The sequence below is a fragment of the Bacillus sp. FSL P2-0099 genome, from assembly GCF_038007445.1.
Lineage (GTDB): Bacteria > Bacillota > Bacilli > Bacillales > Bacillaceae_G > Bacillus_A > Bacillus_A mycoides.
This window is the reverse complement of record NZ_JBBOXE010000001.1, coordinates 4,801,834-4,858,149: the sequence shown is the minus strand read 5'-3', so window position 1 is coordinate 4,858,149 and position 56,316 is coordinate 4,801,834. Positions and strand designations below refer to the sequence as shown.

Genomic DNA, 56,316 nt, shown 5'->3' with positions numbered 1-56,316 from the left:
GTAGCTTTGAATGAGCCGCTTCTGCTTTTAGATGTTATCCAGCTCCAGCGGCTAGAACAGTCGGCCATTTCGCGCCTTCCTGTGAGGCAAAAAGCGCCTCTTCGTCAGGAGCTCCAATGACCTTCTGTTCTGAACGAGCCGCTTCCGCTTTTAGATATTATCTAGCTCCAGCGGCTAAAATGTTCGGTGGCTTCGCTTCTTCCGCCGAGGCAAAAAGCGCCTCTATGTCAGAAGCTCCATCCTCCTCACATTTTGGACGAGCCGCTTCCGCTTTTAATTAAAATACTTGTTCTACTTCAATAACGCCTGGTACTTCTTCAAGTAGTGCGCGTTCGATACCAGCTTTTAGTGTGATTGTAGAACTTGGGCAGCTTCCGCATGCACCCATAAGGCGTAATTTTACGATACCTTCTTCAATGTCTACTAATTCAACGTCTCCGCCATCGCGAAGTAAGAATGGACGTAATTTATCTAATACTTCTAGTACTTGTTCTTCCATATGTGGGTTTTCCATTTTTATCGACTCCTTTCATCAGTTTTATTATAATCAAGATAGAGGGGAAAATCTATTTTTTCTGTTCTTGTTTTAATGTCGAAATTTTTTATCATGTTTACAACGTGTTTTTTCAGTATAGGGGTAGGGAATAAGTTTGTAAAATGATGTGCTTATGTACTAAGACATCTGAATATACTGTTGAAACAAGAAGCGGGGGAGAAGAAATGGTTAATGTGCAAGTGTATGGGACGAAAGTAATTTGTGCGAGCTGCGTTGGAATGCCATCTTCAACAGAAACGTTTGAGTGGTTACAAGCGGCGATTGGTCGTAAATATGAAGGACAAGAAAATAAATTTAAGTTTGAGTATATTGATTTTCAAGAAGAACAAGAAGATGAAGATAAAAAAGCATTCGCAGAGCGAGTAGTGGAGGAAGATCTATTTTATCCAGTCGTTCTTGTAAATGGTGAAATCGTTGGAGAAGGAAATCCTCGTTTGAAGGATGTTTATGAAGAAATCGAGAAATATTTATAAAGCATGAAGCCTTTGCGAATTTGCGAAGGCTTTTTTTATGGAGGGATAGATGTGGAGAATGGAATAAAACATGCTTTACCAGAAGAAGTAAAGCAATTAATGGAGCGGTACACAGTAGAATTAAAAGAAATTTTTTTAGATGAAAAAATAGTCGGGGTATATATTTACGGCTCCATTGCACTCGGTGCATTTCATGCAGAAACGAGCGATGTGGATTTTATTACAGTAATAAGTGATTCTGTGAATGAAGCTGAAAAACAGCAACTTGTAGAACTTCATAAGAAACTTAGTAAGAGTACGTTAGGTAAAAGAATGGACGGTATGTATATTCCGCTTGCTGACTTAGGGAAATACAATCATGAAATAAATGAGTACGTGTATTGTGCAGATGGTAAGGCTGATATTGGTCATTGGGATATTAACGCGGTCACATGGTGGACATTGAAAAATCAAGGTATTACAGTTAGCGGGAAAGAAGTAGAAGACCTTTCCTTTCAAATAAAGTGGGACGATGTAGTAAATACAATGAAATACAACGTAGAACATTACTGGTTTGAAAAAGCGAAGCGTCCTTATTTATTTTTCATAGAAGAATGGGTAGAATCAGCTGTCGTTACGATGGGACGTATTTTATATACGTTAGAACATAAAACAATTGTTTCAAAAGATAGAGGATTACAATACATGTTGGAACTTTACTCTTATAAGTGGGATCCTTTATTAAGGGAAGTAGAGCGAATGCGGCAGAATCCAAAAGAAAAGCGAATAATCTCAAGGTGGAGAAGGGCTGATATGACGAAGCAGTATTTGCTGTATGTAATTGAAGAGTGTAGGGGGAAGTGGTAGGTGAATAGTAAAAGCATCCTTCATATAAAGGATGCTTCTACTATTTTTATATAATGAAAAAGTACATTGCAAGGAATGAGAAGTCGAAAGATAATCTAAAATATGGATAGTTTCATGTGAAACATTATGCAATAGACTGTTCTTTTTGATGTTTATCCCGCATTAACGGGCAGTAAGACTCTCACTTCAAAATTCGGCTGGAGCAAAGAAGTTAGATGGGAGATCAACTGCCCGTAAAAGCCCGATTGGTGCGGGCTGATAATCAGTGGGGATGAACAAAACCCCCACTGATTAAAGTTTCACTTTATAATGAAATCTTGCACCATTGTGTACTCCTTTAGAGATAGGTTTATTCTTCATCATAATCGTAAGTAGTTAAGTTTTGTAAGAAACTTTCAAAGTTAGGTGCTAATTCAATAATTTCCTCAAACTCATTATCGATAAATATAACTGGAGGATTTTCAGCTACGTTTCGATAGTCTAATGCAATCCACGTATGTCCGTCCCCAGATAAAAGCACGATATTCTCAGGCATGTCCCATTCCTGAATTAAATAATGGCTCTCTAAAATACTAGACTCATTTTCATCAAAAGAAATGCCATATAATCCAGAAACATTAACGTGATCGTCTGCCCAAGAATTTGGCTCTGAAGTAGGATGAGCATCTAATCGAAGAGTTCCTCCGTTTTGTTCTTTTAGAAGATTTATGTACGATTCTGGGAGCTTTACGTTTAGTGCTTCTTCTGCTTTTTTTATTAGTTCGTCGTTAATAGGTGCTAATTTTAAATAGTCATCTTCTGCCCAAAGTGTAGTCTTCATATTTGGTCACCTCAAATAATAGTTTTATAAACTTTATTTTGTATATTATAGTTAATTAAAAAATTGCACAATAGAGGGGGAAGATATTATGATTAACCACAATAAAATTAAACAACTGTTAGCATATGTAGATCGTGCTGAGGATAATGAAATTGAGTTAGAGTGTGAATTTGAACCTATGACAATCGAATTATTTAATAGTGAAGAAATAGAAGAAGGACAACTTGGTTATAGCTTTGATGATGAAGGTCAAAGTTTAATCGGGAGTGAAGAAGGAGATTGGAAAGAAGGATGGATTGTAATTGGAATAGATTCATATCTTGGGGACCCAATCTTTGTAGATAGTAATGATGAGAATTGTCCAGTTTATACGGCAATGCACGGTGAGGGAGATTGGGAGCCAGAATGTATAGCTAAGCGTATAGAAGATGTTATTGAGAAAGTGAAGGGTAATGTGGGATAGTTGTGTAAGTGGAAATATGTTTGAAATAGTAGAGAGCTAATTTGTGAAGTCTCTTAAGTCGAGATTTTAGGCTAGGTCATATTACAATAGTAGTTTAATAGGAGAAGGGTGTGTCAAAATGATTTTGATACATCTTTTTTTGCGAATACACGAAATGTTTAACATAGTGTATTAAATGTCTTATATATGAGTATTCTAATATATTTAATAGTAAAATGGAATATAGAATGGATAATTGTCGGAATGTATTCGATTTTTGTTCATTTTTATGAAATATAACTACTTTTTGTTAGATTCCTTTGTTTTATTTCTTTACAATAAAAATTATATAGAAATAAGAGAAGGATGATGTACGTGAAGGACACTGTTTTACAGGAAGCGATAGCTCCTAAAGAGTTACATAAAGTTGTGAGAAATAATACTGCATATTACGACTTTAAGTGGGGGAAAGCAAATGATCCCGAGAAGGGAAATAGTTGGAACTGGATAGCCTTTTTCTTCCCATTATTGTGGTTAGCTTATCGCAAGATGTATAAATTATTTATTATTATTGCATTAGTAGGAGTTCCTACTTTAATTACCTCTGTTTTTATAGATATCCCGATGTGGATCGATTTTATTGTTTATTTCGGAACTATGCTATTTACTGGATGGCAAGGGAATCGTTTATATTACAAGCATACAGTTCGTGTTTTACATAAGGCAAAAGAGTTATCTGATGCACAACACAATTATTACTTCCAAACAAAGGGTGGCACTCATGTTGGGATTATGCTTGGATTAAATGCGTTATTATTTGTAGTATTTGGTGCAGCTGGTTACGGGTTATCGTATTTACCGACGGAACCGAATATAAAAGATGTAATTCGTTTAAGTGATGAAGGGATTACATTGGAAGTTTTTACTGATGATCCAAAATGGACGTATGTAAAAAAAGAAGGACGTTTTGATATAGTAGAATTTACTGGTTATGATTATGAGGAAAAAAAGGATGTAAAGGTTAAGTTCGCTGTGTATTTAGATAAACAGAGATTTGAATGGAAAGAAATTTATTTAAACGATAAAAAATTAAATGAAGAAGAAGCAGAAGAGTATCAATTTTATATTGAAGAAAATGCCTGGTATTAATATAAATAGATAATGATGTATCGCCAAAAGAAGAGTCTAATGAAGATTCTTCTTTTTATTTATGAGAAAGGATATGTAACACGAAGAGAAAACCATTAGTAAACAAACGCCATACTAATTGAAATTTTGTAAAATACAATAAAAAATGAGAATTTGAGGTAGGCTTGTCAATAACGTGAGACTATGGCAGTATAAAGAAATGCTATACAAATTTTATTTATCGACATGTAAAAATTCGATTTGATTTTTACGTATAAATAATGAACGGAGGAAATGAATTTATGGCTACTTTACCAAATTGTCCAAAATGTAATTCAGAATATACGTATGAGGATGGCGCTCTTTTCGTATGTCCAGAATGTGCCCATGAGTGGGGGCAAGAAGCGGAAGCTGAAAGTAATGATGGTGCAAAAGTTGTAAAAGATGCGAACGGAAACGTTCTTCAAGATGGCGATGCTGTTACTGTCATTAAAGATTTAAAAGTAAAAGGAACTTCTTCAGTTGTAAAGATTGGTACGAAAGTAAAGAGTATCCGTCTAGTTGAGGGAGATCACGATATTGATTGTAAAATCGATGGTTTCGGAGCTATGAAGTTAAAATCACAGTTCGTTAAGAAAGCGTAAGATTAGCAAAGAAAAAAGACGCTCTGTAAGTAACTTGCAGAGCGTCTTTTTTATGATTGTACTTCAACTTCTTTCAACTGGCACCGCTTATTAAAGAACGTTTTATACCCAAGCTGTAAGAAGATAATAACAGAGAAAGCTGTACTTCCAGAAATGCCAAGTATAATCGCAATTTGATATTGGATAGCTGTAAATGGTGATACACCGGATAAAATTTGTCCTGTCATCATGCCGGGAAGACTTATAATCCCCATTCCGACCATAGAATTAATTGTTGGTAAAATAGCAGAATCGAAAGCGTCCCGTATGAGCGGAGCAGCTGCTTGTTTTGGAGTTGCGCCAAGCATAAGTGCCCCTTCAATATGGTCTCTTTGTGATTTCATACTGTTTAAAAAGGTGTTTGCCCCGAGGCAAATACCTGTCATAGCATTACCGATTAGCATACCGGCAATAGGAACGATATACTGCGGAGCATACCAAGGATCGTGTCCGATAATGACAAAGATAAATAGTAGAAGAGGGCCAATTGATCCAGCAATCATGGAGAGGGCGGCTACTCGTTTTAATTCTTTTGACATTGGAATATTAACTCGTTTATAAATATTGAAAATCGCAAAGGTAGTAATAGAAGTAATGAGAGCTATTGTATAAAACGGATTACTATTTTCAAATATGTATGTAAGAACATATGCGACTAGTACGAGCTGAATTGTCATACGTAATGTAGCAATTGTAATTTGTTTCTCACGCGGTATTCCTTTTAATTTCACAAGCCCGATTAAAATAAGGATGAAAATATATGCAGCTGCAAGTTGCCAAATTTGTAGTTCAATAACGCCCTTCAATTGATAGCACTTCCTTTCTAGTTGCACCGTTTGTTTTACTAATTTCAATAATATCGTCTGCGATTTCTTCTGGAAGTTGTTGCGAGTGCGTGATGAAGATAACTGTTTTTTTCTTTTCTCTTGCTAGCATAGTAAATTGTTTCATAACGCGGCGTTCTGTGTCACCATCTAGTGCCGAAGTTGGTTCATCTAATAAATAGACGGGCGGATCCATTAGTATAATACGAGCGAAAGCAAGTCTTTGTTTTTCGCCACCTGATAAAGAAGAGGCGTTATCTTCTAATTTTTTATCTAGGCTAACAGTCGTTAATGCGCCTTGCAGGGCATCGTCATTTGGAAATGGCTTTTCAGAAAATCGAAGTCCCATTAATAAATTATCTTTAATTGTTCCATCAAAAATAGGCGGAGTTTGTCCGAGCATGACAACTTCACGGCGTAATTGAATGGGAGGATAATCTAAAATAGATTTTCCGTTATATTCAATTGTGCCAGATGTGGGTGATTGTAAATCGTTTAACATGCGAAGTAATGTGCTTTTACCACTACCACTTTCACCGATAATACAAGTTGTTTTTTCTTTTTGAATCTGTAAATAAGGAATGTGTAGAATATCTTTATATGTGATGTCTTTTAATATAAACATAAATTGCTCCTTTCTGATTCTAGTTATATCGTATCAAAAAGAGAGAAAAATAGAAAAATAAAGTCTCTTTAGAAGGAACATCTTTTTTCTTTGTTTTAAAACTTTGCGCGTGGCAGGAAAAGGCACTGACGGATCCTATACATAGCCAGTCCCTCTCGGCCATTTAAAAAAATGCTTTTCTGTCGGTTTTTCATAGAATGACTGAGTAGTTACAAAAAATGAATAGAAAAGGCTGTCTACTATGTAGGCAGCCTTTAAAGTATTAACCGTTATGATATTTGTACATCCAAAGAAGACCGGATTTTAATAATCTCGGTACACGTCCCATTAATGGTTGGTTTGCTAGTAAACCAAATCCGTGTTTTTTGCCGAGAGAACCGAGAACACCTTTTAATTTAATAACAGGCAGTTCATCAGGAAGGGGTTCATTATTCCAACGTTTTAATAATATTTGGACAATTTGTTCTCCTTGACCTTCAGCAAGTTGAGCAGATGGTGCGTGTGGAAGTGCTGCGCAATCTCCTACGACATAAACGTGCTCATTATTTGGAATATTGTGATATTTAGTTAAAACAACCCGTCCGCTACCATCTTGTTCAACTGGGAGGTTTCGAACAACTTCATTTGCTTGAATACCAGCTGTCCAGACGATTGCATCACATTCAAGTGGTTCATCATGGTTGTATACAATGTTTGGTTCCACTTTTGTAATGTCAGAGTTTCGTATAATGGTAACTTTATGTTTTACAAACCATTCTTCTACGTATCTACTTAATTTCTCTGGATATGGGAATAAAATTCTATCTTTTCGATCAAATAAATAGATTTTTAAATCTGAACGGCTTTCGCGAAGTTCACTTGCCACTTCAACGCCGCTTAAACCAGCCCCAACGACAGCTACTGTTGCATTTGGTTCTAAGCTATTTAATTGTTCATATGTCTTACGTGTTTGTTCAATTGATTGTAGGCTATGTGTATATTCCTTTGCCCCAGGAACGTTATGATATTTATCTTCACAGCCAAGACCGATAATTAAATCATCATATTGGATCGCTTCCCCGCCATCGAGATGAACAGCTTTTTCTTCGAGATCAATATTTGTTATTGTGCCGTATTGAATATTGAGGCGTGGGTGCTCGGGAAACGGTATACGAATATGTGTTTCTGAAATAGTACCCGCAACTAATGCATAATATTCAGTTTTGAAGCAATGATATGGTACTTTGTCGATTAATGTCACTTGTACATCATCTGGAAGTTGGTTGCTTGGAAGTAGCCTCTGCAGAATTCTCATTCCACCGTAGCCGCCACCTAGTATTACGAGGTGTTTCATGATGGATTACCCCTTTTCTGTTGAAATATCCCCTAATCATACAATTTTATATTAATAAAATATTTTGACTTTACACAATCAAATTATATCGAATTTGTGAACAAATAACAATGCATGAATGAATACTCTGTTGTACAATAAGAAGAAAAGTAAAGTAAAGTAAGTGGTTTTCATTTTCTAGTTACTATTTCATTATGAGTAGTATGTTATATAAAGAAGACCATCTATTATGAAGTGAAATAGTGAAGTAACTAAATAGTTTAGAATATATAACGAAAACAACAAGAAACAGCTTAGTTTTCTTCTTATAAATAAAGTGGAATGGTAACAAGTAGAGAGGGTTACTTATCCGTTTCGCAAATTAGGTATGCACATACCATATAAAGTAAATGGTAATTTGTTTAGAGATACAGGGGGGAGAGAGTTTTGATTAAACCATTAATCGAATTTTGTGTAGGTAACCTTGCAAGCGGTTCGCAAGCAGCTTTAGAAAAATTAGAAAAAGATCCTAATTTAGACGTAATGGAATATGGTTGTTTAGGATATTGTGGCATCTGTTTTGAAGGTCCATTTGCACTTGTAAATGGTGAAGTTGTACAAGGTGCAACAGTAGAAGAACTTGTAAATAATGTATATGATTATATGGATGAAAATCCAATGTTTTAAAGCGTTGCAAACAGGCAACGTTTTTCTTTTTTCATTTATCCCGCTATTTGCGGGCAGTAAGACTCCCACCTCAAAATTCAGCTGAAGCAAAGAAGTTAGGTTGAAGCCCTGTTGCCCGTCCCACACTGATTAAAGTTTCACTTTATTAGGAGTGTTTATTTCGAAAAAAAAAAGCCCTTTTAGAAGGGCTTTTTTCTTACACGATTTGTGTAAGAACGGCTTATTGCCAAAACACTGTCAAATATGAGAAACGGGGGACATTCATATTGTGTTCTAAAAGCATGCATTTTATACTTGAAATAATAAATTATTTTTGGAGTGAATAAAAATGAGCCAATTTTCTTTTACAAAAATGCATGGTCTTGGAAATAGTTATATATATGTAAATATGTTTGAGGAACAAATTAGAGAAGAAGATTTAGCAATTGTAGCGGAAAAGGTTTCAAATATTAATACTGGTATTGGTGCAGATGGAATGATTTTAATTTGTCCTTCTGACGTGGCACCAGTAAAAATGCGCATGTTTAATAACGATGGCTCAGAAGGAAAGAGCTGTGGAAATGGTTTACGCTGCGTAGCGAAATATGCGTATGAGCATAAACTAGTAGAAGGCAAAGTTTTCACAATTGAAACGTTAGCTGGTATTGTTACGGCAGAAGTAACGGTAGAAGATGACAAAGTTACATTAGCGAAAATCGATATGGGAGCACCTCGTTTAACACGTGAAGAGATACCGATGCTTGGTGAAGGAGAAACACCATTTATTCGTGAAAACTTCTTATACAATAATCACCGTTATGCATTTACAGCTGTTTCAATGGGGAATCCACATGCGGTTATTTTTGTTGATGATGTAGAAAAAGCGCCTCTTACAACGTTAGGACCGGTTCTTGAGACGCATGAAATGTTCCCAGAGCGAGTGAATGTTGAATTCATCGAGATTTTGAATGATGAAGAGATGAATTTCCGCGTTTGGGAACGAGGATCTGGTGTAACACAAGCTTGCGGAACAGGAGCATGCGCAGCTGTCGTTGCGGCAATTTTAAATGGGAAAATGGAACACGGTAAAGAAATTACGGTTCACTTAGCAGGCGGCGACTTAATGATCGCATGGACAGAAGAAGGAAATGTATTAATGAAAGGACCTGCGGAAATAATTTGCCGCGGAGTGTATGAGTACAAGATAGAAGCGTAAAGATGTATAATAGAATGAGAACAGAAAGGATGGTGTATTTCATGATTGAAGTAACAGAACAAGCAGCTTTTCAAATTAAAGATATGTTAAAAGATGCTGAAGATGGAGAGAAGTACGTGCGCCTTGCTGTACATGGCGGCGGATGTAGTGGTCTTTCTTACGGCTTAGGATTTGAAGTAGAACCAAAAGAAGACGACACAGTTCTTGAGTTTTTCGGTGTTGAATTTGTTATCGATAAAGAAAGTGCTCCGATTGTAAAGGGAGTGAAAGTTGACTATAAGCAATCTATGCTTGGCGGCGGATTCACAATCGACAATCCAAACGCGATCGCATCATGTGGATGCGGATCATCTTTCCGTACAGCGTCGAATGCTGGTAAGCCAGAAGATTGCTAAGTTTTTTCATCCCTTTATTCTAAGTGGAAATTGAATGGGTAGGTTGCATATAAAGACCTTCTTAGCGATGAAACCAAATCGTTAGGAAGGTCTTTTCTTTTGCGCTAAAAAGAAAAAGAGCATGACAAAGATAACGAATATATGCAAGAAGAAGGCTAAAGAGGATGCATGAAGGTGCAGGCTATATCGAATTGTATAGAACTGACTCGTTCCATATTAATTAAAATACGCTGATTACTAGAAATTAAAAACTACCGGAGGAATTACAATGAAGTCATTTAAGAAAGTACTGGTATTAGGGATGACGTTGGTTACAGCATCAGTATTTGGAGCTTGTTCTAACGATACAGACGTGTTAACAAAAGCGGGAGCAAAGCAACAAGTGAAATCGGAAGCGGAAGTACTAAAAGAACAGAAGGAAACCCCTATGACTACGAGTGAACGTGACAGCATTAAATATGAGGACGCTACATCGTCACAGAAGCGTTATATTTCTCGTGACGAAGCCGAAAAGATTGAGGAAGGCATGACATATACGGATATCCTTAACAAGATTAACTACGGTGGTGAGAACATAAAACATTATAATAACAAGGAAAAACGCGTGTTTTATACTGAAAAGGATACGGATGGTACATATGAAATTATGGTTGAATTAAATACATATGGTTACGTTGTGAATATTGAACGCACTGCTATAAGGGATGCGGATAAAGAGAGTCCGGTATCTACGAAAAGCAGTGAAGAGCCTGTAAAGGAATATGAAGAAAAAAACGACCGCGTACCGTGGTATAAAGATGTAAATAACGATTCGGCGGAAGTAGACTATAATCACTATTTGAAAATCAAAAAAGGTATGCCTGCGAATCAAGTAAAAGCTGCGATTGGACAGCCACGTATGATTGAGAAATATAAATCGTATTCAGTATACGGCTATACCGGTTATGGCGGCGAAGGAACATTACGTGTAATCTTCGAACCAAATGGAACTGTTACGCAGGTAGTAGAAGATGGATTACAACGATAATAAATTAATTACGGGAACAATTGCAGTAAAGTTGTCGGTGGCTTTATAAAGTCTTGGAGAGAGAACCGTGAGTAATCGGAGAGGACAATGATGAACGAAGATAAGATAACGATAATTATGCTAGCAGTATTAACGATAGCGTTAGTATTTGTTGGGGTTTTGTCCAAATTCAATAGCCTCATTGTGGACGCTATCGCCGTACTATTTTTGTTGATAGCTACTGCAGTAGGCGCAGCGGTTGTAACAGAACGTAGATTGCGCAAAAAGAATGGGAAGTAGCAGTTTTTTGTACGAGCGGGAGGGGACGCAAGATTGACGATGTTTTTGAATTCGTAGGGAGATATGTGATTAAACCTATAACTAAATTTGTAAGTTACATTGTAATAGATATCATAATAGAGTGCGTAATAGAGGGTGTAATAAGCGGTATAAGGAAATTACGTGATAAGATTCGTGACAAGTGGAAAAATTGGCGTGGAAGACGTTATTGGCGTTAATAGATTGTCATGACTAGGCTAGATGAGTGTCAATAACGTTTTCAATGAAAAAACACTGATTAAAGTTTTAATTTACTATCTTACAAAAGTGTAATGTTTATGTCATGTTTTTGAATTTCTTCTTTAAAGCGAAGGCCTTAAGATAACAATATAAGAAAAACATATGAGGTGAAGGAATTGAAAAGATATATTGCACTTTTTAGTATTTTAGTTGTATTTGCAAGTCTATTAGTTGGCTGTGATTTAAACCGTATGGGTAAAGATGAGTACTACGTTCAAATTACTACTGATGGAATCGAAAAGAATGAAAAAGCTGATAGTGGTCAGCCGCACAAATCATTCGAGTATAAGCTACCTGCATTTGATAAGGATGGTAAAGAAAAAGAAATGGAATTTACCGCTGCGAAAAATCTTCGTAAAGAAGCATTTTTGCGTGTATTCCACTCAGATGAAAAAGGTGTAACTGCTTGGGAAGAAGTGAAAAAGGACGAGCTTCCTGCGAAAGTGAAAGAAAAATTAGGTGTGAAATAAGACAGATGGAAAAGGAATTGACGAACAGGGTCAATTCCTTTTTTTACTTTCAAAATCCTCTTCTGAAATGACTTTAAATCCGTGTCTTTTAAATAAAGCAGTTGTCACTCCGTAACCAGTTTGTTTATTGCCGTTAAATTCCCCTGTGTAAATAGTAGAACTACCACAAGATGGACTGCGTTCTTTTAAAATTATATATTCTGGGTTTAAATCTTTTATTTGTTCTAATGCTTTATAAGCACCACGCACGAAAGCTTCCGTGACATCTTGTCCTTCTTTCGTCATTACTTTTGCTTTTCCATCTAAAACATCATCGCCATTACCGCCGATAATTTCAGCAGAAGGGCGTGGTGTTGGTAAACCGCCTAATACTTCGGGACAAACGAGGATGGTGTCTTCCCTTTGTAATAACTCTTCTATTTGTGAAACGAGATTATCGTTACCGTCATAACGACAAGCGATACCACCTAAACAAGCACTAATTACAATCATATTTTCATCTCCAATAAAGTGAAAATTTAATCAGTGGGGGTTTTGTCCATCCCCCACTGATTATTAGTTGAACCAATCGGGCTTTTACGGGCAGTTGATCTCCCACCTAACCTCCTCGCATTCGCCGAATCTGGAGGTGGGAGTCTTACTGCCCGTTAATGCGGGATAAAAAATATTAAATATCACGCCAATTTCTCTTCCTATTTCTTACCTATAAGTGAGGTGATAAAAATGGGAAGCTTATATAATTTAATGAAACCATATAGTCAATTTCGAAGTAAAGAAGAGTTTAATACATATCAAAAACAAGTTTTGAAGTGCTATCGATTTCAATTGAATAAAACGGATTCTATCATTATTCATTTTTTAGGAAAGTATGCAGTGAATGAGAAAAAGAAAACAGTAGGAGTTGCTTGTCCGTTAATGGAGACGATTGCTACAAATGTTGGAAAGAGTATTCGTACGGTACGCCGCTCGATTGCAAAGTTAGAAGAACTAGGGATTATAAAACGTATTGCAACAAAAGAAAGATATAAGCGCGGCGGGTATAGTGCAAACTTATATGTATTTCTTAAATCTGCAATTGACCGCATGGATGACCGTATGAAAATGTCCGCATGTGAAAGTGATGATCGTACAGATGGCTGTAGTGGAAACGAGCAAAAAAATGAGGGGGAAACAATTCTTTCTAAAAACATTCCACAAATAAAAGAGAAAAGAAAAGTAACGTACGAGCTTGATGAAACGTATTGTCGTCACGATATACCGAAGCCTTTTATATACGCACTGGTGCCGATGACGAGTAATCCGAAGAAGATTAATATATTTTGGAGTAAGGTGGAACTTGCTTATAAAAAGAGCGGATTACTAGAGCAAGGTGCTTTATTAGAGGGGATATTAGCTGATGAAGAAGCGTATGGAAATTTAATTTGGCGGGTGAAAAGTGTTGTGAGAGCGTATAAGTACGGAGAAATTCGTAAAGATGTTGGAGCACTATTGTATAGTACGATGCGAGATTTATTTTTAGAAATTGGATTAGAGTGGGGAGCGGCATTAAGGAGAAGTAAGGGAATACCGTTATTCGATCCATTTAAAAAAGAGTCATGCATATAATACATGACTCTAAGAGCTAATCGAACTTTCTTACAACTGGAACACGAATTGCTACAAATAGTACAAAGACGATAACAGCGATTGCACCACTTTTCATAACCGTTACAATTGGAATGCCTATCCCAAGTGCAAGCGATGTAAATGCGTAAGAGAGCGGAATGAATCCCATCGATGAAAGCATGAGTAAGCTCATAACGCGTCCCATCATCTCTTCTTTTACTGTTGATTGAATCATTGCCATAAGTGGAACGATAGCCATCGCAATTGTAATACCGTAAAACATTCCAGCTAATAACGCTTGCCAAAGTACGGTGCTAAAGTTGATGGCTAGGAAGAATACACCAGACAGTAGCATCATGATAATACAAAATAGACCACGTCTGCGGTTAATGTTTTTTAATCCGACAATGACAGCTCCTATCGCCATCCCGCCGCCAACAGACGCTTCTAAGTAACTAAACTGAAGTGAATCACCGTGCAGAACGTTTTTGACGAAGAGCGGGAAGCCTACTTGCATTGGGCCGATTAAAAATAAATTTAAAAAGGCGCTACATATAAGGAAAGTTGAAAGAAATGGTGATTCTTTTACATATGAAATTCCCTCTTTAATAGAAGTAAACATGCCTTTATCTGTTTCATTTTTTTCGGGTACTGTAAATTGTATTTTTTGAACGAGTATCGCTGCGATAATGAGTAGCAGGATTGTAATTGAAAAGATTGTTTCATAGTTCGTAAATTTAATGAGAATACCGCCAAGTACAGGTCCTAAAATGACAGATGCTTGGTTTGTCATTTGAGTAAGTGAATTTGCTTGTGTTAAACGGCTTTTTTCTACAAGTTCAGGCAGAATAGATCCATCTGCTGACCAGAAGAAAGCGTCAGCAAGTCCGAAGAACAAAGCAAACAAAGCAAATGTATATAGTGTTACATCACCGACGATGAACCAGGTGAGAATGGTTGCGACAAGAATAGCGCGAATAATATTAGAGTAAAACATAATATTTTTTTTCGGGAATTTATCAGCTAATGCACCGCCGATAATCATAAAGATGAGTCTTGGAACACTAAGAGCCACGAAAACAATACCGAGTGAAGCCTCAAGGTTTAATGTTTTTGCTATGTACCATGTTTGTGAAAAAGTAAAAAAGGCTAAAGCAAAGCTTGAAAAGAGAGTAGCTGCCCAAAGAAAAAGGAAATTCGTATTTTTTAATAACGGTTTTCCGCTTCCTTCTAAAGCAGATTTATTTTGTTGTAGTTCCTCCATATTGCTTCCTTTCTATGTACCGATTTTAGACTGAAAAACCTATTAACAATCGTTTTATCCCGCGTTAACGGGCAGTAAAACTCCCACCTCAAAATTTGGCTAGAGCAAAGAAGTTAGGCGGGAGTCGGGCTGCCCGTAACCACCCGATTGGTGAAGGCTAATACTCAGTGGGGGATGAACAAAACCCCCACTGAGCATAGTTTCACTTTATACAGTTTCTAATAGTTCTATACTGCACTTTCTCATTGTAGACAATAATAATGAATTTGCACAGTGGCTATTTAACGACAAAAAAGAAGATACCAAAGGGTATCTTCTTTTTTGTCATTCAGGCTAAAGCAATATAAATATCCAATTGTACGTTATTTGGATCAACTGCACTTTCGTCATAAAGCTCAAAGTCTGCTGTAAAAGCACGTGTGTTTTCTTTCGACCATTGCCAAATATATTCCCAAGCTTCACAAACGACTTCAGAAACAGGACCTTTTCTCGTTGTAAATACCGCATACGTAGCAGCAGGTATTGTTAAGGTTGTCATATTTTCAGGAACTTCTTCTAATGAAGAAACAGGCATGCCGATAGTAAATTGATATGTACCAGTTTCATCCGATTCGTAGTTTGAGTAGAAAGCGAATGTTTCTTTTGTTTGTTGATTTGGAATTTGATGCATGATTTTTTCTTGGAAGTAGCGATTCCAAAGCACCGGAATCTTTCCTTCATTTGATGCTTCTTTTTCGTTTGTAGTTGTAATAGAAACACCGATTGCTTGGAAAGCTTCTTTTTTTACGATAATAGGTTCTTTCATTAATAAAACCTCCCTTTATTAAACGAAACGTACGTTCTGTTTTATTGTAACATATTTTGGAAAGAAGTAGTGTTTTTTATCAAATTGCGATGTATTTTAGTTAGGAAAAAGAGAGAGTATGAAAAGAACTCCTTTCATGTAAAAGGAGTTCTTTTCGTTTCTATATTAAAACATACTTGAGCTATGCATTGGTTGAAGTTTTGCGTTTGGATCGAAGTAAGCTTTTGCATTGTTTACTGCTGTCGGTGCTTCACCAAAGCCGCAAGCAATGAGTTTTACTTTTCCTTCATATGTACAAATGTCACCAGCAGCGTAAATGCCAGGAATATTTGTTTCCATTTTTGAGTTCACGAGGATGCTGTTCTTTTGAATATCTAAGCCCCAATTTTTAATTGGACCAAGCGAAGAAACGAAGCCATAGTTTACGATTACGTCATCAACATCGATGATAACTTTTTCTTCTGTTTTTACGTGCTGAAGGACAACTTGTTCAATCGTGTCATCACCGATGAGTTCAACTGGAACGTAAGGTGTGCTTACTTCTGCACGGGAATTCATTAAGCTTTCTACGCTATGTTCATGTGCACGGAATTTATCACGGCGATGAACAATTGTAACTTTGTCCGCGATCGTTTCTAACATCATTGTCCAATCTACTGCTGAGTCACCGCCGCCGAATACAACGACGCGTTTTCCAGCAAATTTATTCATATCATCAACGAAATAATGTAAGTTTTTCTTTTCGTATTTTGCTGTGCCTTCTAATTCTAAGCGGCGTGGTTGGAAAGCACCATTGCCAGCAGTAATGATGACAGATTTAGAGTAGTGAGTTTGTTTATTTGTAACAAGTTTAAATATACCGTCAGCTTGTTTTTCAAGCGTATCAACAGCTTCTTCTAAGCAAATAGTTGGATCGAACTTTTTCATTTGCTCTTTTAAGTTATCAACTAACTCTTGTGCACGCACTTTTGGGAATCCAGCTACATCATAAATATATTTTTCGGGATATAGTGCGGATAATTGCCCTCCAAGTTGAGGTAAGCTTTCAATGATTTTTACACTTGCTTGTCTCATTCCGCCATAAAATGCAGTGAATAGTCCTGTTGGGCCACCACCAATAATCGTTATGTCGTAAACTTTTTGATTTTCTGTCACTTTCATTCCCCCTATAGATGGAATTTTAATATTGATTTCATATATTGTTCATATGTACACGAAAATCCTGCAAATGATGACACTTTCAAATAAATGATAGCATATTTGAGTTAATAATACTTCTGAAAACGACTGAATAATAAGTAAGTTTGCGTATAGATGTTTTAGAATCGTATAAAATACAACGGAAGGAAAATACATGAAAAAAAGGCTAAAAAACCCTTGAAAACGCTATGTTATTTTAAAATATCGATAATTCTCTAGGTGCTTGAATTATGGAATGAAACCGACTAATATAGGGAAGTATTATGTTAAATTTCTATGACAAATTTCGTACGATTTTTTGACTGCGTTTTGTTATGATATAGAATGTGATAAATTCCACATTCTTGACAAATAGAGTTTTTAGTACTTGGTATTATTTTTTATTACTATTATATAAAGAAAAGGGTTGTGATTTAGTGAAGACTCCAAAAATCGTAGTTTTAGGTGCAGGTTATGGCGGGATGATTACGACTGTTCGTCTGCAAAAAACATTATCTGTAAGTGAAGCTGAAATTACGTTAGTAAACAACAACAGCTATCACTACCAAGCAACTTGGTTACATGAGAGTGCAGCTGGTACATTACAAGATGATAAAATCTGTCTAGATATTCAAGACGTTATCGATACAAATAAAGTGAACTTTGTACAAGATACAGTAGTAGAGATTAAAGCTGCTGAAAAACGTATTATCTTAAAAGATGGTGAATTAGAGTATGATTACTTAGTAATCGGTCTTGGTTTCGAATCAGAAACGTTCGGAATTAAAGGATTAAAAGAGCATGCATTCTCAATCACTAACATTAATGCAACTCGTCAAATTCGTGAGCATATGGAAGAAAAATTCGCTCAATATGCGACTGAAAAACGTGATGAGTTAGTAACAATCGTTGTTGGTGGCGCTGGATTTACTGGTATCGAGTACGTAGGTGAGCTTGCAAACCGTATTCCTGAACTTTGCAAAGAGTACGATGTTCCACGTGAAAAAGCACGTATCATCTGTGTAGAAGCTGCTCCAACAGCACTTCCTGGTTTCGATCCAGCATTAGTAGAGTACGCTGTAAAACAACTTGAGAAAAAAGGTGTAGAATTCCGCATCGGTACAGCAATTAAGGAAGCAACTGAAGAAGGTATTATCGTTGCCAACGGTGATGATGCTGAACTTCTTAAATCTGAAACTGTAGTTTGGGCTGCAGGTGTTCGTGGTAATGGTATTGTGGAAGAGTCTGGATTTGAAGCAATGCGCGGACGTATTAAAGTGGATGAGTACATGCACGCTCCAGGTCATGAAGATGTATTCATGGTTGGTGATGCAGCGTTAATCATCAACGAAGAGATTAACCGTCCATACCCACCAACAGCACAGATTGCAATTCAAGAAGGTTATAATATTGCACACAATTTAACTGTGTTAGTTCGCGGCAAAGGTGAAATGAAAAAGTTCGCATTTGATAATAAAGGATCTGTATGTTCATTAGGTCATGACGATGCAATGGGCGTTGTTATGGGTAAAAAGTTAACAGGTTGGAAAGCTTCATTCATGAAGAAAGTAATCGACAACCGTTACTTATTCTTACTAGGCGGACCTTTATTAGTTCTTAAAAAAGGTAAATTGAAGTTCTTTTAATATATAGTAGAAAAAGCAGAAACGGCTATGAGCTGTTTCTGCTTTTTTCGTATTGAAAATATAGTATAATATATAAAAAAGAAAGAATATTCTGTTCGTTTTGATGGAGGAGGTTATATCATGGGGAAGCGAGGGAAAGTGTGGTTAGCTGTCAGTGGCTTAGTAGCTACAGAAGATGGGAGATGGCTATTCGTTAAGAAAAAATACGGTGGATTGAAAGGGCAATGGTCTTTACCTGCTGGTTTTGTTAATGAAGGCGAGACTGTTGATGAAGCTGTGAAACGTGAAATTTTGGAAGAGACAGGCATTGTTGCTCATGTAAAGGGGATTATTGGTATTCGCTCAGGTGTTATTCATAATGAAATTAGTGATAATATGATTATTTTTCTTCTAGAGCCAGAGGGAGAAGACGTTATCGTACAGGAGAAAGAATTGTCGGAAGTAGCTTTTTTACATCCAGAAAATATTGCAGATGATCAAAATACTTCTGTACTCATCAAATATTTATTAGAAGGAAGAGCAGAGTCGCATTTTGAAATGGACAAAACATTAAATCCAGGAGAGCAATTTGGTTATACGGCTTATCATGTGTTTACGGCGTATGCGAAGGAGAGGGAGAAGAAGTGAGTATACCGGTACTACTTATTTCAATGATGTTGTTCTTTATTTTATTTTTTGGAATTGGATTTTTACTCAACATGATTTTGCGAGCTACGTGGGTAATGGTTATTGTATATCCGATTATTTGTATGCTTATTATTAATAAAGCGAGTGTATGGGACTATTTTTCAAAGCCAAAAGAAACATTTTCTTCATTTGGGACAAGTGTATCGCATTTAGGACACGCAGATGTGTTTATTCTATCTACTGGATTAGTAGGTGCTGCTTTAGCAGGAATCATAATTAAAAAACTTCGAAAAAGTGGATATCAAATGTTTTAATCTCCAATCAATTTGGAGATTATTTTTTTGCATATTCCTTCATCGTATAGGGAATGATTAACGATGAAGGAGTGTGGAATATAAAAATGTTAAAACGATATTGTATTCGCATTATGATGACTTGTTTACTTGCATTCGCATTATGCGTAACATGGCAGGCTTTCACAGGAGTTTCTTTATTAGAGATTATAAAATTATATGAAGGAACAAGTGTAAAAGAAGTACATGCAGCAGAAATTGAGAAAAAAGTTGCTCCGAGTAAAGAAGTGATAAATGCTTTAGAGCAGGCAAATGACTGGTCTAAATATCGTGTTATAGAAATGACTGCAACTGGTTATACATCAGGTATAGAGTCGACTGGAAAGAGGCCGGGGCATCCAGAGTATGGCATTACATATTCAGGTGTTAAAGCAAAAAGGGATTTATATTCCACAATCGCTGCCGATTTACGCGTATTCCCGCTTGGGACAATTCTATTCGTGCCAGGTTACGGATATGGTGTTGTAGCTGATAAGGGCGGTGCTATAAAAGGAAATCGTCTCGATTTATATTATGATACGGTGAAAGATGTTTATAGCCAATGGGGTAAGAAAAAAGTAAATGTGTATATAGTGAAAATAGGAAATGGCAAGTTTTCGGAAGAAGAGTTAACGATGTTAAATCAAGACGAAACGATGCAAGTGTTTCGTGGACAATATTTAAAACAAAGATAGTCTAGTGGCAATAACGCTAGACTTTTTTCTTGTCTTATTTCACCATAGAAGATATTGGAGATAGCATCTTTATCCTGCTATTTGCGGCCGGTAAAACCCCCACTGATTAAAGTTTCACTTTATATGAAATAACAGAATTTAGAATTGTCGCATTTTATCGAAAATAAAGTTATAATGGACGTAGAGAAATTTAGGGGGTCTGAACATGTTTCAAGTACAAAAAGAATTAGTAAGTCATGAAGCGGTAATTGTTGCCTTATTTGAAGAAGATAAAAAGAGTAGCTTTGTACAAGAACTGGATAAAGCGTTTGAAGGACAATTACAAGTTTTATTAGAAGAAAAAGAACTTTCAACTAAGAAGAAAGCCATTTCAAAAGTACATAGCTTAGGAAAAACAAATGTTAAACGTTATTATTTTGTTGGTTTAGGTAAGAAAGAGTCATATACAACGGAAACGTTACGTGCTGCTCTTGGTAAGGCGTTTAAAGCGTTACAAGTAGCAAAAGTACAAGATGCAGCAATCTTACTTGATTCTTTCGTAACAGATAAATTAGATGCGATTGATGTAGCTCATATTGCGGCAGAAGTACAAGGTCTTGGTACATATGAATTACAAACGTATAAAGCAGATAAAAAGGATCGTGTAGAATTAGAGAAGTTTACGGCTATTACAGCAGAAGATACACAAGAAATTGAAGCAGCATTAACGGTAGGATACGTACATGGACGTGCAACGAATTCAGCTCGTACGCTTGTAAATATGCCGCCAAACGTATTAACAGCGACAAAGCTTGCTGAGTATGCAGTTGAATTAGCAGAAAAATACGATATGGATTATAAGGTTCTTGAGAAAGAAGAGATGGAAGAGCTTGGTATGGGTGCATTACTTGCAGTAAACCAAGGATCTACTGAACCGCCAAAAATGATCGCTCTTATTTATAAAGGAAAAGAAGAGTGGAAAGATGTAATTGGATTTGTTGGAAAAGGGATTACATATGATACAGGTGGTTATTCTTTAAAACCACGTGAAGGCATGGTTGGTATGAAAGGTGATATGGGCGGAGCTGCAGCTGTTCTTGGTGCGATGGAGATCATCGGTGAACTTCGCCCAGAGCAAAATGTAATTGCTGTTATTCCATCAACTGACAACGTTGTAAGTGGTACAGCATTTAAGCCAGATGATGTTATTACATCTATGAGCGGAAAAACAATTGAAGTATTAAATACAGATGCAGAAGGTCGCCTAGCGTTAGCTGACGGTATTACGTATGCGAAGAAACTTGGCGCAAATTACTTAGTTGATGTTGCAACATTAACAGGCGGTGTAATTGTTGCACTTGGAAATCATACAACAGGCGCGATGACAAATAATGAAGAGTTGTTTGAACAAGTGTTAGAGGCTTCTATGGAAACAGATGAGCCAATTTGGCAATTGCCGATTTTTGAACGTGATAAAGAACGTGTCAAAAACAGTAAATTTGCTGATTTAAATAACTCACCAGGCCGTGAAGGACATGCGGTTATGGCTGGGACATTCCTTGGTGAATTTGCAGAAGAAACACCATGGGTACACTTAGACATCGCTGGAACATCTGAAACATCAGGAGCACATGATTTAGGACCATCTGGAGCAACAGGTGCAATGGTGCGTACACTTGCAACACTTGTTGAGCGTTTCGGAGAAGAATAATTTTTGAAGAAAAGGCTGTCTCAAATTTTTGGGATAGCCTTTTCTTATTGATATGGTATGACTATTGTCAGTTTTTGTCGGTAAGTCGATATATTTGGAGTTACGGTTGATATAATTTTATTTACTATTTTACCGTTTCCAAAAGTGCTACATAGTGAAAGATTCGTCCTATAAAGAAATCGTATATAACGTCCCGCCTAAAGCGAATGAAGTACGCCCTGTTTCCTCAGAGACAACTAATATAAGTGCATCAATTTTCTCGGATAAGCCAATTGCAGCCCTATGACGTGTTCCTAGCTCAGGATTGATTTCCATGCTTTTTGTTAATGGGAGAATATTAGCTGCTGAGACAATATGATTATTTTTAATGAGAACGGCTCCGTCATGAAGAGGGTTCCCTGGATAAAAAATCGATTCAAGTAGTGGCGCGGTTAAGTGTGCGTTTAATGTCGTTCCAGTTTGAATGAAAGAATCAAGAGCGTCACTTCGTTCCACAATAATAAGAGCACCGTGTTTTCGAGCGCTTAAATGTTGGACAGCTGTAGTGATGAAATGTGAACTTTCCGTATAAGGTGATAAATATGCTTGAATATAATATGTAGCTGCTAACGTCTGTACATTTGTTAACATATGATGAATATCTTCCATTTTACATAAAATACATTCATCTTCTTTATCGATTGCATGCTTCATGTTTGATAATTCTTTTTCAGCAATTTCAATCATCTGCTTTGTTTTTATTTTGAGCTCTTCTGACAAGCCCCATTCTTGCATAATCCTCATTCCCTTTGGTGGAGTATTTAACCATAGTGTATACAAATATTTATAGTAAAATCCTGCTAGATTTTAAAAAATATTGAGATTCAGGTTGTTTTTTTCATATAATGAAGGTACGACAGGCGAGAGGAGATGGAAGTATGAATTGGAAACAAGAATTTAGTCGCTGGCTTTCATATGCAGAATTAGACGCAGAATTAAAAGAACAGCTAGAAAACATGAAGCAAGATGAGAAGAAAATCGAGGATAGCTTTTATAAAAATTTAGAGTTCGGCACAGGTGGTATGCGTGGTGAACTTGGTGCTGGTACGAACCGTTTAAATGTATATACAGTTCGTAAAGCAACAAAAGGATTAGCTATGTTTATTGAAAAATTAGGTGAAGAAGCGAAAAAAAGCGGTGTTGTTGTCGCGTATGATTCTCGTCATAAATCACCTGAATTCGCAATGGAAGTAGCTGCTACTCTTGGTGCACACGGTATTACAACATATGTATTTGAAAGCTTACGTCCAACACCAGTGCTTTCTTTCGCAGTTCGTCATTTACATACAGCAAGTGGAATCGTTCTTACGGCAAGCCATAATCCGCCCGAATATAACGGTTATAAAGTATATGGTGAAGATGGTGGCCAGTTGCCTCCAAAGGAAGCTGATGAGTTAATTAGCTACGTAAATGCAGTAGAGAATGAATTAACAGTTGAAGTTGCTGATGTTGAGCAATTAAAAGCTGACGGTTTATTACATATAATTGGACAAGAAGTAGATGATGCTTATGCAGCAGAATTGAACAATGTCATTATTAATAAAGAGATGGTGAAAGAAGTAGGAAAAGATTTAAAAATCGTCTTTACACCATTGCATGGAACATCAAATATTTCGGTACGCCGTGGTTTAGAAGAAGTTGGATTTACAGATGTAACTGTTGTAAAAGAGCAAGAGTTACCAGATCCAAACTTCTCTACAGTAAAATCACCAAACCCAGAAGAGCACGCAGCGTTTGAGTATGCAATTCGCGACGGTGAAAAAGTAGGCGCAGATGTGCTAATCGCAACAGATCCTGATGCAGACCGTCTAGGTATAGCGGTTCGCAATCACGATGGTGAGTTCCAAGTGTTAACTGGTAACCAAACAGGTGCGTTAATGCTTGATTACTTATTATCACAAAAGAAGGAAAACGGAACGCTTCCAGAAAACGGTGTTGTTTTAAAAACAATCGTAACGTCTGAAATTGGCCGTACAATCGCAAAAGCATACGGTTTAGATACAGTTGATACGTTAACTGGATTTAAATTTATCGGTGAAAAAATTAAACAGTATGAAGAAAGCGGACAATATGAATTCCAATTCGGTTATGAGGAAAGCTACGGTTATTTAATCCGTCCATTCTGCCGTGATAAAGATGCGGTTCAATCCGTCCTATTTGCATGTGAAGTAGCTGCATACTACAAATCACAAGGTAAAACGTTATACGATGGTCTGTTAGAAGTATTTAAGAAGTACGGTTTCTTCCGTGAAGACCTTGTATCGTTAACGTTAAAAGGAAAAGATGGTGCCGAACAGATTCAAAAGATGATGGCAACATTCCGCGGGAATCCTCCGAAAGAAGTAGCTGGTTTAACAGTCGCTGCAGTTGAGGATTATAAAGAAAGCATCATTACAACGTTACAAGATGGAAATAAGGAAGAGATTCACTTACCGAAATCAAATGTGTTAAAATATCAATTAGAAGATGGTTCTTGGTTCTGCTTACGTCCATCTGGAACAGAGCCGAAAATTAAATTCTACTTTGGTGTACAAGATGATTCCTTACAAAATAGTGAACAAAAGTTACTTACTATTAAAGAAGATATTATGAATCGTTTATAATAGAATAGAGTGCTACTGATAGGAAAAGAGGAGAACGGAGAACGGCCTCCTCTTTTCTTGTAGTTTTGTTTGATGTAGAGGATTATTACGAGCGAGTGTTAGAAATTAACACTTTACTAAGAGAATTAGAATGAAAAGCGAGGGTATTTGTCATGAAAAAAGTGAGAAAAGCAATTATCCCGGCAGCGGGATTAGGAACACGCTTTTTACCAGCAACGAAAGCAATGCCAAAAGAAATGCTTCCAATTGTAGATAAACCAACAATTCAATACATCGTAGAAGAAGCAGTAAAATCAGGCATCGAAGATATTATTATCGTTACTGGTAAAGGAAAGCGCTCTATCGAAGATCATTTTGATAACGCATTTGAATTAGAGCAAAACTTATTAGAGAAGAAAAAGTATGAGTTACTTGAAAAAGTACAAGCTTCTTCTAAAATGGTAGATATCCATTACATTCGACAAAAAGAACCAAAAGGATTAGGACATGCTGTTTGGTGCGCACGTAAATTCATTGGTGATGAGCCGTTTGCAGTATTATTAGGCGATGATATCGTTCAAGCTGAAAAACCATGTTTACGTCAATTAATGGACGAGTATGACAAAACACTTTCTTCTGTTATTGGTGTACAAACTGTTCCTGAAGCAGAAACACATCGCTACGGAATTATTGATCCGTTAGAGCAAGAGGGACGTCGTTATCAAGTTCGTAAATTCGTTGAAAAACCAGCGCAAGGTACTGCGCCTTCAAACTTAGCGATTATGGGACGTTACATTTTAACTCCTGAAATCTTTATGTTCTTGGAACAGCAACAAGTTGGAGCGGGTGGCGAAATTCAGTTAACTGATGCAATTCAAAGCTTAAATGAAATTCAACGTGTATTTGCATATGATTTTGAAGGAAAGCGTTATGACGTTGGTGAAAAATTAGGATTCGTTCAAACGACAATTGAAATGGCATTGCAGCACCCAGAATTACGTGATGATATGCTAGTAATGATGAAGAAAGTTTTAGACGAGCAAATGAAGCAAGAGTCTTAATATAATAAACAAGGAGCTGTTCCTATAGGAACAGCTCCTTGTTTATTATGAAATTGTCGAATGAGAATGCTGATAAGCGGAACGACGTACAGCATAGTATATGCGAGGTGCGATAATAGCGCCGATAATTGTAAACGCAATATCCTTTACTGCGAACCACATCATAATCATCCAGGCAGCTTTATAACTCATATTACCACCCATGAAAATATTGACTGCCCCGTACATATAAGTAGTACCGATAATATACGTTAAAATGATTCCGACGAAAGAAGCAATTGCAAAGGTGCTGAATGTTGGTCGTTCTTTTTGTTCTACTAGTTTTCCTGATACGTAAGCAACGATAATAAATGCGATAATAAAACCACCAGTAGGATCTAAAAGTGCTCCAAATCCAGCTTTGAAGTTAGCGAAGATTGGCGCGCCTGCTACTCCAACAAGCATGTAAACAGTCATTGATAATGCCCCAAGTCTACTCCCAAGAAGAAGACCTGCTAAAATTGCGAAAAATGGTTGCATAGATAATGGAATGCCCGCTATTTGTAAGAATGGTGCCCACGATACAATATTTGCACCAATAGCCATAAGAGCGACGAACATGGCAGCTAATGCTAAATCTAAAACATGAAGATTCTTCATAATGTTAACCTCCAGTTGTGTTTAGGTTAACATTATCGTAGCGAAAATATTTACTTGTTGTCAATCAAAATATTTTGATAAGAAGGCTTTAAATAGTCTCTAAGCAATGTGTATGGAATACGAAACTGCGGAATTCCGCTTGAATAAGGAGCAATTTCATATAAAGAGAAATAAATTACAAGATTATCCGGTTCTAAAAAGTAGTGAAACTTTTTAGTGCTCGTTACTTTTTCGACTGCATCAGGAAAATAAATGCTTTCATTTTGTTTAATTTGTCTTACAATCTCTGTGCGAATTATTTCTTTATATTTATCCTCTTGTTGAAATAAATCGTCTAAGTGTAATAATTTTTTTTCGTTTAAATCAAATGTATTTGCCTTCCACGTATACAGTCCGTGCGCTCCGCCTGTATATTGATAGTAATTCACATATAGGCTGAGGAAAGGTGGTTTGTTTAAAGCTACTTTATAGTCAACATTTGCAACGTATGGATGAAAAGGTGTGCTAGATCCTTCTGTTTCCTCATAATATTTCTTCGCTTCTTTTTCTAATTTACTTTTAAATTTAGTAGTAGAGTTTTTGTAATAGGAATTCAGCTTATTTTGAAATTTTGAATCAGAAAAGTTGTGAAAGGAAGGCCTATTAATTTGATATTCTATATAAGGTTTCTTACCTTTTTGCGTTACAGTCTTAACATTGATTGTCAGGTTGGATGCTTTGGCTGCTATTGCACAATTTGGTACAATAGTCAGCAAGGAGAACATAAGCAATAGTATACAAAATTTCTGTTTCATTTAGGTGAAACCTCCTTATATAAGTGTTATAGGTAGTTTGAAATTAAACAGGTAAAATTATACATTTGATCTAAAGTGAGAGAGGTTGAAAACGATATGTCAAAAACTTTAATGGATTCGCTTGGAATTGAGTTGTTAGAAATGACAGAGGATAAAGTAGTTGCTACAATGCCTGTTGATGAACGCACGCATCAGCCGTTTGGATTTTTACACGGTGGTGCATCTGTTGCATTAGCAGAAACTGTGGCAAGTGTTGGCTCATACAATTTAATTGATCAAGAAAAATGTATTTGTTTCGGATTAGAAATTAATGCAAATCATATTCGCTCAAAGCAAGATGGAATTGTAACAGCAATTGGAACACCGATACATAGAGGACAATCGACAATGGTTTGGGATATTCGCATCATTGATGAAAATGATGAGTTACTATGTATATCAAGATGTACAGTAGCAATTAAAGAAAAACGTGAAAAATAGAAAAGAGGCAGCTCTGATGAGCAGCCTCTTTTTTTATAATTAGAACTGGATTTTTTTCTCTAAGAAACCTTTTAGTTCGCTAATTGGCATACGAACTTGTTCCATTGTGTCACGGTCACGTACTGTAACAGCTTTGTCTTCAACAGAGTCGAAGTCGTATGTGATACAGAATGGTGTACCGATTTCGTCTTGACGACGGTAACGTTTACCGATAGAACCAGTTTCATCAAAGTCTACCATGAAGTCTTTAGCTAGTTCTGCGAATACTTCAGTAGCACCTTCAGATAGCTTTTTAGATAATGGTAAGATAGCTGCTTTATATGGTGCTAAAGCAGGGTGGAAACGAAGAACTGTACGAGAATCGTTTTCTAATTGCTCTTCTTCATATGCATCACATAAGAATGCTAATGTTACACGGTCTGCACCTAGAGATGGCTCGATGCAGTAAGGCACGTAACGCTCATTCGTTTGTGGATCGATATAGTTAAAGTCTTCGTTAGAGTGTTCCATATGACGTTTTAAATCGAAGTCTGTACGAGATGCAACGCCCCATAGTTCGCCCCAACCGAATGGGAATCTGAATTCAATATCAGTTGTTGCGTTACTGTAATGAGATAATTCGTCTTCACCGTGGTCACGAAGACGCATGCTTTCTTCAGTCATACCAAGTGAAAGTAACCAGTTTTTACAAGTTTCACGCCAGAATGCGAACCACTCTAAATCTTCACCAGGCTTACAGAAGAATTCAAGTTCCATTTGTTCGAATTCACGTGTACGGAATGTGAAGTTACCAGGTGTGATTTCGTTACGGAAACTTTTACCGATTTGGCCGATACCAAATGGAAGTTTCTTACGCATAGAGCGTTGTACGTTTTTAAAGTTTACGAAAATACCTTGTGCTGTTTCAGGACGAAGGAAGATTTCGTTTGTGCTAGACTCTGTAACACCTTGGAATGTTTTGAACATTAAGTTGAACTGACGGATTTCCGTGAATTCTTGGCTACCGCAATCTGGGCATTTTACTTCATGTTCTTTCATTAAGTCAGCCATTTGGTCGAAAGTAAGACCGTCAACGACCATTTCGATACCTTTTGCGTCTAATGCATCTTCAATTAATTTGTCAGCACGGTGACGAGCTTTACATTTTTTACAGTCGATCATTGGATCATTAAAGTTACCAACGTGACCAGAAGCGATCCAAGTTTTTGGGTTCATTAAAATAGCAGCATCTAAACCAACGTTGTGTGGAGATTCTTGAATGAATTTTTTCCACCAAGCTTTTTTGACGTTATTTTTTAATTCGATTCCAAGTGGACCGTAATCCCATGTGTTTGCAAGACCACCGTAAATTTCAGAACCAGGGAAAACGAAACCGCGATGTTTCGCTAAGTTTACAACTTGTTCCATTGAATACATAATAAAATCCTCCTTTTGAAAGTTAACGTATTTGCGATGACGTGATGGGTACTTTGGAAACGAGCAATATATGCTTTAAAAAACATAAAAAAACGCTCATCCCAAGGCTTAATCGCCTAGGGACGAGCGTTTGCCCGCGGTTCCACCCTAGTTGATACACAAAATGTGCATCCACTTTATCACGTATTGCTCGAGACTGCCGTTTCCTCGCAGCTTCAGGCTTTCACTATCCCTGAATCGCTTTTTATGCAAGTACTTATAAGTCCGTCATCGCTACTTATATTAATAATAATGAACATATTTTAACACGTTCTTTTTTAAATCTCAATAGAGGAACGTGCCCATCTAGGATAGAGTTTCGCCTATTTTTTCGTTATTTATTCCGTAATTTTGCTTAATGTGCTTAATTGCTTCGCGTTTACTTAATGGAGCGAGTTCGTTGTTTTGAACGTATTCCCATACTACATCTGGTTTTGTTTTTGCATATTCGCGAAGGACCCAGCCGATTGCTTTTTGAATGAAAAATTCTTTTGAGGAATGTAGTTGTCCGATAATCCAGAAAAGGAGTTCTTCATCCATTTTTTGTTTATATTTTAGCTGGAATAAAATAGCGGCACGTTGTAACCATATGTTTTCTGATGCAATCCATTTTGGAATATATGCAGAAATTAATTCTGGATGTTTTAAAAAGATAGCACCTAAAAATGTAGGGACGATGCTATCAACAGAATCCCACCAAGATTTTGTGACAATAAGTTCTTCTAAAAATGGGATGTGAGTTTCGTTTATGTGTTTTTTATATTTTTGCATGATATCGAGTGCGGCAGCTTGAAATTCACGTTCTGGTAGGTCCCAAAGTTCACGCACGATAATTTGGAAGTCCTTTTTATCTGGGAGAGTATGTATTTGAATTACGTCTTTCAATAACTGTCTTCTCTCAGGAGTTTGAATACCGAGAAACGGGAAGTGATTTTTCATATAACGTGCCATCGGTTCTGCTTTTTCGGGATTTTGATGAGCTGTAAAATGCTCTTGTAATGCCTTTACAAATGGATGCATAGGTATGTGCTCCTCTCTCATTATCTTTCTCTTCTTATTATACAAAGAGTTTGGTTAAATTTTAAAACATAACTTGCACTGTAATGAAATATGTTGAGAAGAGAGAGGAGAGGATAAGATGGAAGATCAAGGCGTACTAGCAGGTTTCTTTGCTCTTAGTTTTGCGTTTATGCTTGTTATAATAATTTGGGCAATTATTTCGTATTTGTTAACGGCTTTTGCACTTTATACGATGGCGAAAAATGATGGTGCAACTGATGGTGTTCTTGCTTTTATTCCGTTTATAAATAGTAAGATATGGGGTGATTTAGCGAAAGATAAATTACCAGATTTCTTGAAAGAAGAAGCAGGGTGGAAAGTATTTGGCATATATGTTGGATGCTTCATCTTTAATTTCGTACCAATTCTATATATATTAGCAACAGCTGTATCACTTGTACTGTCTATTTATCTTATCTATGCTATTTTGGATAGATACGGAACGAATTCCATACTGTTTACGATCATTCATACAATCACGTTTTCGGTTTTCTTGCCGATTCATTTGTTCATTATTCGGAATGAGCCGGTGAGGTATAACGAGTAGGCGTATCAAAGTTGCCCTGCGGTCGATATATTTGGTTCTATAATAATTCGGATATGCTGAAAAAAGAACGAAAGCGCCCTGCTGAGCAGGGCGCTTTTTTCTACTACATAAGATAGCGTAAGTAAATGTAAATGTGAGAAATGATTAATGAAACGATCATAATTGGGAAGCCGACTTTAAGGAATTCCATGTAGCTGAATTTATGTCCTTCACGACTTGCGATTCCGGCTACGATTACGTTAGCAGAAGCCCCGATTAATGTTCCGTTTCCACCTAAGCAAGCACCTAATGCTAATGCCCACCATAGTACGTCGACTTGTGCGTCAGAAGGTGATAAACCTAGCCCAACTGCCATATCGTTAATAAGTGGAATCATTGTTGCAACGAATGGAATGTTATCGATTGTTGCAGAGGCGATACCAGATACCCATAGAATAAGGATAGATGCGTGAGAGATATCTCCGCCTGTTATTCCAATTACTTTTTGAGCTAACATTTTGATAAGCCCGATATCAATAAGTCCTCCAACGAGTACGAATAGTCCCGCGAAGAAGAAGATTGTTACCCACTCTACACTTGCGAATACCTCTTCAATTTCATGCTCTTTCACACCGATTAGCATAAGTACAGTAGCGCCAGTTAAGGCGATGATAGCTGCATCAATATGGAAAATAGAATGAGTCATGAAACCTAAAATAGTAAGGCCAAGTACTGTTAAAGATTTCTTCATTAATACTGGGTCTTTAATGTATTGTTTTTCATCTAAGCTCATTAACTTTTTAATTTGTACAGGATCAGCAATTAATTGCTTACGGTACATGAAGTAAAGCATTGTTGCTGTAACAGCAATAATGATGATCACGATAGGTGCTAAGTTGAATAAGAAAGCATTGAAATCTAAATGCTTATTTGCAGAACCAATCATAATATTTGGCGGATCACCAATTAATGTTGCTGTTCCTCCGATATTTGAAAAAATAATTTCAGAAAGTAAATATGGAACAGGATTTACTTGCAAGATGCGCGTAATAGATAAAGTAACTGGAACAACAAGAAGTACTGTTGTAACGTTATCTAAAAATGCGGAGCCAAGCGCGGTAAGTAAGGAAAGTGAAATTAAAATTTTAATTGGATTTCCTTGTGCTCCTTTTGCGGCTTTAATGGCAACGTATTGGAAGACACCTGACTTACTTGTAATGTTTACGAGTATCATCATACCGATGAGTAATGTAATTGTTCCCCATTCAATATGTTTCGTAAAGGCATTGTGTAAGTCAACGACCCCTGCAATTACCATGAATGCTGCACCAAGAAGTGCGATGACAGCACGGTTAATTTTTTCAGAAATAATAATGGCATATGTAATTAAAAAGACTGCGATAGCGAAATAATACTGCCAGTTTGCGAGTTCTTGCGTTGTTTCGTGCAAAACTCTCATCTCCTTTCATTCACTTTTCTTAGTGTGTCAAAAAATTAACTAGATGAAACACACATAACGTCATTATAAAGTAGAAAAATGGCGGATGTAAATGAAAGGGTTTATTTTGTCATATTTTCTGCATAGGTCATTTTTTCTTATTTTTAAAAATATTTGTGGGCATCTGACATATATATAAGATACATCCAATCTGAATATTTAAAATCGAATCAGCATTCGAGCTTGTTCGTGTAGGAGTGTCAAATAGAAAGGAATGACAAATATGATAAGGAAGGGATCGTATGGATGAACAACGATTTTTGTTTTTAGACTTTGAGTTTACGATGCCCCAGCATAGAAAAAAGCCAAAAGGTTTTTTCCCAGAAATTATTGAGGTCGGACTCGTTTCAGTTGTTGGTTGTAAGGTGGAAGATACGTATTCATCGCATATTAGACCGAAAACATTTCCGTCTTTAACGGATCGATGTAAAAAATTTTTAGGAATTAAACAGGAAGTAGTGGACAAAGGAATTTCTTTTCATGAACTTGTTGAGAAACTTGCAGAATATGAAAAGATTGGTAAACCGACAATTGTAACGTGGGGAAATATGGATATGAAAGTCTTAAAGCATAACTGTGAAATGGCGGGAGTAGAATTTCCATTCTTTGGACAGTGTCGTGATTTATCGCTTGAGTATAAGAAGTTTTTTGGAGAGAGAAATCAAACAGGGCTGTGGAAAGCAATTGAGGCGTATGGAAAAGCAGGAACAGGAAAGCATCATTGTGCGCTTGATGATGCGATGACGACATATAATATTTTTAAGTTAGTAGAAAAAGATAAAGAGTATTTAGTCAAACCAGCACCTCCGACATTAGGGGAACTTGTTGATTTTTCGAAAGTGTTAAAGAAAGTGAGTACACAGTAACGACCAAATTGCAAAATATGTAATTTGGTCGTTTTGTTTTTTAAAGTTTGTAATCTTGCTTCAATTGCTGAAGTGTTTCTAGACTACGCCCCGCAAAAGGTGAATCATCTTCAGAAAATGAATTCATTTGAGTTTCTAATGCTAATTTTAGTGACTCTGTATAATCCGGAATTTCTCCTTCATATTTCTTCACCATTTGCTCTGGAATGTTCGTCTGTTCACGAAAAGCTAAAGCACGTCTTTCATGGAAGAATGGTACGTCAGCTTGTTTTACATTATGTAAATCACCTTGCACTGGATGTTTTAAAACAGCTAGTACTTTTACGACGTAACTGCCAGGACGGCTATTTGTAATTTCGCCGATGTATTTTCCAGTTTTATAAATACCAGTAACGATTTCACCAATTTCAAATGTTTCTCTCATATTTTTCACCTCAAGTTTATAGTAAGGAAAGTGCGCGAAGGAGTCAAAGAAATCATTCGCTTTCGGAACGCCCCCTTGAGAATATGAACTGGTTCAACTATAATTTAAAGGTATATAACAGAAAATTCTGATGTTTTTTGAATCCTATAATAAGGAGTGTTCGTTATGATGCCTTTATATTTCCCTGAAGATAAAACGGAGTATATTATTCCAGGTATTGTTTGCGTTCTATTTATCATCGGTGCGGTTGCTACGTGGCGTATGTTTATTCGTGTATCAAAACGAGAAGCAGAGCGATTACAGAAAGTAGAAGAAAAGCTTTTAGCTGAAAAGAAACGGTAATTCATTTTTGTATGTTTCCCTCTATGCTCGGACAATCTAAGGGCAGAAAGCATTTTGGAGGGAATTGAATGAAAAGATGGCTTTTTTTCAGTTGTTGTTTATTATTTCTAATGGCGGGTTGTGACCAAGGGAAGCCGAAAGAAATTGATGTGAAATTACATAATGCTTCAGGTGATGAAGTTGGGACTGCAAAAGTAGCTCAGCAAACAAGTGGAGTGAAAATTACGATTAAAGCGGAAGGTTTTACACCAGGACCACACGGTATACATGTACACGAAATCGGAGAATGTAAAGCGCCTAGTTTCGAATCATCTGGGAATCATTTTAATCCAGATAATAAAAAACATGGACTCTTGAATCCGAAAGGTGCGGAAAATGGTGATTTACCGAATGTAGTGGCGGATGGTTCTGGAAAGATTAAAGCAGAAATCGATGCTCCGCATATAACGCTTGAAGAAGGAAAAACGACGATTCATAGAAAAGATGGAGCGTCTATTATTATTACAGAAAACGCTGATGATGGTATGACGCAACCAACTGGTAAATCTGGTGGCCGAATTGCTTGCGGTGTTATCGTGAAAAAAGCGTCGGATCTGAAGAAAAAATAGAAGCTACCGTGAATGATAGCTTTTGTTGTAAAACCGCATGATAGTAAGTGGAATTATATCGATTTACCGAAAAAAGGAGGCTATCCCAATATCATTTTGGGATAGCCTCCTTTTTTGTTATGAGAATGTATGGTGTAGTCTGTTTAAAATTTCTTCTAAAACAGATCTAGGACAGCCAATGTTAATTCGGATATGGGCTTCCCCGCCCATTCCGTATTTCTCACCGGGCTCAATGATGATTTTACCTTTCTCTTCAAGCAATGCTGTTCGTTCATCTTGAGAAAGATCCAAGTGGGAACAATCAATCCACAGTAAAAAACTACCTTCTGGTTTAATTACAGAAAGAGCTGGTATGTGATTTTGAATATACTCACAAGCAAATTGAGCGTTATCTTCAACATACAATCGAATTTCATTTAGCCAATCATTACATTCTGTATAGGCACTTTGCATTGCTGTATAAGCAAATGTATTTAATCCGTGGAATCCTTGTCTATATTGGATAGACATAAAGGCATTACGGAGATTTTCATTCGGAATAATAATGATCGATGCTTGTAATCCAGCGATATTAAATGTTTTGCTCGGAGCCATACAAGTAATAGTGCGTGCTGCTAATTCTTCAGATAAAGAAGCAAACGGTGTATGAGTATGGCCTCTATAAATAATATCGGCGTGAATTTCATCCGCGACAACGGTTACATTATATTGCGTACATAACGTACCGAGTTTTGTTAGCTCCTCTTTCGTCCAAACGCGCCCGATAGGATTGTGAGGGCTGCAAAGAAGCATTAGTTTTACACCTTGTTTAAATTGAGTTTCTAGATGCTCGAAGTCTATCTTATATATGCCATTTTGTTTAAATAAGGGACTCTCACATAATTGTCTATTATTTGTTTTGACCATTTCAAAAAATGGTGGATAAATAGGAGGTTGTACTAGTACGGCTTCTCCTTCTTTCGTTATAGCTTGTATGCTCGTACTAAGAGCTGGAACGATACCTGCGCTAAATACAATCCATTCTTTTTGTATTTCCCAATTGTATTGGCTTTTCGTCCAATTACAAATGATATCCCCAATATTTTCAGGAGGAAGTGTATAGCCGAAAATAGGATGTTCTGTGCGTTTTTGTAATGCAGTTTGAATTGGTTTTGGTACTTCAAAATCCATATCGGCAATCCAAGCGTGGATGAGCTCTTCATTTTTATATGTATCCCATTTTGTACTATGCGTTCCGCGACGATTTACCGTTTTATGAAATAGTTGCATATGTTTGCTCCTTTCTTCTGTCAAACTGTTAAGTTATGAAAATTCTCACTCTTCTTATAGAATAGCTGATGTGATACGATAAAGAAAAGCATTAAAAAGTGAAAAGGCGGGAAGCAGATGGGTGCATATGACAAAATGATTGAGGTTGTGAAAAATTGGGATCCGTTTCAAATGGGACCGGAGTTTTATGAAACAGAAGCGAGCGATGTTGTAAACGTCGTAAGTGTGTTTGATGATCCGAAATACATCGCAAAGAAGATTCAACATATATACTTTATGTCTTTTGAAGAAGTACCTGCACTTGAAAAATGCGAAAAATTAGCAGTAGAGTTACTCGTACTAAAAGAAGGCGGAAGTTGTTCGTTATAGGCTGTCGGAATTTACGACAGCCTTTTTGTTTATTTTCATTTGTGCTGATTGATTAAAGCTTCACTTTATCCCGCTATTTGCGGGCAGTAAGACTCCTGCCTCAAAATTCGGTTGAAGCAAAGAGGTTAGGCGAGAAATCAAACTGCCCGTAAAAACCCCCACGGATTAAAGCTTCACTTTATTGCGTCGCAAACGTAATAATTTCTTCATAAACATGATCGGGCTTTTCTTCAGGTAGTAAGTGCCCTGTATTTTCGTAAGAAATGAAAGTTGAATTTGGCAGGTCTTTATGGAGACGGTGTCCTACATGTACAGGGACGACGCGATCTTTTTCACCCCAAATGAGTAATACTGGGGTTTCGATTTTTTGTAATTCAGTTGAAGATAAGTCACCTTCACGGTCTCTTATCATTCGAGTTAAAGCAGGGAATATACGATCATCATAAAAAGGAGCAGCATAGCCTTCCATCATTTCATTGTCAATTAATGAATGGTCATGAACGACATTCATTAAGTTATGGACGATGCCCCTTCGAATAATCCAGTTCTTCACGTATAAGTGGAAGAACGGTAAATAAGAGGAGTACAGTAAAGGTAAGTTTGCGCGTGCTAAATAACTAGAGCTACATAGTAAAATCGTCTTTGAAATTAATTCAGGGCGTAGTCGGTTTACAAAGAGTGAAATTTGTCCGCCCATAGAATGGCCAACTAATACAATATTCGCGAGAGATAAATGTTCGATTAAATCGATAATAATAGCTGCTAAATTGTGATAAGAATATTTAAAGAGATGAGATTTATCACTTTTTCCGAATGGTGGTAAATCAAGGGCAATTACTGTACCTTCCTTTGTTAGTAAAGGAATGAGTCGTCGATAGCTAAATGAGGAAGAGAGGAAGCCGTGAACGAGTACGAAAGTAGGTCGTTCTTTTTTAGTATTATGTTCATACAATTCGTAATGAATAGTAGTCCCGCGAGTGGAAAAAGTGAAGTAAGGGCATTTGCATTCATGGTTCATTTTTTGTCACTCCATTGATTTTTGTTCATATCATCTCCCGGCAAGAAACAAAATATGTTAACAAAAAAAGGCAAGATGACATCGTCATCTTGCCTTTCGCTTATTTATAATTACCCACGCACAATATTAGGTGGTGTTTTTCCTTGTAATCCTGCTACTAAATTTTCAGCAGCTGTCATTGCCATTTGCTGCCGAGTTTTTAATGTTGCAGATCCGATGTGCGGTAAAGTTACAACGTTTTGTAATGATAAGAGCGGATTCTCTTTTTGAATCGGCTCTTGTGTAAATGTGTCGATGCCGGCTGCAAATATTTTCTTTTCTGTTAACGCATGAATTAATGCAGTTTCATCTACTGTTTTCCCGCGAGAAGCATTAATGAAAATTGCTGTTTCTTTCATTAGTGAAAATTCCTTTTCACCGATAAGATGATACGTTTCATCTGTTAATGGAGTAAGAAGAATAATAAAATCAGATTGTTTGATTAAAGTTTGTAAATCACAATATGTAGCATCAAATTTTTGCTCAGCTTCTTCTTTACGGCGACGGTTATAGTAAAGGACATTCATATCAAAGCCGAATTTCGCTCGTTTTGCGACAGCTTCTCCAATTCGTCCCATTCCGATAATACCAATCGTACTATGATGTACATCTAGTCCGAAGTGTTCTTTTCCAATTTCAGCGTTCCATTCACCATTTTTTACATAGGAATTGAGTTCGCAAACACGGCGACCAGCAGATAACATAAGAGCGAAAACGAGATCGGCTACTGTATCATCTAACACATATGGAGTATTCGTTCCGATAACATTTTGTTTCTCCATCGCTTTTAAATCAAAGTTATCATGGCCAACAGAAATGTTACTTACTACTTTTAAATTAGGAGCAACCTGCAATAATTCTTCATTTATAGTAGATCCGAAATTTAATAACCCATCTTTATCTTTTATTTTTTCTAATAGAACATCACGAGGTACTTTCTCGTTTTGATCCCATTTTTCAAAATCACAGTGTTCTGATAAATAGTTTTCTACAAATGTTGGAACTGGTTCGGCAATATATACTTTTGGTTTCACGGTTCCATCCCCTTTCACTTTATCCTGCGTTTTTTCACTTTACCCCGATTTAACGGACAGTAAGCCTCCCGCCTCAAAAAGCAGCTTAAGCAAAGAGGTTAGGTGGGAAAGCAACGGTCCGTAAAAGCTCGATTGGTTCAAATAATAATCAGCGGGGTGAGTCTTTCCACTGATTAAAGTTTCACTTTATTTTGACATAATTCACTAAAAAAATCTTCTTTTCAAATTGGAAAGAGTATTTGTATAATTTAGACAGAAACTAAAAGGAAGGATGATTTATATGGTGACAGAGAAAGAATTGGAATTATTAGCTTGTCTTGAAAAGAATAGTCGTTTATCTGTAGATACATTAGCGAAGTTGTTAAATATAGAAGTAGAAGAAGTGAAAAAAATGGTTACGAAATTAGAAAGTGAAAAGATTATCGTGGACTATGTAACACATATCGATTGGACAAAAGTGAAAGAACATACTGGTTTAACGGCGATGATTGATGTGAAAGTTACACCGAAGCGTGGTGTCGGTTTTGATGCAGTAGCTGAACAAATTTATCGCTATTCAGAAGTGAAATCCGTTTATTTAATGTCTGGGACATATGACCTTTCTATTACATTAGAAGGAAAGACGATGGGAGAAGTAGCGATGTTTGTTTCTGAGAAATTAGCAACAATTGAATCTGTCGTTTCAACGACAACTCATTTTATTTTGAAGAAGTATAAACATGAGGGGATTATTTATGAAAAGACAGATGATGATAAGAGAATTGTGGTGACACCGTGAAGCAATTTGACCTATCTAGAGTAGCAGAATCTTTACAACCGTCCGGTATACGAAAGTTTTTTGATTTAGCGGCAAGTATGAAAGGTGTTATTTCACTTGGAGTGGGAGAGCCGGACTTTGTTACACCTTGGAATGTAAGGCAAGCATGTATTCGTTCTTTAGAACAAGGATATACGTCATATACAGCAAATGCAGGATTATTGGAGCTCCGTCAAGAAATAGCAAAGTATCTAAAAAAACAATTTGCAGTATCTTATGATCCGAATGATGAAATCATTGTTACAGTTGGAGCGAGTCAAGCGCTAGATGTAGCGATGCGTGCTATTGTAAACCCTGATGATGAAATACTTATTATTGAACCAAGTTTCGTTTCGTATGCACCGCTTGTTACGTTAGCGGGCGGGGTCCCTGTTCCAGTGGCGACTTCATTAGAAGATGAATTTAAAGTACAGCCAGATCAAATTGAAGCAGCTATTACAACGAAAACAAAGGCAATATTACTTTGTTCTCCCAATAACCCAACAGGCGCAATGTTAAATAAATCCGAATTAGAAAAGCTAGCTGTTATTGTTGAGAAGTATAATTTAATCGTGTTATCGGATGAAATTTATGCAGAGCTCGTATACGACGAAGCATATACGAGTTTCGCGAGTATTAAAAATATGCGTGACCATACGATTTTAATTTCAGGATTTTCAAAAGGGTTTGCCATGACGGGATGGCGTCTTGGGATGATTGCAGCCCCTGTTCAATTTTCAGAATTAATGCTCAAAATCCACCAGTATTCAATGATGTGTGCACCGACGATGTCTCAATTTGCAGCACTTGAAGCATTACGCGGGGGAAATGATGAAGTAATTCGAATGAGAGATAGCTATAAAAAACGTCGTAACTTTATGACGACATCTTTCAATGAAATGGGCTTAACATGTCATGTGCCAGGCGGGGCATTTTATGTCTTCCCTTCTATAGCTTCAACCGGACTATCTTCAGCAGAATTTGCAGAACAATTATTATTAGAAGAAAAAGTGGCTGTTGTTCCTGGAAATGTGTTTGGCGGGAGTGGTGAAGGATTTATTCGTTGTTCGTATGCAACATCGCTTGAGCAACTTATGGAAGCAATGAAGAGAATGGAACGGTTCATAGAGAATAAAAAAAGGACAAAACACAATACGTTTTGTCCATAAAAGGGGGGAATACTAGAAAGCCATGTGTTAGTATTCTATCCTAATATTGGAGAATTATACGTATTACAGGAAATTTTTTCGTGAATTTTGAATGAGTTCTATCAAAGTGGTATAATTTACTAATATAAGGTGGGAGTATCCTCGGTGTTTTACTTAGGATACTTACCACTAATCGGATATTTAACAATAAATACATCTGCTTTGCTATTTACAATTGTAGAGAAAATGGTAAACGTATGGGAGTGTTTCACATGTCAGAACAATATACAACGGGAGTGGTTGTAACAGGGAAAGTAACTGGAATTCAAGATTACGGTGCATTTGTAGCTTTGGATGCAGAAACACAAGGACTTGTGCATATATCTGAAATCACAAATGGGTATGTAAAAGACATTCATGACTTTTTAAAGGTCGGAGATACAGTAGAAGTAAAAGTACTTTCAATTGATGAAGAACACAGAAAAATGAGTTTATCGTTAAAAGCGGCGAAAAGAAAGCAAGGACGAATTCTTATACCGAATCCATCAGAGAACGGATTTAATACACTGCGAGAAAAGCTAGCAGAATGGATTGAAGAGTCGGAGGTAATAAAGTAAAAGAGGAACGCATATGAGCGTTCCTCTTTTACTGTGACTTATGATATATATATTTGCAAATATGATTGCATGCAATCATATTCGTATGTCGGAGGCGAAAAAGACATACTGACTATTGAATTTCATGTGTTTCTGGGTGAGTACCAAGATTCTCGGATGGTTTAAATAGTAAGCCGAGATTGATAAGCCCAGAAATACCAACGATGCCGTAAATAATACGTGCAAGAGCTGAGTTCTGTCCCCCGAAAATAGCTGCTACTAAGTCAAACTGGAAGAACCCGATCAGTCCCCAGTTAACAGCGCCGATTACAGTGAAGACTAATGCGATACGTTGCAAGGTACTCATGAAAAGCCCCCCCTTAATGTGAAGCGTGAGCAAGCAAGGAGTTAATAAGAAAATTTAACTCCTTTATAGAATGGTATAGTTTTGTTGTTTTTATACATGAAAAATGTACGAAAAACGATGTATATACATCTATACCGAAAAATTCGAATTTTTATGCAAAAAATGAACTTTTTCTAAAAAATAAATAATGGTTACGTTTACAATTGTTGAATCGCTTGATTTACAACTTTAGTTTCGCTAAAGTGAATACAGAAATACATATACATAATTGGAGGGAAAAAGATGAGTACACATGTAACGTTCGACTATTCTAAAGCGTTATCCTTCATCGGTGAAAATGAACTAACTTATTTACGTGATGCAGTAAAAGTAACACATCATGCAATCCACGAAAAAACTGGAGCTGGGAACGATTTCCTTGGGTGGGTAGAGCTTCCGCTTCAATATGACAAAGAAGAATTCGCTCGCATTCAAAAATGCGCAGAAAAAATTAAAAATGACTCTGACATTTTACTTGTTGTAGGTATTGGTGGTTCTTACCTAGGAGCACGCGCAGCAATTGAAATGTTAAACCATTCTTTCTATAACACGCTTTCTAAAGAACAACGTAAAACTCCACAAGTGCTATTTGTTGGACAAAACATTAGCTCCACTTACATGAAAGATTTAATGGACGTACTAGAAGGTAAAGACTTTTCTATTAACGTTATTTCCAAATCAGGTACAACAACAGAGCCTGCAATCGCATTCCGTATTTTCCGTAAATTATTAGAAGAAAAGTATGGAAAAGAAGAAGCACGCAAACGTATTTATGCGACTACAGATAAAGCACGCGGTGCTTTAAAAACATTATCTGATAATGAAGGCTACGAAACGTTCGTTATTCCAGATGATGTTGGCGGTCGTTTCTCTGTATTAACACCAGTAGGTTTATTGCCAATCGCTGTAAGTGGCCTAAACATTGAAGAGATGATGAAAGGTGCAGCTGCTGGTCATAATGATTTCGCGAAATCAGAACTTGAAGAAAACCCAGCTTACCAATACGCAGTAGTTCGTAATGCTCTATATAATAAAGGGAAAACAATTGAAATGCTTGTTAACTATGAGCCAGCACTTCACTACTTCTCTGAGTGGTGGAAACAGTTATTTGGTGAAAGTGAAGGAAAAGATCAAAAAGGTATTTTCCCATCTTCAGCAAACTTCTCAACTGACTTACACTCATTAGGTCAATACATTCAAGAAGGTCGTCGTGACCTATTCGAAACAGTTCTTAAAGTAGGTAAATCTACACACGAACTAAAAATCGAATTAGACGACAACGATTTAGATGGATTAAACTACCTTGCTGGTGAAACGATAGACTTCGTAAACACAAAAGCATACGAAGGTACATTACTTGCACATAGCGATGGCGGAGTACCAAACTTAATCGTAAACATCCCTGAATTAAATGAGTACACATTCGGTTACCTTGTATACTTCTTCGAAAAAGCATGTGCGATGAGCGGCTACCTATTAGGCGTAAATCCATTTGACCAACCAGGAGTAGAAGCATACAAGAAAAACATGTTTGCTTTACTTGGTAAACCAGGATTTGAAGAATTAAAAGCAGAATTAGAAGAGCGTTTAAAATAATGAAAAGTGATCGGGTCTCCGGTCGCTTTTTATTATTTTATTGAAAGGTACATCGGTATATTCAAACTAGAATGGGTATGCTAAAGGAAAAGTCTAGGAGGGATGGGCTTGATTCCGATTCAATCAAAATTAGAAGGATGTACATATGCGTTATATAAGTTAGAAGAGGTTATGAAACCACTTGGATATAGTATTGGCGGCAATTGGGATTATGATAAAGGATGCTTTGATTATAAAATCGACGAAGAAGAAGGGTATCAATTTTTACGCGTACCATTTACAGCGGTGGATGGGGAACTAGATGTGCCTGGTGTAATAGTCCGTCTTGAAACACCGTATATTCTTTCGCACGTATATCAAGACGAACTAGATGATAATGTTAATGCTTTAACAGCTGGAACGAGTGGATTGGATCAATTTGCGGAGCCGCAAGATCCAGATGGAGATGTGAAAAGAAAGTATGTCAATATTGGTAAAGTATTGGTACAAGAACTAGAAAATCATTTTTTTAATGGTGAATAACGATGAGTATGTCGCTTTCGATGAGAATGAAAGAATGAACTGGATTGATCATATATTGTTCGTCGCGCTTTACACCTAGTAAGAGAATGTTTTGCTTTAAAAGAGTATAGCTACAATTTGCAAAGGATTGTCCGGTGCAGGACGGGGGAATCTCCATCAGTTGTAATTTGTTATCAGAGATTTCATCGTAAAGTGAGAATAGTACACCTGAAATGGAAGGGAATAAAAGAGAAGCGGTAAATACATAGCTCGTTAATTTATTTCCTTCTATAATTTCTGATACGCCAGCTCTCGTTGCATTTTGGATTTGTTCAGAAGTAAGAAGTTCAGCGATGCAGTGAATGTTTGGATTAAGTCCTTTTGCAGTTAAAATATTTAAAATGGACTGTGTATCTGCTAAGCTTTCGTTCTTCTCTTTATCCGCTGTTATTAATATAGTGTGAGCTGTTGTAATGTTAGCTTTTAATAAAGTTTGATCGTGATGCGGACAACCTTTTATAAATTCTAAATGATGAAATGGCTTTGGAAGTAAAGAAAGTGTTTCATCAATTAAAACGATATCAAGGTTCGGTTGTAATATGTGCATTTGTTTTACAACATGTTTTGCACGCTCATTCCAGCCAACGATAATCATATGACCATTAGAGGTAGCAGCTGCTTCACCCTTAATTCTCATATATTGTTTATTAATCATGTCGGTAGCGAATAGAACCATATAATAAGAACAAAGTCCCGTTCCTAATAAAATAATACATATACCAATAAGTTTTCCTATCGTTGTATGGGGGGCGAAATCGCCGTATCCAACGGTGAAAATGGTAACGATTGACCACCAAACCCCGTCGAACCATGTGGTGAAGTGAGATGGCTCTAATATATGTATAAGAAAGCCGGAGAAGGTAGTAAGTACAATAATAAAACAAATTAAACGAAATATAATGGAATCACGAAATGTATCTACTAAATTCGGACGGGATTTCAAGTTCCTATTCCTCCTTACTTTTCAGGACTACATTCATTGTTACCATTATAGAAAAAAGAAAAACTCTCTAATTAAAAAGAGAGTTCATTTCATAATTAATACATACTTTCAACTTCAGTTTGTTGAACACTTTCAAGATGCTGAAGAGCATAATAAACATCAGCAGTATGTCTTTTTTGATCGATAGACAATTTTAAATGTAAATAGTGCGAACCATTTTCCAATGTTTTGAGCTTCATGTTCTTAACTTTTATATCCATTTCTTTTATTTCTTCAATTACGGTCGGGATATTGTCCATATTTCGTACAACGAGTTTCACTGCGATATCACGTTGGCGAAATGATCTAGGACCGACGTATTTCATCGCTAATGGTATAAGTTCTACACTAATCATAAGGAAACACATTCCGAAAATAGCCTCGATATAGAAACCAGCTCCAACGGCAATGCCGATGCCAGAAGCACCCCAAATCATAGCGGCGGTCGTTAACCCCGCAATACTATCGTTTCCTCTGCGTAAAATTACACCGGCACCTAAAAAACCAATTCCTGATACAATTTGAGCGGCAAGTCGAAGTGGATCCATATTCATATGATCGGTATGTGGTAAGTTGTAAGCTGCTTTAATAGAAACAATGGTTAGGAGGCAACTAATAATAGAAATAACTAAACACGTTTTTAAGCCGAGTGGTTTACGTTTTAATTCGCGCTCTAAACCGATAGCGAATCCTAAAATAGCCGAGAGACCTAGTTTTATTAATAAGTCGGTGTAGTCCATGTATATTCCTCCTTGTATGATATGGTATATGAATAAAACGTTTATCCCACTATTTGCGGGCAGTAAGCCCCGCCTCAAAATTCGCCGAATGCGAGAAAGTTAGGTGGGGGACGACTGCCCGTAAATGCCCGATTGGTGAAGGTTAATAATGAGTGGGGGATGAATACCCCTCACTCATTAAAGTTTCACTTTATATAGAAAGAAACGTTTTTTGACAGAGTGACTTTCTATAGAATATATGTAGGAATTACTTAGAAATGAAAGAGATGTTTCGTTTAAGTATATGATATTAAAAAAGAAATGTAGTTGGTTTCAAAAAAGTTTTCAAAAGGTGTTGCATTTCATTTTTTCACATGATATATTAATAAACGTCGCTGATGCAGAAACGCAGGAAACGACAAAAAAGAAATTGAAAAACATAGTTGACATCGAAAAATGAAGATGTTAATATGATGAAGTCGCTTCTGAAGCGGCAGATAAGTTCTTTGAAAACTGAACGAAACAAACAACGTGAACGTCAATTTTTATTTTTAGATGCTAGACAAACTAACTTTATTGGAGAGTTTGATCCTGGCTCAGGATGAACGCTGGCGGCGTGCCTAATACATGCAAGTCGAGCGAATGGATTAAGAGCTTGCTCTTATGAAGTTAGCGGCGGACGGGTGAGTAACACGTGGGTAACCTACCCATAAGACTGGGATAACTCCGGGAAACCGGGGCTAATACCGGATAATATTTTGAACTGCATAGTTCGAAATTGAAAGGCGGCTTCGGCTGTCACTTATGGATGGACCCGCGTCGCATTAGCTAGTTGGTGAGGTAACGGCTCACCAAGGCGACGATGCGTAGCCGACCTGAGAGGGTGATCGGCCACACTGGGACTGAGACACGGCCCAGACTCCTACGGGAGGCAGCAGTAGGGAATCTTCCGCAATGGACGAAAGTCTGACGGAGCAACGCCGCGTGAGTGATGAAGGCTTTCGGGTCGTAAAACTCTGTTGTTAGGGAAGAACAAGTGCTAGTTGAATAAGCTGGCACCTTGACGGTACCTAACCAGAAAGCCACGGCTAACTACGTGCCAGCAGCCGCGGTAATACGTAGGTGGCAAGCGTTATCCGGAATTATTGGGCGTAAAGCGCGCGCAGGTGGTTTCTTAAGTCTGATGTGAAAGCCCACGGCTCAACCGTGGAGGGTCATTGGAAACTGGGAGACTTGAGTGCAGAAGAGGAAAGTGGAATTCCATGTGTAGCGGTGAAATGCGTAGAGATATGGAGGAACACCAGTGGCGAAGGCGACTTTCTGGTCTGTAACTGACACTGAGGCGCGAAAGCGTGGGGAGCAAACAGGATTAGATACCCTGGTAGTCCACGCCGTAAACGATGAGTGCTAAGTGTTAGAGGGTTTCCGCCCTTTAGTGCTGAAGTTAACGCATTAAGCACTCCGCCTGGGGAGTACGGCCGCAAGGCTGAAACTCAAAGGAATTGACGGGGGCCCGCACAAGCGGTGGAGCATGTGGTTTAATTCGAAGCAACGCGAAGAACCTTACCAGGTCTTGACATCCTCTGAAAACTCTAGAGATAGAGCTTCTCCTTCGGGAGCAGAGTGACAGGTGGTGCATGGTTGTCGTCAGCTCGTGTCGTGAGATGTTGGGTTAAGTCCCGCAACGAGCGCAACCCTTGATCTTAGTTGCCATCATTAAGTTGGGCACTCTAAGGTGACTGCCGGTGACAAACCGGAGGAAGGTGGGGATGACGTCAAATCATCATGCCCCTTATGACCTGGGCTACACACGTGCTACAATGGACGGTACAAAGAGCTGCAAGACCGCGAGGTGGAGCTAATCTCATAAAACCGTTCTCAGTTCGGATTGTAGGCTGCAACTCGCCTACATGAAGCTGGAATCGCTAGTAATCGCGGATCAGCATGCCGCGGTGAATACGTTCCCGGGCCTTGTACACACCGCCCGTCACACCACGAGAGTTTGTAACACCCGAAGTCGGTGGGGTAACCTTTATGGAGCCAGCCGCCTAAGGTGGGACAGATGATTGGGGTGAAGTCGTAACAAGGTAGCCGTATCGGAAGGTGCGGCTGGATCACCTCCTTTCTATGGAGAATTGATGAACGCAGTTCATCAATAAACGTTGACTTGTTTTGTTTCGTTCAGTTTTGAGAGAACTATCTCTCAAGTTTAAATGTATGTTCTTTGAAAACTAGATAACAGTGTAGCTCATATTTTTTTAATTTTAGTTTGGTTAAGTTAGAAAGGGCGCACGGTGGATGCCTTGACACTAGGAGTCGATGAAGGACGGGACTAACGCCGATATGCTTCGGGGAGCTGTAAGTAAGCTTTGATCCGAAGATTTCCGAATGGGGAAACCCACTATACGTAATGGTATGGTATCCTTACCTGAATACATAGGGTATGGAAGACAGACCCAGGGAACTGAAACATCTAAGTACCTGGAGGAAGAGAAAGCAAATGCGATTTCCTGAGTAGCGGCGAGCGAAACGGAATCTAGCCCAAACCAAGAGGCTTGCCTCTTGGGGTTGTAGGACATTCTATACGGAGTTACAAAGGAACGAGGTAGACGAAGCGACCTGGAAAGGTCCGTCACAGAGGGTAATAACCCCGTAGTCGAAACTTCGTTCTCTCTTGAATGTATCCTGAGTACGGCGGAACACGTGAAATTCCGTCGGAATCTGGGAGGACCATCTCCCAAGGCTAAATACTCCCTAGTGATCGATAGTGAACCAGTACCGTGAGGGAAAGGTGAAAAGCACCCCGGAAGGGGAGTGAAAGAGATCCTGAAACCGTGTGCCTACAAATAGTCAGAGCCCGTTAATGGGTGATGGCGTGCCTTTTGTAGAATGAACCGGCGAGTTACGATCCCGTGCGAGGTTAAGCTGAAGAGGCGGAGCCGCAGCGAAAGCGAGTCTGAATAGGGCGTTTAGTACGTGGTCGTAGACCCGAAACCAGGTGATCTACCCATGTCCAGGGTGAAGTTCAGGTAACACTGAATGGAGGCCCGAACCCACGCACGTTGAAAAGTGCGGGGATGAGGTGTGGGTAGCGGAGAAATTCCAATCGAACCTGGAGATAGCTGGTTCTCCCCGAAATAGCTTTAGGGCTAGCCTTAAGTGTAAGAGTCTTGGAGGTAGAGCACTGATTGAACTAGGGGTCCTCATCGGATTACCGAATTCAGTCAAACTCCGAATGCCAATGACTTATCCTTAGGAGTCAGACTGCGAGTGATAAGATCCGTAGTCAAGAGGGAAACAGCCCAGATCGCCAGCTAAGGTCCCAAAGTGTGTATTAAGTGGAAAAGGATGTGGAGTTGCTTAGACAACTAGGATGTTGGCTCAGAAGCAGCCACCATTTAAAGAGTGCGTAATAGCTCACTAGTCGAGTGACTCTGCGCCGAAAATGTACCGGGGCTAAATACACCACCGAAGCTGCGAATTGATACCAATGGTATCAGTGGTAGGGGAGCGTTCTAAGTGCAGTGAAGTCAGACCGGAAGGACTGGTGGAGCGCTTAGAAGTGAGAATGCCGGTATGAGTAGCGAAAGACGGGTGAGAATCCCGTCCACCGAATGCCTAAGGTTTCCTGAGGAAGGCTCGTCCGCTCAGGGTTAGTCAGGACCTAAGCCGAGGCCGACAGGCGTAGGCGATGGACAACAGGTTGATATTCCTGTACCACCTCTTTATCGTTTGAGCAATGGAGGGACGCAGAAGGATAGAAGAAGCGTGCGATTGGTTGTGCACGTCCAAGCAGTTAGGCTGATAAGTAGGCAAATCCGCTTATCGTGAAGGCTGAGCTGTGATGGGGAAGCTCCTTATGGAGCGAAGTCTTTGATTCCCCGCTGCCAAGAAAAGCTTCTAGCGAGATAAAAGGTGCCTGTACCGCAAACCGACACAGGTAGGCGAGGAGAGAATCCTAAGGTGTGCGAGAGAACTCTGGTTAAGGAACTCGGCAAAATGACCCCGTAACTTCGGGAGAAGGGGTGCTTTCTTAACGGAAAGCCGCAGTGAATAGGCCCAAGCGACTGTTTAGCAAAAACACAGGTCTCTGCGAAGCCGTAAGGCGAAGTATAGGGGCTGACACCTGCCCGGTGCTGGAAGGTTAAGGAGAGGGGTTAGCGTAAGCGAAGCTCTGAACTGAAGCCCCAGTAAACGGCGGCCGTAACTATAACGGTCCTAAGGTAGCGAAATTCCTTGTCGGGTAAGTTCCGACCCGCACGAAAGGTGTAACGATTTGGGCACTGTCTCAACCAGAGACTCGGTGAAATTATAGTACCTGTGAAGATGCAGGTTACCCGCGACAGGACGGAAAGACCCCGTGGAGCTTTACTGTAGCCTGATATTGAATTTTGGTACAGTTTGTACAGGATAGGCGGGAGCCATTGAAACCGGAGCGCTAGCTTCGGTGGAGGCGCTGGTGGGATACCGCCCTGACTGTATTGAAATTCTAACCTACGGGTCTTATCGACCCGGGAGACAGTGTCAGGTGGGCAGTTTGACTGGGGCGGTCGCCTCCTAAAGTGTAACGGAGGCGCCCAAAGGTTCCCTCAGAATGGTTGGAAATCATTCGTAGAGTGCAAAGGCATAAGGGAGCTTGACTGCGAGACCTACAAGTCGAGCAGGGACGAAAGTCGGGCTTAGTGATCCGGTGGTTCCGCATGGAAGGGCCATCGCTCAACGGATAAAAGCTACCCCGGGGATAACAGGCTTATCTCCCCCAAGAGTCCACATCGACGGGGAGGTTTGGCACCTCGATGTCGGCTCATCGCATCCTGGGGCTGTAGTCGGTCCCAAGGGTTGGGCTGTTCGCCCATTAAAGCGGTACGCGAGCTGGGTTCAGAACGTCGTGAGACAGTTCGGTCCCTATCCGTCGTGGGCGCAGGAAATTTGAGAGGAGCTGTCCTTAGTACGAGAGGACCGGGATGGACGCACCGCTGGTGTACCAGTTGTTCTGCCAAGGGCATAGCTGGGTAGCTATGTGCGGAAGGGATAAGTGCTGAAAGCATCTAAGCATGAAGCCCCCCTCAAGATGAGATTTCCCATAGCGTAAGCTAGTAAGATCCCTGAAAGATGATCAGGTTGATAGGTTCGAGGTGGAAGCATGGTGACATGTGGAGCTGACGAATACTAATAGATCGAGGACTTAACCATATAATATGAAGCAATGTTATCTAGTTTTGAAAGAATATAAAAAACTTGTTGACTTTAAATGTCGAATAAGTTATGATAATTCTTGTCTTAAATGAATACAGTCTGGTAATGATGGCAGAGAGGTCACACCCGTTCCCATACCGAACACGGAAGTTAAGCTCTCTAGCGCCGATGGTAGTTGGGACCTTGTCCCTGTGAGAGTAGGACGTTGCCAGGCAATTCGGAGGATTAGCTCAGCTGGGAGAGCACCTGCCTTACAAGCAGGGGGTCGGCGGTTCGATCCCGTCATCCTCCACCATTTAGCCGACTTAGCTCAATTGGTAGAGCAACTGACTTGTAATCAGTAGGTTGGGGGTTCAAGTCCTCTAGTCGGCACCAGAAAATCATGGCGGTTGTGGCGAAGTGGTTAACGCACCGGATTGTGGCTCCGGCACTCGTGGGTTCAATTCCCATCAGTCGCCCCATTTTTTCTTTTTAAATTATAATATGCGGGTGTGGCGGAATTGGCAGACGCACTAGACTTAGGATCTAGCGCCTTTGGCGTGGGGGTTCGACTCCCTTCACCCGCACTTTTAATAAAATAACTCAAACATGTCTTGCGGAAGTAGTTCAGTGGTAGAATACAACCTTGCCAAGGTTGGGGTCGCGGGTTCGAATCCCGTCTTCCGCTCCAATTTTCAGTATGACATGCCGGGGTGGCGGAACAGGCAGACGCACAGGACTTAAAATCCTGCGGTGGGTGACCACCGTGCGGGTTCGACCCCCGCCCTCGGCACCATATGCGCCCGTAGCTCAATTGGATAGAGCGTTTGACTACGGATCAAGAGGTTAGGGGTTCGACTCCTCTCGGGCGCGTTTTTTATTAACGGGAAGTGGCTCAGCTTGGTAGAGCACCTGGTTTGGGACCAGGGGGTCGCAGGTTCAAATCCTGTCTTCCCGATATTTTCAAAATATGGGGCCTTAGCTCAGCTGGGAGAGCGCCTGCCTTGCACGCAGGAGGTCAGCGGTTCGATCCCGCTAGGCTCCACTTATTTGAATATAACTTATGGCGGTGTAGCTCAGCTGGCTAGAGCGTACGGTTCATACCCGTGAGGTCGGGGGTTCGATCCCCTCCGCCGCTACCATAAAGGACCTTTAGCTCAGCTGGTTAGAGCAGACGGCTCATAACCGTCCGGTCGTAGGTTCGAGTCCTACAAGGTCCACCACTCAAAGTTCATATCTCGGAGGTATACCCAAGTTCGGCTGAAGGGATCGGTCTTGAAAACCGACAGGCGGCGAGAGTCGCGCGGGGGTTCGAATCCCTCTACCTCCTCCATTTTTTCTAAATTAAATATTATATCATCGCGGGGTGGAGCAGTACGGTAGCTCGTCGGGCTCATAACCCGAAGGTCGCAGGTTCAAATCCTGTCCCCGCAACCAAATGGTCCCGTGGTGTAGTGGTTAACATGCCTGCCTGTCACGCAGGAGATCGCCGGTTCGACCCCGGTCGGGACCGCCATTTTTTTACATAAAGGCTCGGTAGCTCAGTCGGTAGAGCAGAGGACTGAAAATCCTCGTGTCGGCGGTTCGATTCCGTCCCGAGCCACCATTTTGAAATCGCAAGCCGGCTTAGCTCAATTGGTAGAGCAACTGACTTGTAATCAGTAGGTTGGGGGTTCAAGTCCTCTAGCCGGCACCACTTTCAAAATGAGCCATTAGCTCAGTTGGTAGAGCATCTGACTTTTAATCAGAGGGTCGAAGGTTCGAATCCTTCATGGCTCACCATTTTTAATTTAATGCGGGTGTAGTTTAGTGGTAAAACAAGAGCCTTCCAAGCTCTGGTCGAGAGTTCGATTCTCTTCACCCGCTTATCTATTATGGGCCTATAGCTCAGCTGGTTAGAGCGCACGCCTGATAAGCGTGAGGTCGATGGTTCGAGTCCATTTAGGCCCACCATAATTATTCCGCAGTAGCTCAGTGGTAGAGCTATCGGCTGTTAACCGATCGGTCGTAGGTTCGAGTCCTACCTGCGGAGCCATATTATAGAGAAGTACCCAAGTGGCTCAAGGGGCTCCCCTGCTAAGGGAGTAGATCGCGAACGCGGTGCGAGGGTTCGAATCCCTTCTTCTCTGCCAGATTTTGGCCCGTTGGTCAAGTGGTTAAGACACCGCCCTTTCACGGCGGTAACACGGGTTCGAATCCCGTACGGGTCATACTAAAAGAGATAGCATAATCTGCTATCTCTTTTTTGTTGTATAAAAGTGGACTTTGAATAGTCTGCTTTTTTTTTATGGATTTCTTGTATACTTTTTTCTATTTGAATCGTCTAACTAATAGAAAAGAGAGAGCAATGGAGTATGAAAAGCTCATTATAGAAACATCAAAAAGTATTTATAGATATTTGCTTAAAATAGAGCTAACATCACATGCCCATCAAGCTAAGATTTTAAGACACCCCCATAACGAGAATTTTACCTTTTTTACAGTTATTTATGAGAATTCAGCTCGTTTTTCCGTTTTGGGAGATCTTTTTTACTTTAAATTTGGTATGAACAAGCTATATATTTGGCTCTTATTTCTATCTGGATTTCTGGTGTCTTTTCTTTAATGCTGGATATTAATCATTGCAATAAGTTGTAGGAGATTTATGTATATGCACTTATTTTTGCAACCTTTTTATTCTCTCATTCGACTATATTAGTAAAGGGAGGAAGAAATAAAAATGGACATAGCCTATCTAGTAAAACAAGCAACAAGAGGAAATGATCAAGCATTTGAACAACTTATTACTTTTGTTCGCCCGAAATTATATCGAACAGCCTATTCTTATGTAAGAAATGAACAAGATGCACTGGATATATACCAAGAAACAATTTATGAAGCATATCTTTCACTGAGAAAATTAAAGAAGCCGGAGAAATTTCAAAGTTGGATTACCAAAATTCTTGTTTTTAAATCCATTGATTTTGTAAGAAAATCCTCTAGACAATTTGTTGCGAATGATGAAATATTTGCTAATTTATGTACAGAAGAAAGCATGAATAAATTAGAACAATCATTGGATTTAACCGAGGCATTTAATTTCTTAGATCCTACTTACAAAACTATTATTTTATTAAGGTATTATCACGATTTATCTATTAAGGAAATTGCTGAGGTTCTTAACTCTCCAGAAGGAACGGTAAAATCTCAATTACATCGAGCAAAGCAAGCCTTACGCCCCATTTTAAAGGAGGGATATAGTTATGAATAAAGAAGAATTTAATCACCATATCAATGATATTCCTATACCAGAAGACCGGTTAATTCAAAGAGAAAAAACAGCCATGCTTCAAGCTAAGAAAAATCAATACCGTAGAAAAAAAACAATCAAGTATTCTAGTCTTGTTGCTTGTGGAATATGTGTTTCTCTCTTAGGTTTTGGATTCATTTCTCCTGCTATGGCAAAGACTTTATCGAGTGTTCCAGTTATAGGCCCCATTTATGCACAATTTAATGATATTGCTTCTGATAAAATTGAAAAGGATGAGCTTGCTACATCAATTGAAAGACAAGATAACCATAGTGGTTTAACGATGAATGTGAAAGAAGCTGTTTACGATGGCGGACGTTTAGTGATCACGGTGGAATACAAAGGAGAAAATACTATTTCCAATAGCAATGAAGAGAAAGCTGGATTTAGTTATGTAACCATTAATGGGAAAGAAGTCAGAGCTGCAATTAGTTCTACTTCACAGAAGTCAAAAGGACGAAACACCATTATTGAGCAGCATGAATTCACTCTGGCTAATTACGGTGAATTTGGTGATAAAATTGATGTTTCCGTCCATGGAGAAGATTTATTTGGAAAAGCAGGAACATGGAATGTAGCATTTCCTCTTACAAAAGTTGAAGGTGAGATTCGTAAATTTACTCCTAATATAAAAACATTAACGAAAGATAATCTGTATGCATTAACAGTAGATCAAGTAACTTTTTCTTCACTTTCAACGAGGATTGATTTGACCTTTGATTATCCAAAAGAAATGGAAGCTAATGATAGTTGGCCAGCACTTGATTATACTGTCACTGATGATAAAGGAAAAATCTACGAAGGAGTCAGCTTGCAAGTTGGTAGCACGGGACTATACGGACACCATATTGTTTTAGCTCTTCCACCAATGGATAATCCTCCAAAATCCTTAACAATTAAACCTACGTATCTTAGTGGTCAAAATGATACTTTAAAAAATGGAGGTTCTGAAGATTTAAAAATGACTGTTTTACTACAATAATTGAAGGGCTTTGCTAGGTTTCCATGTCTATTGACTGTTAATAAGTGACGTTGTGTTAACTTGATGTGTATGGAAAAAACATCACTATCAAGCTAAGATAAATTTGTATCCATGTAATCAAAAAAACGCTATTCTTTTTGTAGAATTATACAGAAAGGATGGCGTTTTTGATGAAGTCTATCATTTCAAATGAACTGGACCTTTTCGCACAAGAGCTCCAGTAGTCCTACAAGAGATCGCCAAACAAGTTGGTTTTATACAGCGATCTAGCAAGTATCAAGCAAACGAACTCATTGCCCTTTGCGTATGGCTCAGTCAAGAAATTGCTAGCACATCATTTATACAATTGTGCAGTCAGTTAGAAGTTTCTACAGGTGTACTTATGAGCTCAGAAGGACTGAATCAACGCTTTAATCCAGAAGCTGTCTTTCAATAGGTGATCTACTGAAGGCAGCTTCTTTATGCTGTTATTATTATAGGGTTTTGTCGGTAAGTCGATATTCCTTGTCGAATCGTTGATATATTTTGAGTTACGGTAGATATATTCTAAAAATCGTTGATATATTTAAATAATCGTCGATATAATTTCACTTACCGACAAAAAACCTAAGAAAAACCCTTTCACAATCTAAAGAAAACGCCTCCATTGAGATGGATTTCACCCGCACTCTAATAACTTTACACTCTATGTGAAAAAGTTCACAAATAGGTCATAAATTGTGAAGGAATTCACAATAATCCGTGCTACAATATGTATGTAAAGAAGTTAAACAACATTAAATTAGTATTTTAATTAATTACTTAAACAATAATAAAAAATAGATGTAAACAATTGAAAGGGGAAATTACCATGAAAAAAGGTATCAATCGCGTAGTATTAGTAGGAACAGGAGCTGTAGGTTGTAGTTACGCTTACTCAATGATCAACCAAGGTGTAGCTGAAGAATTCGTACTAGTAGATGTTAATGAAGCAAAAGCAGAAGGAGAAGCAATGGACTTAAGCCATGCGGTACCATTCTCTCCAGCACCAACAAAAGTTTGGAGCGGTAGCTATGCAGATTGTAAAGATGCAGATTTAGTAGTTATCACTGCTGGATTACCACAAAAGCCAGGCGAAACTCGTTTAGACTTAGTTGAGAAAAATACAAAGATCTTTAAACAAATCGTTCGCGGTATTATGGATAGCGGATTCGATGGAATCTTCTTAATCGCAACTAACCCAGTTGATATTTTAACTTACGTAACTTGGAAAGAATCTGGTTTACCGAAAGAGCGCGTAATCGGTTCTGGTACTACTTTAGACTCTGCTCGTTTCCGTTACATGTTAGGTGACTACTTAGATGTAGATCCACGTAACGTTCATGCTTACATCGTTGGTGAGCACGGTGACACTGAACTTCCAGTATGGAGCCACGCTACTGTAGGTGTACAAAAACTAGAAACAATCTTAGCGAACAACGAACAGTATAACCAAGAAGATTTAGATAAAATCTTTGAAAATGTACGCGATGCAGCTTACCACATTATTGAGCGTAAAGGCGCAACTTACTACGGAATCGGTATGTCACTACTTCGTGTAACTAAAGCAATCTTAAGCAACGAGAACAGCGTATTAACTGTATCGGCATACCTTGAAGGTCAATATGGTGAGAAAGATGCTTTCGTAGGTGTTCCAGCTGTTATTAACCGCGAAGGTGTACGTGAAATCGTAGAACTTGAGCTAAATGAAGAAGAAAAAGCGAAATTCGCTCATTCTGTAAAAGTATTAAAAGAAACAATGGCACCAGTACTATAATAATTGCTAAATAATTCAGAGGCGGGAAACTGCTTCCTACCTCTGAGTTTTTATATAATTTAATATAAATTCCTTTTCCGGTTTCCCTTGTATATCCCCAATATACCCCTTTTGCTGGATAAGGGTCGTTTATAGAAAAGAGCACTCTACTTTATATAGAGTGCTCTTTATTATTATTTTTTAGGTGTTAATCCTAATTTCTTTAAAATATCTGCAAGTGTACCGCTTTTTGATTTTTCAACAGGCGTTTGTGATTTAGCTGCATCTGGCCCTTTTTTCAAGAAG

56 protein-coding genes, 22 tRNA genes, 3 rRNA genes and 3 pseudogenes (1 of these 84 only partly in view) are annotated in these 56,316 nt (G+C 38.4%); 61 read left to right on the top strand and 23 right to left on the bottom strand.

Annotated features, from left to right (window positions below):
• Positions 1-277 precede the first annotated feature (277 nt).
• Positions 278-514: a NifU family protein gene (locus tag MKY90_RS25320; RefSeq protein WP_000431158.1), complete on the bottom strand. Its 237-nt coding sequence runs from the start codon at positions 512-514 to the stop codon at positions 278-280.
• A gap of 206 nt (positions 515-720) precedes the next feature.
• On the opposite strand from MKY90_RS25320, the gene MKY90_RS25315 reads away from it, so the two are divergent.
• Entirely contained in the window at positions 721-1,029 is a 309-nt protein-coding gene (locus MKY90_RS25315) for a YuzD family protein (protein ID WP_000248586.1), read from the top strand.
• Positions 1,030-1,080: 51 nt separating this feature from the next.
• Positions 1,081-1,875 carry a nucleotidyltransferase domain-containing protein gene (locus MKY90_RS25310; protein ID WP_341092845.1) on the top strand — a complete coding sequence of 265 codons (795 nt, stop codon included), beginning with the start codon at positions 1,081-1,083 and terminating at the stop codon, positions 1,873-1,875.
• A 349-nt stretch (positions 1,876-2,224) separates the two neighbouring features.
• Here MKY90_RS25310 and MKY90_RS25305 read toward each other — a convergent pair whose 3' ends face one another.
• Positions 2,225-2,695 (bottom strand): SMI1/KNR4 family protein, encoded by a 471-nt coding sequence (locus MKY90_RS25305; protein ID WP_215599244.1) that lies wholly within the window; start codon positions 2,693-2,695, stop codon positions 2,225-2,227.
• A gap of 88 nt (positions 2,696-2,783) precedes the next feature.
• Between MKY90_RS25305 and MKY90_RS25300 the strand changes: the two genes are divergently transcribed.
• From MKY90_RS25300 to phnA, 3 genes are all read left to right on the top strand, one after another.
• Complete coding sequence (locus MKY90_RS25300) at positions 2,784-3,158, top strand: hypothetical protein (RefSeq protein WP_341092843.1); 375 nt, start codon at positions 2,784-2,786, stop codon at positions 3,156-3,158.
• A 354-nt stretch (positions 3,159-3,512) separates the two neighbouring features.
• Positions 3,513-4,286: a DUF2628 domain-containing protein gene (locus tag MKY90_RS25295; protein ID WP_098168733.1), complete on the top strand. Its 774-nt coding sequence runs from the start codon at positions 3,513-3,515 to the stop codon at positions 4,284-4,286.
• A 281-nt stretch (positions 4,287-4,567) separates the two neighbouring features.
• Positions 4,568-4,909 (top strand): alkylphosphonate utilization operon protein PhnA, encoded by a 342-nt coding sequence (gene phnA / locus MKY90_RS25290; RefSeq protein ID WP_002089332.1) that lies wholly within the window; start codon positions 4,568-4,570, stop codon positions 4,907-4,909.
• A 50-nt stretch (positions 4,910-4,959) separates the two neighbouring features.
• On the opposite strand, the gene MKY90_RS25285 is transcribed toward phnA, so the two are convergent.
• The 3 genes from MKY90_RS25285 to MKY90_RS25275 all read right to left on the bottom strand — a co-directional run bounded on the left by MKY90_RS25285 (position 4,960) and on the right by MKY90_RS25275 (position 7,730).
• Positions 4,960-5,754, bottom strand: a complete 795-nt coding sequence (locus tag MKY90_RS25285; protein ID WP_002129719.1) for an ABC transporter permease — start codon at positions 5,752-5,754, stop codon at positions 4,960-4,962.
• Positions 5,738-6,397: an ABC transporter ATP-binding protein gene (locus MKY90_RS25280; protein WP_002129718.1), complete on the bottom strand. Its 660-nt coding sequence runs from the start codon at positions 6,395-6,397 to the stop codon at positions 5,738-5,740. The genes MKY90_RS25285 and MKY90_RS25280 overlap by 17 nt, the downstream gene beginning before the upstream one ends.
• Positions 6,398-6,659: 262 nt before the next feature.
• Positions 6,660-7,730 carry an NAD(P)/FAD-dependent oxidoreductase gene (locus MKY90_RS25275; RefSeq protein ID WP_061673646.1) on the bottom strand — a complete coding sequence of 357 codons (1,071 nt, stop codon included), beginning with the start codon at positions 7,728-7,730 and terminating at the stop codon, positions 6,660-6,662.
• 426 nt (positions 7,731-8,156) lie between these two features.
• Between MKY90_RS25275 and MKY90_RS25270 the strand changes: the two genes are divergently transcribed.
• From MKY90_RS25270 to MKY90_RS25240, 7 genes are all read left to right on the top strand, one after another.
• Entirely contained in the window at positions 8,157-8,396 is a 240-nt protein-coding gene (locus tag MKY90_RS25270; RefSeq protein ID WP_002015892.1) for a YuzB family protein, read from the top strand.
• 328 nt (positions 8,397-8,724) lie between these two features.
• Positions 8,725-9,591 (top strand): diaminopimelate epimerase, encoded by an 867-nt coding sequence (dapF, locus tag MKY90_RS25265; protein WP_002015893.1) that lies wholly within the window; start codon positions 8,725-8,727, stop codon positions 9,589-9,591.
• Positions 9,592-9,632: 41 nt separating this feature from the next.
• Complete coding sequence (locus tag MKY90_RS25260) at positions 9,633-9,986, top strand: HesB/IscA family protein (protein ID WP_002034566.1); 354 nt, start codon at positions 9,633-9,635, stop codon at positions 9,984-9,986.
• A 268-nt stretch (positions 9,987-10,254) separates the two neighbouring features.
• A complete protein-coding gene (locus MKY90_RS25255; RefSeq protein ID WP_341092840.1) occupies positions 10,255-11,013 on the top strand; it encodes a hypothetical protein in 759 nt (252 codons plus the stop codon).
• 87 nt (positions 11,014-11,100) lie between these two features.
• Positions 11,101-11,292 (top strand): hypothetical protein, encoded by a 192-nt coding sequence (locus MKY90_RS25250; RefSeq protein WP_016120988.1) that lies wholly within the window; start codon positions 11,101-11,103, stop codon positions 11,290-11,292.
• A gap of 32 nt (positions 11,293-11,324) precedes the next feature.
• Positions 11,325-11,510 (top strand): hypothetical protein, encoded by a 186-nt coding sequence (locus MKY90_RS25245; protein ID WP_078203757.1) that lies wholly within the window; start codon positions 11,325-11,327, stop codon positions 11,508-11,510.
• Positions 11,511-11,687: 177 nt separating this feature from the next.
• Positions 11,688-12,041 (top strand): YxeA family protein, encoded by a 354-nt coding sequence (locus tag MKY90_RS25240; RefSeq protein ID WP_078203758.1) that lies wholly within the window; start codon positions 11,688-11,690, stop codon positions 12,039-12,041.
• 30 nt (positions 12,042-12,071) lie between these two features.
• On the opposite strand, the gene MKY90_RS25235 is transcribed toward MKY90_RS25240, so the two are convergent.
• Positions 12,072-12,533, bottom strand: coding sequence for a DUF523 domain-containing protein (locus tag MKY90_RS25235; protein WP_002089319.1), 462 nt, complete (start codon positions 12,531-12,533; stop codon positions 12,072-12,074).
• 231 nt (positions 12,534-12,764) lie between these two features.
• Here MKY90_RS25235 and MKY90_RS25230 point away from each other — a divergent pair, with 231 nt between their 5' ends.
• Positions 12,765-13,646, top strand: a complete 882-nt coding sequence (locus MKY90_RS25230) for a helix-turn-helix domain-containing protein (protein WP_088291200.1) — start codon at positions 12,765-12,767, stop codon at positions 13,644-13,646.
• A 16-nt stretch (positions 13,647-13,662) separates the two neighbouring features.
• Here the strand turns inward: MKY90_RS25230 and MKY90_RS25225 are convergent, their stop codons facing one another.
• From MKY90_RS25225 to MKY90_RS25215, 3 genes are all read right to left on the bottom strand, one after another.
• Positions 13,663-14,910, bottom strand: a complete 1,248-nt coding sequence (locus MKY90_RS25225) for an MFS transporter (protein WP_002015879.1) — start codon at positions 14,908-14,910, stop codon at positions 13,663-13,665.
• A gap of 328 nt (positions 14,911-15,238) precedes the next feature.
• Positions 15,239-15,715 carry a GyrI-like domain-containing protein gene (locus MKY90_RS25220; protein ID WP_002167457.1) on the bottom strand — a complete coding sequence of 159 codons (477 nt, stop codon included), beginning with the start codon at positions 15,713-15,715 and terminating at the stop codon, positions 15,239-15,241.
• Between the two features lie 165 nt (positions 15,716-15,880).
• Positions 15,881-16,870, bottom strand: coding sequence for an NAD(P)/FAD-dependent oxidoreductase (locus MKY90_RS25215; protein ID WP_033734311.1), 990 nt, complete (start codon positions 16,868-16,870; stop codon positions 15,881-15,883).
• 461 nt (positions 16,871-17,331) lie between these two features.
• Between MKY90_RS25215 and MKY90_RS25210 the strand changes: the two genes are divergently transcribed.
• From MKY90_RS25210 to pepA, 5 genes are all read left to right on the top strand, one after another.
• Positions 17,332-18,540: an NAD(P)/FAD-dependent oxidoreductase gene (locus tag MKY90_RS25210; RefSeq protein ID WP_002067919.1), complete on the top strand. Its 1,209-nt coding sequence runs from the start codon at positions 17,332-17,334 to the stop codon at positions 18,538-18,540.
• Between the two features lie 120 nt (positions 18,541-18,660).
• On the top strand, positions 18,661-19,167 hold the full coding sequence (locus MKY90_RS25205; protein ID WP_002015875.1) for an NUDIX hydrolase: 507 nt from the start codon (positions 18,661-18,663) through the stop codon (positions 19,165-19,167).
• Positions 19,164-19,481 (top strand): YuiB family protein, encoded by a 318-nt coding sequence (locus MKY90_RS25200; RefSeq protein WP_002089308.1) that lies wholly within the window; start codon positions 19,164-19,166, stop codon positions 19,479-19,481. Before MKY90_RS25205 ends, MKY90_RS25200 begins: the two co-directional genes overlap by 4 nt.
• Before the next feature lie 86 nt (positions 19,482-19,567).
• A complete protein-coding gene (locus tag MKY90_RS25195) occupies positions 19,568-20,194 on the top strand; it encodes a 3D domain-containing protein (RefSeq protein ID WP_002129706.1) in 627 nt (208 codons plus the stop codon).
• A 205-nt stretch (positions 20,195-20,399) separates the two neighbouring features.
• The gene (gene pepA, locus MKY90_RS25190; RefSeq protein WP_098168725.1) at positions 20,400-21,884 is read left to right on the top strand and encodes a cytosol aminopeptidase; all 1,485 of its coding nucleotides are present in this window, start codon (positions 20,400-20,402) and stop codon (positions 21,882-21,884) included.
• 168 nt (positions 21,885-22,052) lie between these two features.
• Here the strand turns inward: pepA and cdaS are convergent, their stop codons facing one another.
• On the bottom strand, positions 22,053-22,658 hold the full coding sequence (cdaS, locus tag MKY90_RS25185; RefSeq protein ID WP_002067925.1) for a sporulation-specific diadenylate cyclase CdaS: 606 nt from the start codon (positions 22,656-22,658) through the stop codon (positions 22,053-22,055).
• Positions 22,659-22,801: 143 nt separating this feature from the next.
• On the opposite strand from cdaS, the gene MKY90_RS25180 reads away from it, so the two are divergent.
• Both MKY90_RS25180 and galU read left to right on the top strand, forming a co-directional pair.
• Positions 22,802-24,526, top strand: a complete 1,725-nt coding sequence (locus MKY90_RS25180; protein ID WP_098168726.1) for a phospho-sugar mutase — start codon at positions 22,802-22,804, stop codon at positions 24,524-24,526.
• Between the two features lie 152 nt (positions 24,527-24,678).
• Complete coding sequence (gene galU / locus MKY90_RS25175; RefSeq protein ID WP_002015869.1) at positions 24,679-25,566, top strand: UTP--glucose-1-phosphate uridylyltransferase GalU; 888 nt, start codon at positions 24,679-24,681, stop codon at positions 25,564-25,566.
• Between the two features lie 45 nt (positions 25,567-25,611).
• On the opposite strand, the gene MKY90_RS25170 is transcribed toward galU, so the two are convergent.
• Together MKY90_RS25170 and MKY90_RS25165 are read right to left on the bottom strand one after the other, a co-directional pair.
• Positions 25,612-26,205 carry a biotin transporter BioY gene (locus MKY90_RS25170; protein ID WP_098168727.1) on the bottom strand — a complete coding sequence of 198 codons (594 nt, stop codon included), beginning with the start codon at positions 26,203-26,205 and terminating at the stop codon, positions 25,612-25,614.
• Positions 26,206-26,255: 50 nt separating this feature from the next.
• Positions 26,256-26,999 (bottom strand): DUF3298 and DUF4163 domain-containing protein, encoded by a 744-nt coding sequence (locus tag MKY90_RS25165; RefSeq protein WP_002129698.1) that lies wholly within the window; start codon positions 26,997-26,999, stop codon positions 26,256-26,258.
• Between the two features lie 96 nt (positions 27,000-27,095).
• On the opposite strand from MKY90_RS25165, the gene MKY90_RS25160 reads away from it, so the two are divergent.
• On the top strand, positions 27,096-27,479 hold the full coding sequence (locus MKY90_RS25160) for a hotdog fold thioesterase (protein WP_002034550.1): 384 nt from the start codon (positions 27,096-27,098) through the stop codon (positions 27,477-27,479).
• 39 nt (positions 27,480-27,518) lie between these two features.
• Here the strand turns inward: MKY90_RS25160 and MKY90_RS25155 are convergent, their stop codons facing one another.
• Positions 27,519-28,895 (bottom strand): glycine--tRNA ligase, encoded by a 1,377-nt coding sequence (locus MKY90_RS25155; RefSeq protein WP_002015863.1) that lies wholly within the window; start codon positions 28,893-28,895, stop codon positions 27,519-27,521.
• Between the two features lie 345 nt (positions 28,896-29,240).
• On the bottom strand, positions 29,241-29,954 hold the full coding sequence (locus MKY90_RS25150) for a DNA alkylation repair protein (RefSeq protein ID WP_002067938.1): 714 nt from the start codon (positions 29,952-29,954) through the stop codon (positions 29,241-29,243).
• A 118-nt stretch (positions 29,955-30,072) separates the two neighbouring features.
• Here MKY90_RS25150 and MKY90_RS25145 point away from each other — a divergent pair, with 118 nt between their 5' ends.
• Positions 30,073-30,540, top strand: a complete 468-nt coding sequence (locus MKY90_RS25145) for a hypothetical protein (RefSeq protein WP_002034556.1) — start codon at positions 30,073-30,075, stop codon at positions 30,538-30,540.
• A 103-nt stretch (positions 30,541-30,643) separates the two neighbouring features.
• On the opposite strand, the gene MKY90_RS25140 is transcribed toward MKY90_RS25145, so the two are convergent.
• Complete coding sequence (locus MKY90_RS25140; RefSeq protein WP_137058169.1) at positions 30,644-31,969, bottom strand: ArsB/NhaD family transporter; 1,326 nt, start codon at positions 31,967-31,969, stop codon at positions 30,644-30,646.
• 290 nt (positions 31,970-32,259) lie between these two features.
• Here MKY90_RS25140 and kapD point away from each other — a divergent pair, with 290 nt between their 5' ends.
• Positions 32,260-32,883: a 3'-5' exonuclease KapD gene (gene kapD / locus MKY90_RS25135; protein WP_063218136.1), complete on the top strand. Its 624-nt coding sequence runs from the start codon at positions 32,260-32,262 to the stop codon at positions 32,881-32,883.
• A 40-nt stretch (positions 32,884-32,923) separates the two neighbouring features.
• On the opposite strand, the gene MKY90_RS25130 is transcribed toward kapD, so the two are convergent.
• Complete coding sequence (locus tag MKY90_RS25130; RefSeq protein WP_001209324.1) at positions 32,924-33,307, bottom strand: kinase-associated lipoprotein B; 384 nt, start codon at positions 33,305-33,307, stop codon at positions 32,924-32,926.
• Positions 33,308-33,472: 165 nt separating this feature from the next.
• On the opposite strand from MKY90_RS25130, the gene MKY90_RS25125 reads away from it, so the two are divergent.
• Positions 33,473-33,649: a hypothetical protein gene (locus tag MKY90_RS25125; protein WP_000982764.1), complete on the top strand. Its 177-nt coding sequence runs from the start codon at positions 33,473-33,475 to the stop codon at positions 33,647-33,649.
• Between the two features lie 68 nt (positions 33,650-33,717).
• A complete protein-coding gene (locus tag MKY90_RS25120) occupies positions 33,718-34,257 on the top strand; it encodes a superoxide dismutase family protein (RefSeq protein ID WP_063218137.1) in 540 nt (179 codons plus the stop codon).
• A 117-nt stretch (positions 34,258-34,374) separates the two neighbouring features.
• On the opposite strand, the gene MKY90_RS25115 is transcribed toward MKY90_RS25120, so the two are convergent.
• On the bottom strand, positions 34,375-35,526 hold the full coding sequence (locus MKY90_RS25115) for a MalY/PatB family protein (RefSeq protein WP_063218138.1): 1,152 nt from the start codon (positions 35,524-35,526) through the stop codon (positions 34,375-34,377).
• Positions 35,527-35,643: 117 nt separating this feature from the next.
• On the opposite strand from MKY90_RS25115, the gene MKY90_RS25110 reads away from it, so the two are divergent.
• The gene (locus tag MKY90_RS25110) at positions 35,644-35,895 is read left to right on the top strand and encodes a YugE family protein (RefSeq protein WP_002015854.1); all 252 of its coding nucleotides are present in this window, start codon (positions 35,644-35,646) and stop codon (positions 35,893-35,895) included.
• 178 nt (positions 35,896-36,073) lie between these two features.
• Here the strand turns inward: MKY90_RS25110 and MKY90_RS25105 are convergent, their stop codons facing one another.
• Together MKY90_RS25105 and MKY90_RS25100 are read right to left on the bottom strand one after the other, a co-directional pair.
• On the bottom strand, positions 36,074-36,913 hold the full coding sequence (locus tag MKY90_RS25105) for an alpha/beta fold hydrolase (RefSeq protein ID WP_002089283.1): 840 nt from the start codon (positions 36,911-36,913) through the stop codon (positions 36,074-36,076).
• A gap of 110 nt (positions 36,914-37,023) precedes the next feature.
• Positions 37,024-38,004: a 2-hydroxyacid dehydrogenase gene (locus MKY90_RS25100; protein ID WP_002034537.1), complete on the bottom strand. Its 981-nt coding sequence runs from the start codon at positions 38,002-38,004 to the stop codon at positions 37,024-37,026.
• 262 nt (positions 38,005-38,266) lie between these two features.
• Between MKY90_RS25100 and MKY90_RS25095 the strand changes: the two genes are divergently transcribed.
• From MKY90_RS25095 to yugI, 3 genes are all read left to right on the top strand, one after another.
• Complete coding sequence (locus MKY90_RS25095) at positions 38,267-38,764, top strand: Lrp/AsnC family transcriptional regulator (protein WP_002067952.1); 498 nt, start codon at positions 38,267-38,269, stop codon at positions 38,762-38,764.
• The gene (locus MKY90_RS25090) at positions 38,761-39,951 is read left to right on the top strand and encodes an aminotransferase (RefSeq protein WP_002129685.1); all 1,191 of its coding nucleotides are present in this window, start codon (positions 38,761-38,763) and stop codon (positions 39,949-39,951) included. Before MKY90_RS25095 ends, MKY90_RS25090 begins: the two co-directional genes overlap by 4 nt.
• Before the next feature lie 251 nt (positions 39,952-40,202).
• Positions 40,203-40,547 carry a S1 domain-containing post-transcriptional regulator GSP13 gene (gene yugI / locus MKY90_RS25085; RefSeq protein WP_002015848.1) on the top strand — a complete coding sequence of 115 codons (345 nt, stop codon included), beginning with the start codon at positions 40,203-40,205 and terminating at the stop codon, positions 40,545-40,547.
• Positions 40,548-40,659: 112 nt separating this feature from the next.
• Here yugI and MKY90_RS25080 read toward each other — a convergent pair whose 3' ends face one another.
• On the bottom strand, positions 40,660-40,893 hold the full coding sequence (locus MKY90_RS25080) for a DUF378 domain-containing protein (RefSeq protein ID WP_002034535.1): 234 nt from the start codon (positions 40,891-40,893) through the stop codon (positions 40,660-40,662).
• A gap of 282 nt (positions 40,894-41,175) precedes the next feature.
• Here MKY90_RS25080 and MKY90_RS25075 point away from each other — a divergent pair, with 282 nt between their 5' ends.
• Together MKY90_RS25075 and MKY90_RS25070 are read left to right on the top strand one after the other, a co-directional pair.
• Entirely contained in the window at positions 41,176-42,528 is a 1,353-nt protein-coding gene (locus MKY90_RS25075; protein WP_002015845.1) for a glucose-6-phosphate isomerase, read from the top strand.
• A gap of 108 nt (positions 42,529-42,636) precedes the next feature.
• The gene (locus MKY90_RS25070) at positions 42,637-43,050 is read left to right on the top strand and encodes a YugN-like family protein (RefSeq protein WP_002131278.1); all 414 of its coding nucleotides are present in this window, start codon (positions 42,637-42,639) and stop codon (positions 43,048-43,050) included.
• Here MKY90_RS25070 and MKY90_RS25065 read toward each other — a convergent pair.
• A complete protein-coding gene (locus MKY90_RS25065) occupies positions 43,037-44,032 on the bottom strand; it encodes a potassium channel family protein (RefSeq protein WP_341092828.1) in 996 nt (331 codons plus the stop codon). The two genes, MKY90_RS25070 and MKY90_RS25065, sit on opposite strands and share 14 nt — an antisense overlap.
• Positions 44,033-44,127: 95 nt before the next feature.
• Complete coding sequence (locus tag MKY90_RS25060; RefSeq protein ID WP_002034530.1) at positions 44,128-44,811, bottom strand: MgtC/SapB family protein; 684 nt, start codon at positions 44,809-44,811, stop codon at positions 44,128-44,130.
• A gap of 552 nt (positions 44,812-45,363) precedes the next feature.
• Here MKY90_RS25060 and MKY90_RS25055 point away from each other — a divergent pair.
• The 30 genes and pseudogenes from MKY90_RS25055 (at position 45,364) to MKY90_RS24910 (ending at position 56,031) form a co-directional block, all read left to right on the top strand.
• A 16S ribosomal RNA gene (locus MKY90_RS25055) occupies positions 45,364-46,915 on the top strand.
• Positions 46,916-47,061: 146 nt separating this feature from the next.
• A 23S ribosomal RNA gene (locus MKY90_RS25050) occupies positions 47,062-49,983 on the top strand.
• Positions 49,984-50,084: 101 nt separating this feature from the next.
• Positions 50,085-50,200, top strand: a 5S ribosomal RNA gene (gene rrf / locus MKY90_RS25045).
• Together the 16S, 23S and 5S rRNA genes with 22 tRNA genes alongside form the textbook arrangement of a ribosomal RNA operon.
• A gap of 5 nt (positions 50,201-50,205) precedes the next feature.
• Positions 50,206-50,281: transfer RNA gene (locus MKY90_RS25040), tRNA-Val, on the top strand.
• Between the two features lie 4 nt (positions 50,282-50,285).
• Positions 50,286-50,361 (top strand) — tRNA-Thr (locus MKY90_RS25035).
• 10 nt (positions 50,362-50,371) lie between these two features.
• Positions 50,372-50,447: transfer RNA gene (locus tag MKY90_RS25030), tRNA-His, on the top strand.
• 24 nt (positions 50,448-50,471) lie between these two features.
• Positions 50,472-50,552, top strand: a tRNA-Leu gene (locus tag MKY90_RS25025).
• A 29-nt stretch (positions 50,553-50,581) separates the two neighbouring features.
• Positions 50,582-50,656 (top strand) — tRNA-Gly (locus tag MKY90_RS25020).
• Positions 50,657-50,672: 16 nt separating this feature from the next.
• Positions 50,673-50,761 (top strand) — tRNA-Leu (locus tag MKY90_RS25015).
• A 3-nt stretch (positions 50,762-50,764) separates the two neighbouring features.
• Positions 50,765-50,838, top strand: a tRNA-Arg gene (locus MKY90_RS25010).
• An 11-nt stretch (positions 50,839-50,849) separates the two neighbouring features.
• Positions 50,850-50,923 (top strand) — tRNA-Pro (locus MKY90_RS25005).
• Between the two features lie 14 nt (positions 50,924-50,937).
• Positions 50,938-51,010: transfer RNA gene (locus MKY90_RS25000), tRNA-Ala, on the top strand.
• 20 nt (positions 51,011-51,030) lie between these two features.
• Positions 51,031-51,107 (top strand) — tRNA-Met (locus tag MKY90_RS24995).
• A gap of 4 nt (positions 51,108-51,111) precedes the next feature.
• Positions 51,112-51,188 (top strand) — tRNA-Ile (locus MKY90_RS24990).
• A 17-nt stretch (positions 51,189-51,205) separates the two neighbouring features.
• Positions 51,206-51,298, top strand: a tRNA-Ser gene (locus tag MKY90_RS24985).
• 27 nt (positions 51,299-51,325) lie between these two features.
• Positions 51,326-51,402, top strand: a tRNA-Met gene (locus tag MKY90_RS24980).
• 3 nt (positions 51,403-51,405) lie between these two features.
• A tRNA-Asp gene (locus tag MKY90_RS24975) sits at positions 51,406-51,481 on the top strand.
• A 14-nt stretch (positions 51,482-51,495) separates the two neighbouring features.
• Positions 51,496-51,571, top strand: a tRNA-Phe gene (locus MKY90_RS24970).
• Positions 51,572-51,585: 14 nt separating this feature from the next.
• Positions 51,586-51,661: transfer RNA gene (locus MKY90_RS24965), tRNA-Thr, on the top strand.
• A 10-nt stretch (positions 51,662-51,671) separates the two neighbouring features.
• Positions 51,672-51,747, top strand: a tRNA-Lys gene (locus MKY90_RS24960).
• A gap of 13 nt (positions 51,748-51,760) precedes the next feature.
• Positions 51,761-51,831 (top strand) — tRNA-Gly (locus MKY90_RS24955).
• 10 nt (positions 51,832-51,841) lie between these two features.
• Positions 51,842-51,918: transfer RNA gene (locus MKY90_RS24950), tRNA-Ile, on the top strand.
• A gap of 7 nt (positions 51,919-51,925) precedes the next feature.
• Positions 51,926-52,000, top strand: a tRNA-Asn gene (locus tag MKY90_RS24945).
• A 6-nt stretch (positions 52,001-52,006) separates the two neighbouring features.
• Positions 52,007-52,097, top strand: a tRNA-Ser gene (locus MKY90_RS24940).
• A gap of 6 nt (positions 52,098-52,103) precedes the next feature.
• Positions 52,104-52,175: transfer RNA gene (locus MKY90_RS24935), tRNA-Glu, on the top strand.
• 137 nt (positions 52,176-52,312) lie between these two features.
• Positions 52,313-52,375 (top strand): annotated as a pseudogene (locus tag MKY90_RS24930) (RNA polymerase sigma factor); the annotation flags it as partial.
• A 309-nt stretch (positions 52,376-52,684) separates the two neighbouring features.
• Positions 52,685-53,215, top strand: coding sequence for a sigma-70 family RNA polymerase sigma factor (locus tag MKY90_RS24925; protein WP_012261907.1), 531 nt, complete (start codon positions 52,685-52,687; stop codon positions 53,213-53,215).
• Complete coding sequence (locus tag MKY90_RS24920) at positions 53,208-54,236, top strand: DUF4179 domain-containing protein (RefSeq protein ID WP_012261906.1); 1,029 nt, start codon at positions 53,208-53,210, stop codon at positions 54,234-54,236. The genes MKY90_RS24925 and MKY90_RS24920 overlap by 8 nt, the downstream gene beginning before the upstream one ends.
• A gap of 170 nt (positions 54,237-54,406) precedes the next feature.
• Positions 54,407-54,663: pseudogene (locus MKY90_RS24915) on the top strand (IS4 family transposase); the annotation flags it as partial.
• Positions 54,664-55,086: 423 nt separating this feature from the next.
• Positions 55,087-56,031, top strand: a complete 945-nt coding sequence (locus MKY90_RS24910; RefSeq protein WP_002129674.1) for an L-lactate dehydrogenase — start codon at positions 55,087-55,089, stop codon at positions 56,029-56,031.
• A gap of 173 nt (positions 56,032-56,204) precedes the next feature.
• Here the strand turns inward: MKY90_RS24910 and MKY90_RS24905 are convergent.
• Positions 56,205-56,316, bottom strand: a pseudogene (locus MKY90_RS24905) (dockerin type I domain-containing protein); its annotated part runs 242 nt beyond the window's last position; the annotation flags it as partial.

Excerpts from the sequence above, each read along its gene's own strand:
- MKY90_RS25320 (WP_000431158.1), bottom strand. The coding sequence starts at position 514 with ATGGAAAACCCACATATGGAAGAACAAGTACTAGAAGTATTAGATAAA.
- MKY90_RS25165 (WP_002129698.1), bottom strand. The coding sequence starts at position 26,999 with ATGAAACAGAAATTTTGTATACTATTGCTTATGTTCTCCTTGCTGACT.
- MKY90_RS25170 (WP_098168727.1), bottom strand. The coding sequence starts at position 26,205 with ATGAAGAATCTTCATGTTTTAGATTTAGCATTAGCTGCCATGTTCGTC.
- MKY90_RS25120 (WP_063218137.1), top strand. The coding sequence starts at position 33,718 with ATGAAAAGATGGCTTTTTTTCAGTTGTTGTTTATTATTTCTAATGGCG.
- MKY90_RS25225 (WP_002015879.1), bottom strand. The coding sequence starts at position 14,910 with ATGGAGGAACTACAACAAAATAAATCTGCTTTAGAAGGAAGCGGAAAA.
- MKY90_RS25115 (WP_063218138.1), bottom strand. The coding sequence starts at position 35,526 with ATGCAACTATTTCATAAAACGGTAAATCGTCGCGGAACGCATAGTACA.
- MKY90_RS25155 (WP_002015863.1), bottom strand. The coding sequence starts at position 28,895 with ATGTATTCAATGGAACAAGTTGTAAACTTAGCGAAACATCGCGGTTTC.
- MKY90_RS25255 (WP_341092840.1), top strand. The coding sequence starts at position 10,255 with ATGAAGTCATTTAAGAAAGTACTGGTATTAGGGATGACGTTGGTTACA.
- MKY90_RS25130 (WP_001209324.1), bottom strand. The coding sequence starts at position 33,307 with ATGAGAGAAACATTTGAAATTGGTGAAATCGTTACTGGTATTTATAAA.
- galU (WP_002015869.1), top strand. The coding sequence starts at position 24,679 with ATGAAAAAAGTGAGAAAAGCAATTATCCCGGCAGCGGGATTAGGAACA.
- cdaS (WP_002067925.1), bottom strand. The coding sequence starts at position 22,658 with ATGCAAGAATGGGGCTTGTCAGAAGAGCTCAAAATAAAAACAAAGCAG.
- MKY90_RS25180 (WP_098168726.1), top strand. The coding sequence starts at position 22,802 with ATGAATTGGAAACAAGAATTTAGTCGCTGGCTTTCATATGCAGAATTA.
- MKY90_RS25080 (WP_002034535.1), bottom strand. The coding sequence starts at position 40,893 with ATGAGTACCTTGCAACGTATCGCATTAGTCTTCACTGTAATCGGCGCT.
- MKY90_RS25305 (WP_215599244.1), bottom strand. The coding sequence starts at position 2,695 with ATGAAGACTACACTTTGGGCAGAAGATGACTATTTAAAATTAGCACCT.
- pepA (WP_098168725.1), top strand. The coding sequence starts at position 20,400 with ATGTTTCAAGTACAAAAAGAATTAGTAAGTCATGAAGCGGTAATTGTT.
- phnA (WP_002089332.1), top strand. The coding sequence starts at position 4,568 with ATGGCTACTTTACCAAATTGTCCAAAATGTAATTCAGAATATACGTAT.
- MKY90_RS25195 (WP_002129706.1), top strand. The coding sequence starts at position 19,568 with ATGTTAAAACGATATTGTATTCGCATTATGATGACTTGTTTACTTGCA.
- MKY90_RS25230 (WP_088291200.1), top strand. The coding sequence starts at position 12,765 with ATGGGAAGCTTATATAATTTAATGAAACCATATAGTCAATTTCGAAGT.
- MKY90_RS25095 (WP_002067952.1), top strand. The coding sequence starts at position 38,267 with ATGGTGACAGAGAAAGAATTGGAATTATTAGCTTGTCTTGAAAAGAAT.
- MKY90_RS24925 (WP_012261907.1), top strand. The coding sequence starts at position 52,685 with ATGGACATAGCCTATCTAGTAAAACAAGCAACAAGAGGAAATGATCAA.
- MKY90_RS24920 (WP_012261906.1), top strand. The coding sequence starts at position 53,208 with ATGAATAAAGAAGAATTTAATCACCATATCAATGATATTCCTATACCA.
- yugI (WP_002015848.1), top strand. The coding sequence starts at position 40,203 with ATGTCAGAACAATATACAACGGGAGTGGTTGTAACAGGGAAAGTAACT.
- MKY90_RS25125 (WP_000982764.1), top strand. The coding sequence starts at position 33,473 with ATGATGCCTTTATATTTCCCTGAAGATAAAACGGAGTATATTATTCCA.
- MKY90_RS25315 (WP_000248586.1), top strand. The coding sequence starts at position 721 with ATGGTTAATGTGCAAGTGTATGGGACGAAAGTAATTTGTGCGAGCTGC.
- MKY90_RS25250 (WP_016120988.1), top strand. The coding sequence starts at position 11,101 with ATGATGAACGAAGATAAGATAACGATAATTATGCTAGCAGTATTAACG.
- MKY90_RS25145 (WP_002034556.1), top strand. The coding sequence starts at position 30,073 with ATGGAAGATCAAGGCGTACTAGCAGGTTTCTTTGCTCTTAGTTTTGCG.
- MKY90_RS25205 (WP_002015875.1), top strand. The coding sequence starts at position 18,661 with ATGGGGAAGCGAGGGAAAGTGTGGTTAGCTGTCAGTGGCTTAGTAGCT.
- kapD (WP_063218136.1), top strand. The coding sequence starts at position 32,260 with ATGGATGAACAACGATTTTTGTTTTTAGACTTTGAGTTTACGATGCCC.
- dapF (WP_002015893.1), top strand. The coding sequence starts at position 8,725 with ATGAGCCAATTTTCTTTTACAAAAATGCATGGTCTTGGAAATAGTTAT.
- MKY90_RS25260 (WP_002034566.1), top strand. The coding sequence starts at position 9,633 with ATGATTGAAGTAACAGAACAAGCAGCTTTTCAAATTAAAGATATGTTA.
- MKY90_RS25075 (WP_002015845.1), top strand. The coding sequence starts at position 41,176 with ATGAGTACACATGTAACGTTCGACTATTCTAAAGCGTTATCCTTCATC.
- MKY90_RS25160 (WP_002034550.1), top strand. The coding sequence starts at position 27,096 with ATGTCAAAAACTTTAATGGATTCGCTTGGAATTGAGTTGTTAGAAATG.
- MKY90_RS25105 (WP_002089283.1), bottom strand. The coding sequence starts at position 36,913 with ATGAACCATGAATGCAAATGCCCTTACTTCACTTTTTCCACTCGCGGG.
- MKY90_RS25110 (WP_002015854.1), top strand. The coding sequence starts at position 35,644 with ATGGGTGCATATGACAAAATGATTGAGGTTGTGAAAAATTGGGATCCG.
- MKY90_RS24910 (WP_002129674.1), top strand. The coding sequence starts at position 55,087 with ATGAAAAAAGGTATCAATCGCGTAGTATTAGTAGGAACAGGAGCTGTA.
- MKY90_RS25220 (WP_002167457.1), bottom strand. The coding sequence starts at position 15,715 with ATGAAAGAACCTATTATCGTAAAAAAAGAAGCTTTCCAAGCAATCGGT.
- MKY90_RS25235 (WP_002089319.1), bottom strand. The coding sequence starts at position 12,533 with ATGATTGTAATTAGTGCTTGTTTAGGTGGTATCGCTTGTCGTTATGAC.
- MKY90_RS25150 (WP_002067938.1), bottom strand. The coding sequence starts at position 29,954 with ATGCATCCATTTGTAAAGGCATTACAAGAGCATTTTACAGCTCATCAA.
- MKY90_RS25060 (WP_002034530.1), bottom strand. The coding sequence starts at position 44,811 with ATGGACTACACCGACTTATTAATAAAACTAGGTCTCTCGGCTATTTTA.
- MKY90_RS25275 (WP_061673646.1), bottom strand. The coding sequence starts at position 7,730 with ATGAAACACCTCGTAATACTAGGTGGCGGCTACGGTGGAATGAGAATT.
- MKY90_RS25280 (WP_002129718.1), bottom strand. The coding sequence starts at position 6,397 with ATGTTTATATTAAAAGACATCACATATAAAGATATTCTACACATTCCT.
- MKY90_RS25300 (WP_341092843.1), top strand. The coding sequence starts at position 2,784 with ATGATTAACCACAATAAAATTAAACAACTGTTAGCATATGTAGATCGT.